Source organism: Streptomyces sp. NPDC059256, assembly GCF_042753785.1.
GTDB lineage: Bacteria > Actinomycetota > Actinomycetes > Streptomycetales > Streptomycetaceae > Streptomyces.
In genome coordinates this window covers 56,515-114,185 of sequence record NZ_JBHYZO010000006.1, presented here as the reverse complement: position 1 = coordinate 114,185, position 57,671 = coordinate 56,515, and the positions used below count along the sequence as shown (strand labels likewise).

Below are 57,671 nucleotides of genomic sequence, written 5' to 3'. Positions count from 1 at the left end.
TCTGGCTCGACCCGGCCGCCGAGCCCGACTTCTCCGAGAAGCTGGAGCTGGACCTCGCCACGGTCGTCCCGTCCATCGCCGGACCCAAGCGCCCGCAGGACCGGATCGTCCTCGCCAACGCCTCCCAGCAGTTCGCGCTGGACGTCCGCAACTACGTCTCCGACGACGAGGAGGCGGGCAAGGAGTCCTTCCCGGCTTCCGACTCACCGGCCTCGGCCAACGGCGTACCGTCGCGACCCACCACCGTGACCGCCCCCGACGGTTCGACGTACGAGATCGACCACGGCGCCGTCACCGTCGCCGCGATCACCTCCTGCACCAACACCTCGAACCCGTACGTCATGGTCGCCGCCGCGCTGGTGGCCAAGAAGGCGGTCGAGAAGGGTCTCACCCGCAAGCCGTGGGTCAAGACGACCCTGGCGCCCGGGTCGAAGGTCGTCACCGACTACTTCGACAAGGCGGGGCTCACCCCCTACCTGGACAAGGTCGGCTTCAACCTTGTCGGCTACGGCTGCACCACTTGTATCGGCAACTCCGGCCCGCTGCCCGAGGAAGTCTCCAAGGCGGTCAACGAGAACGACCTGGCCGTGACCTCGGTGCTCTCCGGCAACCGTAACTTCGAGGGCCGGATCAACCCCGACGTCAAGATGAACTACCTGGCGTCCCCGCCGCTGGTCGTCGCGTACGCCATCGCGGGTTCCATGAAGGTGGACATCACCCGCGAGGCGCTCGGTCTCGACACCGAGGGCAAGCCCGTCTACCTCCAGGACATCTGGCCCACCGAGGCCGAGGTGAACGACGTCGTCGCCAACTCCATCGGCGAGGACATGTTCAACAAGTCCTACCAGGACGTCTTCGCGGGCGACGCCCAGTGGAAGGCGCTGTCGATCCCGACCGGCAACACCTTCGAGTGGGACCCCGAGTCCACCTACGTCCGCAAGCCCCCTTACTTCGAGGGCATGCAGATGGAGACCACCCCGGTCGAGGACATCGCGAACGCCCGGGTGCTGGCGAAGCTCGGTGACTCGGTCACCACCGACCACATCTCCCCGGCCGGTGCGATCAAGGCGGACACCCCCGCCGGCAAGTACCTCACCGAGCACAAGGTCGAGCGTCGTGACTTCAACTCCTACGGCTCCCGCCGTGGCAACCACGAGGTCATGATCCGCGGTACGTTCGCCAACATCCGGCTGCGCAACCAGATCGCACCCGGCACGGAGGGCGGCTTCACCCGCGACTTCACGCAGGACGGCGGACCGGTGGCGTTCATCTACGACGCCTCCCGCAACTACATCGAGCAGGGCATTCCGCTGGTGATCCTCGCGGGCAAGGAGTACGGCTCCGGCTCGTCCCGCGACTGGGCCGCCAAGGGCACCGCGCTGCTCGGTGTGAAGGCCGTCATCGCCGAGTCCTACGAGCGCATCCACCGCTCGAACCTGATCGGCATGGGCGTCCTGCCGCTCCAGTACCCGGAGGGCGCATCCGCCGAGGCGCTGGGTCTGACCGGTGAGGAGTCCTTCTCCTTCTCCGGTGTGACCGAGTTGAACAACGGCGTCACCCCCCGCACGGTCAAGGTGACCACCGACACCGGAGTGGAGTTCGACGCGGTCGTCCGCATCGACACCCCCGGTGAGGCGGACTACTACCGCAACGGCGGCATCATGCAGTACGTGCTGCGGAACCTGATCCGCGGCTGATCCAGGCACACCGGCGAGAGCCGCACCCCGCAGATCGCGGGGTGCGGCTCTCGGTCGTAGCAGGGGCTGACAGGGCGATGACCGGGCCCGCCAGCGCTGCTGGGGCGTACGCCTTCAAGGGGGAACGCCCGGCTCAGGATGCCGGCGGTCCGTCGATGAGCCGACCTTCCCCGTCGTACACCCAGGGGTTGGCGCGGCACCCCTTCAACCCCTTTATCTGTTGCATCATCGCCGGCGCGGGCTCGCCGGGTCCCGGGCAGGTGCGATGCCCATGGCCGAGGACATGGCCGACCTCGTGATTGATGATCAGGGCGTGGTAGTCGTCAGGCCGGTTCGGGTACTGATCGCTCAGTTCGATCCAGCGCCGTGCGTTCACCACCAGATCGGGGCTGTTGGCGCAGTTCACCTGTCCCCGGGTGTCCAGTCCCCAGGCGCCGCAGAGCTTGTCCGTGGTCGCGGGTGACACCACGTGCACCAGCATGTCGTACGGCGGTGAGTCGACCCGCTGGAAGGACGCCTCGCCCTGGCGGGTCCAGCCGCGGGGGTCCCGCAGAATGCCGTCGATCTCGGCGGCGATCGCATCCACGTTCAGGCTGGTGCCGCCCTCCAGACTCACCCCGTACCGGATGAGGCGCCCCTCAGTGCCGGCGCGCGGGCTGGTGCCTTCGGCCCAGGTGTAGGTGCCGGAGCCGCGCTCCTTGTACGTCGGGGATCGCGAGGGTTCGGGGGAGGGGCGCACGGTCGGGGAGGCCACACCGGGGGACCCGGGCCGGGTCGTGGGTCGTGGCGGCCGATCGGTCCCGGTGGGCGTGGCCTGCACACCACTGGTGACGGACGGACCCGACGGCTCGAAGAGCACCGTGAAGGCTCCCCACACCAGGGCGCCGACGCCCATCAGTGTGGCCAGGCCGACCAGGAGCGGTTTGGCGAGCAGGCGGATGTTGCGTTCGGGCGGGTGACGGCCCCGTCGAAGGGCGCTGACCTGGTCCGTCCCACCCGTGCGCCCGCCGGCAGCGGGACGCCGTCGGTTCTGGGCGGAGCTGAGCCGGGTTGGTGGCATTTGGCATATCCAGCCTTAGGGACGGGGGTGAGGCACTCATCAGGCTTGAGTGTCTGGAGCCCGCTCACGTCACCTCTCGGCAGCATGTTGTGACCTAAGCCACATCAGAGTTCGGGGCGAAGTGGGGCGAAAGGTGGTCGGACTGGTGAGCTGCGCTCTTCCGTCCCCTCGGTTCGTCAACATCGTTCTGGGCTGGTGGAGTTGGCGGGCTGACGCACTCGCCCGCTGAGGTTCGGGCCTGGCTGCCATCGCTCCTGGAGTCGTCGACACCTGGGTGGTCCGGGAGTTCTGGTGCTCTGGATCGGTACCGCACTTCGGGCTCGCGGGCGCGCTTCGGTGCTGCTGGCGGCCCTCATCGGGGGTCGCAACCGGTGCCTGTTCGCCGTTGAGTCGGCGGCCGGATCGGTCGGCGACTCGATGGCCGATCGAACTAGTTAATTTCGGCCATATGGCTCAATTGCTGGCCTTCATCGCATGTCGCCTTGATTCTTCATTGGTCTGATCCATTGACTCCATAACATGTATGCGCCATCGAATCACCGGGCCTTCCGTAGCTGTGTCGATATCGCCTGGAATTCCCCATGAGAAGCGGGTCATCTGCCCCCGAATGGTGCTTCCGTTCGCCCGATGGGGGATTAGGGGTCATTGCTCGCCGAGTAGCGGATAGTGATCGACCGGGAACGGGGTGAAATGCTGCCGTGTTGGATGATCCCGGCGCGCTGCGATACCTGGAGAATGTGCGATCGGAGCCTGTCGCCGTATACCCCAATCCGCCATTACCTGCGGGTATGGCGTCGGCGAGTGGGCCTCCCGGCCGCCCGTTCGTGCCGTCGGGGGTGGGGTTCGGCCATCAAATGAATCTTGGCCCGCCCAGGTGGGCGCTCAATCAGACAACGTTGTCTAACGAGGAACAAGGCAACGCCAGGGGGTTGAGGGGCGTGCGGTGTCAAGCCTGTCCCTGCGGTGTCGCAGTCGGATTATGGGGGTCCGCGAAGAATGCTGTGCTCGAATGGCCGCTCACGCGTGTCAGATATCCCCGAGGTCTCAACTCGGGAAAGACTGCCGACCAACCTTGCTTTCGATCTTGCTCCGTTGACGTGAAGTGGACTATACCTATCGGCACCCGCTCAGCTGTCGCACACACTGACGGGTCAGGGGGGAACGGGAGACGGCCAGCCGTGTGTCTATTCACGGCTGCCGCGATCCGATCTCACCTGTGATCGTGCACGACCCGAGCTTCACTGATTTTCCTTCGGGAAAACACAGCAACTGACTGCGGTAACGGGGCCCTTCGCCTGAGGCGACACGGACGGGCGACCGGTTCACCGCCTGAGTCCTGATGAAGGCGAGGACTTGAGCATGGGATCCACTTCCGCCCACAACAATGGGGGCCTCGGCCGTCGTGATGTGATCAAGCGTTCAGCAGCGCTGGGCTTGATCGCTGTTCCCACGATGGGCTTCCTCTCCGCCTGTGCCACCGGTGGTGGCGGCGACAACGACAAGAAGACCGATGCGCCCAAGGGCGAGACCTCCGCTGAGAACCCACTCGGCGTGAAGAACGGCGCCCCTCTGGAGGCGTTCATCTTCAAGGGCGGCCTGGGCGACCAGTACGCCAAGGATGCCGAGGCCGACTACAAGACGAAGTACAAGGCGGAGGTCAAGCACACCGGTACCCAGCAGGTCGGTCCGAAGCTCACCCCGCGCTTCGCCGGCGGCAACCCGCCGGACGTCATCGACAACTCCGGCGCCGACCACCTGGACATGAACAAGCTGTCCGGCCAGGGCCAGCTCCAGGACCTGAAGGCGCTGCTGGACGCGCCTTCGATGGACGACCCGACCAAGAAGATCCGCGACGTCATCCACCCGAGCACCCTCGACAAGGGCATGCACGGCGACAAGTTCGACGTGCTCTACTACGCCTTCACCATCTACGGCACCTGGTACTCCCAGAAGCTGCTCGATGACAAGGGCTGGACCTACCCCAAGACCCTCGACGAGATGGTCACCCTCTGCGGCGAGATCAAGAAGGCCGGCCTCGCCCCCTGGACGTACGCGGGCAAGTTCCCCTACTACGTTCACTTCAACCTGTTCGGCCAGATCGCCAAGATCGGCGGTATGGAGTCCTGGATCGCGATCGACAACCTGGAGCCCAACGCCTGGACCAGCAACGACGCTGTCAAGCAGGTCGCTGAGCACTACGAGGAGCTGGCAGCCAAGAAGTACTTCCTCGCCGGCAGCCAGGGCCTGACCCACATCCAGTCGCAGACCGCCTGGACCAAGAACAAGGCCGTCTTCATCCCCAACGGCTCCTGGGTCGAGAACGAGGCCGCCCCCACCACCCCGAAGGACTTCGGGATGTCGGTCGGCGCACTCTTCGACGGCACGGGCGACAAGATGCCCACCGGAACCCTGCGCGGTGAGCCCAGCGAGCCGTACATCGTTTCGGCCAAGGGCAAGAACCCCACTGGCGGCATGGAACTCCTGCGCATCATGCTCTCCAAGAAGCACGCACAGAACTTCGCCACCAAGGTGAAGTCCCTGACGTGTGTGCAGGACGCCACCGAGGGCATGACGCTCTCTCCCGGTCTTGCTTCTGCCAGCAAGGCCGTGAAGGCGGCCGGACCCAACCTGATCAGCCTTCAGCTCCAGGAGTGGTACCCGGCTCTCACCGACGAGAAGATCGGCGGCTTGACCGGCCAGCTGCTCACCGGAGACCTGAAGGCCGCGGACTGGATCAAGAAGACCCAGGCGGAGGCGGACAAGGTCGCCAAGGACTCCTCCGTCACGAAGTTCAAGCGCACCAGCTGACCTGACACGGACGTAGTCCATCGAAAGAGGGGAAGGGCCGGGAAGCACATGCAACACGGCAAATACCGATTCATCGTGGGCTTCCTGGCCCTACCTTTGATCATCTACGGGATCTTCGTGATCTCACCGTTCATCCAGGCGTTCCAGATCTCGCTGACGGACTGGTCGGGCCTGGTGGGCTCCTCCAAGTTCGTGGGTCTGGACAACTTCGAGCGGCTCTGGGAGAGCGACGACTTCTGGAACGCCCTGCGCCACAACGTCTATATGTTGGCGCTGGTCCCGGTGATCACCCTGGGCATGGGCCTCTTCTTCGCCTTCATGCTCAACGTCGGCGGCAAGCGGAAGAAGAACGAAGTCGTCACCGGTGTGACCGGCTCGAAGATCTACAAGTTCGTCTTCTTCTTCCCCCAGGTCATCTCGATCACCATCGTCGCCGTGATCTGGTTCAACATCTACAACCCCGACCCGAACGACGGAATGCTCAACTCGCTGCTGGGCGCGGTCGGGTTGGACAACCTCCAGAACGCCTGGCTCGGTGAGAAGAGCATCGCGCTCTGGTGCATCAGCGCCGTCATGGTCTGGGGTCACGTCGGCTTCTACGTGGTGCTGTTCTCCGCTGCCATGGCCTCTGTCCCGCGGGACATCTACGAGGCGGCCCTGCTGGACGGCGCCAACCGGTTCCACACCTTCTTCAAGATCACCCTCCCGCTGCTGTGGGACACGGTGCAGACCGGCTGGGTGTACATGGGCATCATCGCCCTGGACGCCTTCGCCCTGGTCCAGATCATGTCGGTCAACATGGGCGGCCCCGACGGGGCCACGGACGTCATGCCGCTGAGGCTCTACCAGACGGCCTTCCGCGACAGCCAGTTCGGATATGCGTCCGCGATGGGAATCGCGATGCTCATTGTCACGATGACGTTCGCACTGCTCACCATGCGCCTCGCGCGGCGTGAGCGGATCGAGTACTAGGGGTACAGCGGATGACGACCGAAGAAATCGACGTGGTGGCGAAGCGGGAGATCACGCCCGATCCGCCCGCCAAGGCCCCTGGCCCGAAGGACAGCCGCACCACCGAGGGCGGGGTGCTGAACGTCTTCTCCCACGGCATCCTCATCGTCTGGGGGCTGATGGTCGGTGTGCCACTGCTCTGGGTGCTGTGGAGCGCGTTCAAGGACAGCAACGGCATCCTGTCCGATCCCTGGGGCCTGCCCACCTCCCTGCGCTGGGAGAACTGGTCCAATGCGTGGGACGACGCGAACATGGGCCAGTACTTCATCAACACCAGCATCGTGGTCGGCGGCTCGGTCGTCGGCACGATGGTGCTCGGCTCCATGGCCGCCTATGTGCTGGCGCGCTTCACCTTCCCGGGCAACAGGTTCATCTACTACCTGTTCGTCGCCGGAATGTCCTTCCCCGTCTTCATGCTGGTGATCCCGCTCTTCTTCGTGATGCGGGACTTCCCCGGTACCTCGCTCCTGGCGTCGTACCACGGACTGATCCTGGTCTACATCGCCTACTCGCTGCCGTTCACCGTCTTCTTCATGACCTCCTTCTTCCGCACTCTTCCCGCCTCGGTGGCAGAAGCGGCGATGATCGACGGTGCTTCGCACACGAGGACGTTCTTCCAGGTCATGCTGCCGATGGCCAAGCCCGGACTGATCAGCATCGGCATCTTCAACTTCCTGGGGCAGTGGAACCAGTACCTGCTGCCGATGGTCCTCAACCAGGAGGAGGACAAGTACGTCCTCACCCAGGGGTTGGCCATGATCGCCCTCCAGCAGGGCTACGAGAACGACTGGGGCGCCCTGATGGCGGGCATGATGATCGCCATGCTCCCCGTGCTCGTCGTCTACACGATCTTCCAGCGTCAGGTGCAGTCGGGTCTGACGGCGGGCGCGATCAAGTAGTCGCCGGCTCCCCGCGCGGGCCTGACCCTCCGCGCGCCATATGAGTCGCCCGAACGTGCATATCGCTTATGTCGCGTAGAGCGTGCATGGCGGGTATGGGATGCATGTCGCGTATGGCGGGTATGGCGATGGAAGCACATATAACCGAGCGAAGGCCCCCGCCACGGCGGGGGCCTTCGCCGTTCCCCGCGGTCCCCCTGCCCGTGCGGGCTTGACGGAACGATCCCCCAGCAGTGAGGTTGGCCTTCAGAAGGTGGAGACAAGAGGGACGCTCCGCAGGGCCTTCCCGATGCGCGTCACGATCGGGGCGCCCGGCGGGCAGAGTGGACGGGCCGATGCAGACTCCGGGATCGCAGACCTCTTTGCACCGGGCCAACCGCGAGCGCGTGGTACGGGCGGTTCGGATGGCGGGGTCGCTCACCCAGGCCGAGATCGCGCGGAGCACCGGTCTGTCGGCGGCCACCGTCTCCAACATCGTCCGAGAGCTGAAGGACGGCGGAACGATCGAGGTCACGCCCACATCGGCGGGCGGCCGACGGGCGCGCAGCATCTCGCTGAGGGCCGATGCCGGCATCGTCGTCGGTCTGGACTTCGGCCATGACCGGCTGCGGGCCTCGGTCGCCAACCTCGCCCACCAGATCCTCGCGGAGGAGTCACAGCCCCTGCCGTCGGACGTCTCCGTCACCGAGGGGGTCGCCCGCGCCGGGGACCTGGTCGATCGGCTCGTCGCCACCACCGGAGTGGAGCGGCAGAAGCTGTTGGGTGTGGGACTGGCGGTCCCGGCTCCCGTCGACGCCCGGACCGGGATCCTCGGCCCGACCTCGATGCTCCCGGGCTGGAGCGGCACCGATCCAGGCACGGCCCTCGCCCAGCGGCTCGGCGTACCCGTCCACACGGACAACGACGCCAACCTCGGGGCGCTGGGCGAACTGGTCTGGGGCGGTCGCGGCGTGCGGGACCTGGCGTACATCAAGGTGGGCGGCGGCATCGGCGCCGGGCTGGTGATGGAGGGCAGGATCTATCGCGGGCCCGGCGGGACGGCGGGGGAGATCGGGCACGTCACCCTGGACGAGTCGGGGCCCGTGTGTCGTTGTGGCAACCGCGGCTGCCTGGAGACCTTCGCAGCCGAGGGCCCGGTGTTGTCCCTGCTCGCTCCGAACCACGGGCCGGGCCTCACCATGGAGCGGGCCGTCCGGCTTGCCCAGGACGGCGACCTCGGCGCTCGCCGCGTCCTCGCCGACGCGGGGCGCCACATCGGCAGTGGGGTGGCGGGCCTGTGCAATCTCCTCAACCCCGGCCTGGTCGTCCTCGGCGGGCCCATCGCAGCGGCGGGGGAACTCATCCTGGTGCCGATCCGTGAATCGGTCGCCCGCTACGCACTCCCCAGTGCCGCACAGCAACTGACCGTGGTGTCGGCAGCGCTCGGCGAGCGGGCGGAGGTGCTCGGCGCGCTGACCTTGGTCCTGGGCGAACTCGGTGATTCCGACCTGCTGGACGAGGGGCGGGCACCGGCCTTCCGTTGAGCCCCACCGCGGCGATTTCCGGTGCCGCAGGGGTGGGACCCGCCCGAATGCACGCGTTCACAGGAAGAACTCATGGCAGCGTTGTCATTGCGTTGCGTGTTGAAGCCTTGACGCCGGACGTTGAAGTTCCGTATCTCTTGATCATTCCGTGAGCCGGCGTTGGGAGCGTCAGCGACCACCCACGGAACCCAGCGGTGGGACTCCTCACAGAGCCCGGAAGCCGGGAACCACAGGGCCCGTCCGAGCGTGGACGGATACGGGGGGCGTGATCCGGGTGGGACCGCGCCGTGTCCGTGCATCCCGCTCTTCCGCACCGCTCGCCCCGGAGCGAGGCGGCCCGCATTGTCACGGGCCGGAGTGGGTATCCGCCATTGGCGTGAGGCGGAACCCACCGCCCGATGACCAACGCCGGGCGCGGAACATTAGACTCGGTCAAATCGGCACTCTCGGCCGGTTCGATACGCAACGCTCGACCAGCTCAATACGCAAGGAGGCACGGGTGGCACTGCTTACCCGTATCAAGGGACCGCGCGATCTGGACCGACTCAACACGGAGCAGCTCGATCAGCTGGCCGAAGAGATCCGGACCTTCCTCGTGGACGCCGTTTCCAAGACCGGAGGCCACCTAGGTCCCAACCTCGGCGTGGTCGAGCTGACCATCGCCCTCCACCGGGTCTTCGACTCCCCGAAGGACAAGGTCCTCTGGGACACCGGGCACCAGAGCTATGTGCACAAGCTGCTCACCGGCCGCCATGACTTCTCGCGACTCAAGATGAAGGGCGGCCTCTCGGGCTACCCGGCCCGCGCCGAGTCTGACCACGACATCATCGAGAACTCGCACGCCTCCACGGTCCTCGGTTGGGCCGACGGCCTCGCCAAGGCCAACGAGGTGCTCCGGCGCGACGACCACGTGGTCGCCGTCATCGGTGACGGCGCGCTCACCGGCGGCATGGCCTGGGAGGCGCTGAACAACATCGCCGCCGCCAAGGACCGCCCGCTGGTCATCGTCGTCAACGACAACGAGCGCTCGTACGCACCCACCATCGGCGGCCTCGCCAACCATCTGGCCACCCTGCGCACCACCGACGGGTACGAGCGGTTCCTCGCCCGCGGCAAGGACATCCTGGGTCGCACCCCAGTCGTCGGCAAGCCGCTCTACGAGACGTTGCACGGCGCGAAGAAGGGCCTCAAGGACTTCATCGCCCCGCAGGGCATGTTCGAGGACCTCGGTCTGAAGTACGTCGGCCCGATCGACGGCCATGACATCGAGGCCCTGGAGTCGGCGCTCGCCCGCGCGAAGCGCTTCGGCGGCCCCGTGATCGTCCACTGCCTCACCGAGAAGGGCCGCGGCTACCAGCCCGCCCTCCAGGACGAGGCGGACCGCTTCCACGCCGTCGGCAAGATCCACCCCGACACCGGTCTGCCCATCGCCAGCTCGGGTCTGGACTGGACCTCGGTCTTCGGTGAGGAGATGGTCAAGCTCGGCCAGGAGCGCGAGGACATCGTGGCGATCACCGCCGCCATGCTCCAGCCCGTCGGCCTGGACAGGTTCGCCAAAGCGTTCCCCGACCGTGTCTACGACGTCGGCATCGCCGAACAGCACGGCGCGGTCTCCGCGGCGGGGCTGGCCACCGGTGGGGTCCACCCCGTGTTCGCCGTGTACGCCACTTTCCTCAACCGCGCCTTCGACCAGGTCCTGATGGATGTGGCCCTGCACAAGTGCGGGGTGACCTTCGTGTTGGACCGGGCGGGTGTGACCGGCACCGACGGCGCCTCCCACAACGGCATGTGGGACATGTCCATCCTCCAGATCGTGCCGGGCCTGCGGCTGGCCGCTCCTCGTGACGCCGACCAGGTCCGGGCCCAACTCCGCGAGGCCGTCGCCGTCGATGACGCGCCGACCGTGGTCCGCTTCTCCAAGGGAGCGGTCGGACCCGCGGTGAAGGCCGTGGGCCGCATCGGCGGAATGGACGTGCTGCGCCACGCGGGCACCGACCCCACCGATCCCTCGGAGCGCCCCGACGTCCTGTTGGTCTCCGTGGGTGCGCTCGCGCCGATGTGTCTGGAGATCGCCGATCTCCTCGACAAGCAGGGCATCTCCACCACCGTGGTCGACCCGCGTTGGGTCAAGCCGGTGGACGAGGCGTTGGCGCCGCTCGCCGAGCGCCACCGGGTGGTCGTCACCGTCGAGGACAACATCCGCGTCGGTGGTGTGGGTTCCGCGGTGGCGCAGGCCCTGCGGGATGCGGGCGTCGACGTTCCGCTGCGCGACTTCGGCATTCCGCCGAGGTTCCTCGACCACGCCACCCGCAATGAGGTGATGACGGAGATCGGCCTGACCGCTCCCGACATCGCACGTCAGGTCACCGGTCTCGTCGCCAAGCTGGACGGTCGGTTCGCCGATGAGTCCACCACGGCCGGCGAGGCAGTGGAGCCGGTGCGCGACTGACACCACCCTCGCTCGTGTGACGACATGAGCGCGTGGGACATGAATCGGGCCGGAAGGGTCACCCTGGATGGGTGGTCCTTCCGGCCCATTCGCGTGAACCCCACCCGAAGGCCGCACCAGGGCCACCGCCCGTCCCGATCATGACGGGACGACGAGCGTGGAGGTGCGCGGTGAGCACACACACAGACCCCACAGGCCGAACGGGTGTCTTCAGAACCAAGAGCATCGAGCAGTCCATCCGTGACACGGAGGAGCCGGAGCACGCGCTCACCAGATCGCTGTCCGCGCTGGACCTGACCGTCTTCGGAGTCGGTGTCATCATCGGCACCGGCATCTTCGTCCTCACCGGTGCGGTGGCCAAGGAGAACGCCGGACCGGCGACCGCGATCGCCTTTGCCGTGGCCGGTGTCGTCTGCGGCCTCGCCGCCCTGTGCTACGCGGAGTTCGCGTCCACGGTCCCCGTAGCGGGGTCGGCGTACACCTTCGCCTTCGCCTCGCTGGGCGAGCTGCCGGCGTGGATCATCGGCTGGGACCTGGTGTTGGAGTTCGCGCTCGGTACGGCGGTGGTGGCCGTCGGCTGGTCCGGCTATGTCCGCTCGCTGATGGACAACGTGGGTTGGCATCTGCCCGACGCCCTCGCCGGGACCAATCACACCTACGGCTTCGCCTTCGACCTGCTGGCGTTTCTGCTCGTCCTGGTCCTGACCGGCGTACTGGTCCTCGGTATGAAGCTCTCCGCCCGGGTGACGTCCGTGGTCGTCGCCATCAAGGTGGCGGTCGTACTGATCGTCATCATCGCCGGCGCGTTCTTCGTGAAGGCGTCGAACTACAGCCCCTTCATCCCGCCGGCGGTGAAGACCGAAGGGCAGTCAGGGCTTCAGGAGCCGCTGATCCAGGTGCTGTTCGGGTACGCACCGACCAATTTCGGTGTCCTTGGCATCTTCACCGCTGCCTCGGTGGTCTTCTTCGCCTTCATCGGCTTCGACGTGGTGGCGACGGCGGCTGAGGAGACCAAGCTTCCGCAGCGGGACATGCCCCGCGGCATCCTCGGATCGCTCTTCATCTGCACGACGCTGTACGTCGCCGTTTCGATCGTCGTCACCGGGATGCAGCACTACACCGAACTGTCCATCGACGCGCCCCTCGCCGATGCCTTCAAGGCCACCGGCCACCCCTGGTACGCGGGCGTCATCAGCTTCGGCGCCGCCGTCGGACTGACGACCGTCTGCATGATCCTGCTGCTCGGCCAGACCCGGGTGTTCTTCGCCATGAGTCGTGACGGGCTGCTGCCGCGCTTCTTCTCCCGGGTGCACCCGCGTTTCAAGACGCCCTATCGGGCGACCGTTCTCCTCGGTGTGCTGATCGCGATCATCGCCGGCTTCACCAGCATCGAGGAGCTGGCGACGCTGGTGAACATCGGCACCCTCTTCGCCTTCGTGGTGGTGGCCATCGGAGTGGTGATCCTGCGCCGTACTCGCCCCGATCTGCCGCGCGCCTTCCGCACACCACTGGTGCCCTGGCTGCCGATCGCATCGGTCGCCGCCTCGGTCTGGCTGATGCTGAACCTGCCCACCGAGACCTGGCTGCGCTTCGGCATCTGGATGCTGCTGGGCGTGCTGGTCTACTTCTGGTACGGCCGACGCCACAGCCGTCTCGCCCCCCACCGGAACACCTCCGCCACCAAGGAGAGTTCCTGACCGATACGGACGGGCGCTAGTCCGCCGCGGGACCGTACACCGTGCGCGGGCCCACGGTCTGAGCGCCCATCTGCGTCACTCGAAGGCGTAGCCCGCGGTCCGCCGTCACCACCACACAGGGGCGGTCGCGGGCCTCGGCGGCGAGATGGACGATGTGATCATCCCCACTTCCCCCGGCCTCGCTGACCGTCACCCCTGGTACGGATCGCACCCCGCGTGCCGCGCCCTCCACCACGAGCACGATCTCCAGATCACCGGGGAGTCCGGGGAAGCCGCTCGCCGCGGTGGCGGCCAGTCGGTCCCGCAGCCGTTCGGCCGCTCCGCGCCGATCACGCCACCAGCCGTCGGGGACCGACCCCATGACATTCGCCCCGTCCACGATCAGCAGGGTCGCGGGGCCTTGAGTCATCAGCGCGCCCAGCTGGCGGTCACGGTGTTCACGGCCGCGACCGCGCGGGCCGTGCGCTGCTCGCTGGTGCGCAGTCGATTGCTGAACTCGATGTGCAGGAAGGAGATGCCGTCGGCGGCGGCTTTGCGTCCCTGCACATTGGTGCGGCCCTCCAGCGGGCAGTCGCGGACCCAACCCCGGCACACGGCGAACCCCCGTGCCTTGAGCGCGTCGGCGAGGACGCGGCCCTCGGCCAGCGCCACCTTGCCCTTGCCCGTGGAGGCGACAACATCATGATCAGGTACGGAGTCGTCGGCGAAACCGTGCACTTGGACTCCGGGTAGTCCGCGCTCGGTGAGTTCATCGCAGACGGTGTCGAAGACCGTGTCCGTACGATGGGCGACATCGGCCTCGTCCCCCTCGCCGGCTTTGCGATGCGCACCAGCAATCACCAGCGCTCCCCCCGGTGAACCACGGAGCACCTGCGCCCCGAGCCGTTCGGTGTTCTTGTCGGCGACGGGGTGGGGGACCTGGATCGACCAGCGGATCGGTGCGTCGAGCGCCAGATAGACCCGGCCCCAGCCGCGCGCGTCCGACGACTTCTCCTTGCGATCGGCGATCTCGGCGAAGGATCGACCGCTGACCTCGTCGGAGACCGTGCGCACCTCGAACCCGATGCTCGCCAGACGGCGCTGTGCCTGGTCGCGTTGGCCGTCGAGGAAGAGTCCCACGCCTTCCGCCGCGGCCTTGCGCTCGGCTCGCGTGGGCGGTTGGTAGCCGCGCTCCTCGGCGAAACCGGCGGTGTACCGCCCGATCCGCTTCACGAGGTCCTCTTCGACGGCGGAGGCTCGGCTACGGCCGTCCTTCTCTCCTTCGGATGTGTCTCGTTGGGAGCGTTCCTTTAGCACAAGAGTCATGGTGATTGCCAGGATGATCGCCAGTGCGATCATCATTGTTGCAATCGTTATCGTCTTGGTCCGGTTGACCATCATCGTTGTATAAAGATAGCCGAGTGATGAAACGCCCCTACCGCCGGTCGATGACGATCTCCGTGGCCCTCGTGGCGACGCTTTCCGGAGCCGTCGCCTGTGGCCCGTTCGGTTCCGATGACAAAGCCGTTTCCGGCGAACCCGCCTTCACGGTTGCTGCGGCCGGGGACATTCTTCCCCACCCCCAGTTGATCGAGCAGGCGCGCAAGGACGCGGCCAAGACCGGCAAGGGGGAGGCGGGGCTCGACTTCGATCCGATGATGGAGGGCATCAAGCCCGTCATCAGCAAGGCGGATCTCGCCATCTGCCACTTCGAGCCGGTCGCCGGCAAACCCGAGGGGCCCTTCGTCGGCTTCCCCGACTTCATCGTGCCGCCGCAGATCGCCACGACGATCAAGAACGTGGGATACGACACGTGCTCCACCGCGTCCAATCACGCGCTCGATCACGGCGTGAAGGGTGTCAAGGACACCCTCGACGCCCTGGACAAGGCCAACCTGAAGCACACGGGGACGGCGCGCACCGAGGAGGAGGGTGACCGCACGCTGATCATGGACGTGAAGGGCGTGAAGGTGGCCCATCTCTCGTACTCCTCCATGTTCAACGGGCGCGAGGTCCCCAAGGACGCCCCCTGGACGGCCAATCTGATCGACTTCAACGCGATCTCCGCGGCGGAGAAGAAAGCCAGGATGGAGGGGGCCCAGGTGGTGATCCTCAGCCTCCACTGGGGGCGGGACAACTGGGCGAACCTGAGCAAGACGCAGCTCACCCTGGGCCCGCAGATCGCCAAGCGGACCACCATCGACCTCATCGTCGGCCACCACACGCACATCGTGCAGCCGATGGAGAAGGTGGACGGCACCTGGATCGCGTACGGACTCGGCAATCAACTCGCCCGACACGATGTGCCCTCCGGTCTCAGCGAGGAAGGCGTCATCGGCTGGTTCGAGTTCATCAAGAAGGGCAAGGGGTGGGACGTGCGCGCCCGGTACGTGCCCACGTACGTTGACATTCCGCCGGACCCGGACGATGCGGGCAATGTCCCCAAGGACGCGGTGAAGGACCATCGACTCGTCGATGTGGCCCGCGTTCTGCGCGAGGACGACAAGCTGACCAAGGAGCAGCGGGCCCGGTATCGACTGGCTTTCGAACGTACTGCGGGCACCATGCTCAACCGTGGGGCGGGCGGCGACGACCTGAAACCGCTCCAGTCTCTTCCTGACTGAGCAGTAGGCGTTTGAGGTCACATTCGCTGGAACTTGTACAACCCTTTTACCGTATTGTCAGTCAGATCCTTCCGGCACTGCGCTTTCGTGCAGCGCTGCGCATTTCCGCGCCCACCTGCCGTTGGGCGCCCCTGATGCGCAAGGATTTCCATGAGAGGAGCCCCCTGTTGGCCGCTTCGCAGTCGAAGCGGCGGCACAAGGTCCGCCGACGGGCCGACATGTCGCTATTGGGCGGTATTCGCCCACCTATAGCAGTTCTGTCGGTTCTGCTCCTCGCCCTTGCGGGCGTCACCGCCCTCACCCTCGGACGGGTCGACCAAGAGCGCGTTCCGAAGGCCGTCCTCAACTCCCAGCAGTACTTCGCCGAGGACGGCGCCATCGCCCTGCGCGCCTCCATCGACGAGAGCGTCACGGACCTCACCCGGACCGCCGACCTCTTCAGCGCCTCCGGGTCGGTGTCGCCCGACGCCGTGCTCGACAAGATCGGCAACGTCTACCAAAAGTGGATGGGCACCGCAGTCGTAGAGATCGAGTCGGGCAAACTCCTCGCCGCACGTGGGGAGAACGTCCCCCTCACGGTGGTCGACCGCTCCAAGCTCTCGGACAAGAACGGCCTCGCACCCCGGATGGTTCGACTGGAGAACGGCGAGACCCGACTGCTCGCCTTCGCCGTCCTCACCTGGAAGGGCGAGCCGCAGAAGCTGCTCGTCGCCTCCAGCAGTCTCCGCTTTCCCGGAATCAGCCTCGGTAAACTCCGCGCCATCGCCGTGATCGACGAACGCGCGCAGGTCCTCAGCAGCGACGGCATCGATCCGGCCGAGCAGGTGATGACCGAGTTCCAGCGGCTGGAGATCAAGGACTCCAAGAAGCAGCTGAAGTCGTTCTCCAAGTACGCGGCCAAGAAGGCCAAGCAGAACCCCCTCCAGTCCAAGGAACCCGGATCCGGCGGCTTTAAGGGCGTCAGCGGCAGCATCACCGGTGAACACTTCGCGGGCGACCGTCTCGTGGCCGGATATGCCACCCTCGCCGCGCCGGAACCCGGCGGGGCCACCGTCGCCACCAGTCTCGGGCTCACCGTCATCGCCATGGTCAAGATCGCTGACCCGCCGATGGCCGCAGGCGGGCCGGGCTTCGGCCTCGCCGCCGCCGGTGCACTGCTGTTGATCGGGGGCATCACCGTCGCCCTGCTCCTCGGCACCGTCCAGCGCCCGCTCATCCGGCTGTACCTGGAGAGTCGCCGCCTCACCCGGGGCGACCTCACCCGCCCGGTCACCGTGCCCAAGTACGGTGAGGCGGCCCGCATCGGCGACGCGCTCGAACGCATCCGCCGTCAGCTCCACGGCGAGGGCGACCCCGACGGCCCGACCCGCAAGCGACGCCTCGGCGCCCGCCCGCTGCTCGCCGTCGCAGCCGTGCTCCTGCTGGTCTGGTCGGCGCCGCTGATGCTGCTCCTCAACCGCGCGGGCGACTCCGTCGTCGTACCGCAGCAGATCATCAACGACCAGCGCGAGCGCACCGACACCCTCACCGACCGGGTCCGGCGCGCCCTCAACGAAGGCCACGCGGACCTGCTCTCCGTGGCCTCGCTCGTCGGCAACAACACCGAGCGCGCCGAGATGACCGAAGTGCTGGAACGCACCCTCGCCCAGCACCTGCGCTACGAGGCGCTGTACGTCGTGGACAAGGAGGGCGAGGTACTCGCCCGAGCCGGCGGCGATCCGCGCAGCGACGGCGTGGCACCCTCCACCCAGCCGGTCCGCATCCTCGACACCAAGTCCAAGGAACCCGTGATCGTCGGCACCGCCGAGATCTCCGGGCGCGGCGGTGCCGTCGTGGGCGAGTTCCGCATCGACTTCCTCAACTCGCTGCTCAAGCGCCCCGGCCTCGGCCAGGTGCGGGTCGTGGACGCCGAACGCCGGGTCATCGGCGGGAACACCGGCTACCTCGCCTTCGAGAAGCTGGCCAACAGCCGCCTCGACGCGCTCGTCGCGGGCTCCAACCAGAAGGTCGGCCTCAGCGCACGCCCCAGCGGCGTCCTGTACCGCACCGGCGACGACATCCAGATCGCCGCTGCCGCGCCCTTCGTGGGCGGTGGCGCCGCCAAGTCGCTCGGCTGGACCGTGGTGAGCTACCAGCCCGCATCCGGCCTCGCGATCCCCGAGTACAGCCTGCAAAACCGCACCGTCCTGGCCGGACTGCTCGGCATCACCGCCGCAGCCGCCTGCCTGGGCTGGCTCCACATCGTGGTGGTGCGCCCCCTGCGCGCCGTCACCGACCAGGCCGAAGCCCTCGCGGGCGGAGACCGCCGTACCGTCCTCTACCCCCGTCACCACGACGAGGTCGGAGCCGTCACCCGCAGCCTGGAACTCCTCCGCCAGCAGTTGGCGGAGCTCCGCAAGCGCGACGGCGCCAAGACGCCGGCCGGAAGGAACTGAACCACCGTGCTCTTCCTCTACACCGTGTTGGTGGTGTGCAGCGCGATCCTGCTTGCGGCGGGCGTCGTCGAGCAGCGGCGGCACTACACCAACCTCGACCAGATACCCACCCGGGTCCTGGTCAACGGCATCCGCGGCAAGTCGTCGATCACCCGACTGTGCGCGGGGGCGCTGCGCGGCGGTGGGCTGATCACCGTGGCCAAGACCACCGGAACCGCGGCGCGGTTCATCCACCCGGACGCGACAGAGGAACCGGTCTACCGGAAGTTCGGCATCGCCAACGTCGTGGAGCAGATCGGGATCGTCCGCCGCGCCGCCGCGTACCGCCCGCACGCCCTCGTCATCGAGTGCATGGCGGTGATGCCGGCGCTCCAGGAGATCAACCAGTCGAAGTTGATCCGCTCCACGATCGGCGTCCTGTGCAACGTCCGTGAGGACCACCTCGCCGAGATGGGCCCCACCCTCGACGACGTGGCCCGCTCGCTGTGCCGCTCGATGCCCGAGGACGGGATCTGCGTCACCGCCGAGAAGGACCGCTTCCACATCCTTCAGGAAGAGGCCGACGCCCGTAACTGCAAGCTGATCTACGCCGACCCGGAGACGGTCAGCGACGAGGAGCTGCGCGGCTTCAGCTGGTTCACCTTCAAGGAGAACGTGGCGATCGCCCTCACCGTCGCCGATCTGCTGGGAGTCGAGCGGGAGACCGCGCTCCAGGGCATGTACGACGCACCACCGGACCCGGGTGTGCTCTCCGTCGAGCGCTACGTCACCGAGGACGACAAGCGGCTGCGCTTCGCCAACGTGTTCGCGGCCAACGACCCCGAGTCGACGCTGATGAACATCAACCAGCTGCTCGATCTCGGTGCCATCCACCGGCCGCTGAACGTGGTCATCAACTGCCGCCCCGACCGGGTGGAGCGCAACGGTCAGATGGGCGAGATCATCCCCGATCTCGACCCGGAGAAGGTGTTCGTGATCGGACACCCCGCCAAGTCCGCCATCGACGCCATCCCGGCCGAGTTCCGCTCCCGCGCGGTTGACCTCGGTGGTGACCGACGGGACCCGGAGGAGTTCATGGCCGCGCTGATCAACCAGCTGAGCCCCAACTCCTCCCTGGTCGCCATCGGCAACATCCACGGCCAGGGCGAGGTGCTGTTGGAGCACCTCGCTGAACTCCCCGCCGACGAGACCCCCGACGACAGCACCACACCGGGCGGCAAGAGGCCGGCCCCGACGAAGAGCGAGGCAGTACCCCAGCGCAGCGTCGACCCGTCGGAGACGATGCAGCTGTACGCGCCCCGGATCGACCCCTACCAGCAGTACTCGGAGGCGTACGAGTCCCGCTACTCCACCCAGCAGATGCCCCGCGTCGTGATTCCGGAGCAGCCCACGGACGGCTACCAGCAGCAGCAGTACGCCGCCCCGGCGCAGGACTACCGTCCCGAGCCCGGCCCACAAGGCGACCCGGCGGCGCCGAGGGAACCCTGGCCGACTACGGTCCACAACGGACCCGCTCCCTACGGCGAGCAGCCGCAGGAGCGCGGCCTCTTCGAACCCCGCCGCCCACCCGCCCCGCCCGCCGACGACCATCAGTGGCACAGCCCAGGAGACCAGCGTTGATCCCGTCCGTCCTCACCCCAGAGATCGCCGCCATCGGTATCGCTCTGGGCCTGCTCTTCTCGCTGGTCTGCTATCTGACGACCAATCTCTCACCCGGCGGAATGATCACCCCGGGCTGGTTGGCGCTCACACTGGTCGAGGATCTCCAGCGCGCGGCCATGGTGCTCGGTGTCACCGTGCTCACCTATGTGTCGACCCTGGTGATGCAGAAGTTCATCATCCTGTACGGAAAGCGCCTGTTCGCAGCGGTCGTGCTCACCGGTGTGATGCTCCAGGCCACCGTGATGATCATCCTCTCGCTCGAATTCCCGCTGATGTACAGCAACCAGACCCTCGGATTCATCGTCCCCGGCCTGATCGCCTACCAGCTGGTCCGCCAGCCCAAGGGGCCGACGCTGTTGGCGACCGGTTCGGTCACCTTGATGGCGTACGTCGTCCTCACCGCCGGAATCCTCCTCGGCGTCATGCCGACCGCCTGATCACCCATTGGAGCCGATCCCATGAGCCCCAAGAAGAAACGCCCCGTCGTCCACGGAGTCACCGTCCTCGCACTGCTCGCCGGCAGTGCGTACCTCACCGTGGAACTCCGCACGGACGAGCAAGCCAAGGCGCCCAAGGTGCAGGCGGTCACCGACACCCCCAAGTTGCAGGGTGCCGCGGCCGGCAAGAGCGGCGCCCAGACCTGGGAGCGGTTGAAGAACCCCGAACGCTCCGTCCTGAGGGACGGCAGCGGGGAGGTGCTCGCCACCTTCACCGACAAGGCGCGCACCGCCACCTTGAAGGGCCCCTCCCGCACCTTCTCCGAGCCCACCAACACCAAGACCCGGGTGGTGACGGAGAACTGGGTCCGGCTGATGCCGGAGCCGTGGCGCAAGGGCGCGGAGAAGGAGAAGTGGTTCAAGGACTGGTTCAAGGAGTTCTTCGGGAGCCAGGAGGACGACATCTTCGCCATGGGCTTCCAGTACGTCCAGGACCAGCCCATCAAGAAGGACGACGAGGGCCTCGCCTACGCGGGTGACGCCAACTTCGGGCCGCTGAACCCCAACGGCAGTTCCGGCAACGACCTCCGCGAGGAGCTGTCCGACTTCTACGACTACCTCGGCATCTCGTACACCTTCCGGGACGGCGTCACCGCACAGTCGGAGACCAGGCGGGCCCGCTCCGCCGACTGTTCCGGCTTTATGCGGCTCCTGCTCGGCTACCGCGCCCGCTACCCGCTGGCCTCCTCGGACAAGTCGGGCGACGGACTGCCGCGCACGGCCAACGGCATGGCGCGGTCCGACCTCGGCGCCAACGTCATACCGCTCACCAGCGTGGGTCCTGAGGGCCGGCCGAAGTCGATCGACCTGCTCCAGCCCGGCGATCTCGTCTTCTTCAAGCTGGACGCGCGTACCAAGCAGCGCCTCGACCACATGGGGATCTACCTGGGCCATGACACGGAGGGCAATATGATCTTCCTGTCCAGCCGGGAAGAGGTCAACGGACCCACGATCGGCGACAAGGGCGGCGCCTCACGGCTCAACGGCAACGGCTACTACGCCAAGACGCTGCGCAGCGCCAAGCGACTGTGAGCACGTCTGCCGGGCGACCCTAGGGCTTTGTGGCCCCAGCGGTGCCGGCCCGTGCCGAAGGGGCCGTACGGAAGACTCCGTACGGCCCCTTCGATCGTTCAACCGGTCGTTCAGGCAGGCACGCTCGCGACGCCCGCGGCCAGGAACGGCTTTCCGTTGACCCGCTGGGACACTCCTTCACGATCCAGGTACGGGGTGATGCCGCCCAGGTGGAAGGGCCAGCCCGCACCCGTGATCAGACAGAGGTCGATGTCCTGGGCCTCGGCCACCACGCCCTCGGCCAACATCAGCCCGATCTCCTCTGCGACCGCGTCCAGCACCCGGGCCCGGGTCTGCTCCTCGGTCAGGACGACATCGCCCTGGACCAGTAGCGCCGCGACCTCCGGGTCCAACTCGGGACGCCCGGAGTCGTACACGTAGAAGCCGCGCTTGCCCGCCTCGACGACCGCCTTCAGGTTCCGGGAGACCGTGAAACGGTCGGGGAAGGACCGGTTGAGGGTCTCGGACACGTGCAGTCCGATCGCCGGACCCACGAGTTCCAGCAGGACCAGCGGGGACATCGGAAGGCCCAGCGGCTCCACGGCCCGCTCCGCCACGACGACCGGAGTGCCCTCGTCGATGACGTTCTGGATCTCGCCCATGAAGCGGGTCAGGATGCGGTTCACCACGAACGCCGGTGCGTCCTTGACCAGGACGGCGGTCTTCCGCAGCTTCTTCGCCACGCCGAAGGCCGTCGCCAGGGCGGCGTCGTCGGTCTGCACACCGCGCACGATCTCCAACAGCGGCAGGATCGCCACCGGGTTGAAGAAGTGGAAGCCGACGACCCGCTCCGGGTGCTTCAGCTTCGACGCCATCTCGGACACCGAGAGCGACGAGGTGTTGGTGGCGAGGATCGCATGGGCGGGGGCGACGGCCTCCACCTCGGCGAACACCTGCTGCTTGACCGCCATCTCCTCGAACACGGCCTCGATGATGAAGTCGGCGTCCGCGAAGCCCTCCGCCTTGTCCAGGACACCGGTCACCAGAGCCTTGAGCCGATTGCTCTGGTCCTGGTTGATCCGCTTCTTGGCCAGCAGTTTGTCGATCTCGCCGTGGACGTATCCGACGCCCTTGTCGATCCGCTCCTGGTCGATGTCGGTGAGCACCACCGGCACCTCAAGACGGCGCAGGAAGAGCAGCGCGAGCTGAGAGGCCATCAGGCCGGCGCCCACCACGCCCACCTTGGTGACGGGCCGGGCCAGGGCCCGGTCCGGGGCGCCGACCGGACGCTTGGCGCGCTTCTGCACCAGATTGAACGCGTAGATACCGCTGCGCAGTTCGCCGCCCATGATCAGGTCGGCCAGGGCCCTGTCCTCGGCGTCGAAACCGGCCTGGAGGTCCCCGTCCTTGGCCGCGGCCACGATGTCGAGGGCGCGGTAGGCGGCGGGGGCCGCGCCGTGCACCTTGGCGTCGGCGATGGCCCGCCCGCGCGCCACTGCCGCGTCCCAGGGCTCACCCCGGTCCACCTCGGCCCGCTGGATGGCGATCTCGCCCTTGAGGACGGCCGCGGTCCAGGTCAGCGACTGCTCCAGGAAGTCCGCGCCCTCGAAGATGGCGTCGGCGATGCCCAGTTCGAAGACCTGGCGCCCCTTGAGCTGGCGGTTCTGGTTGAGCGAGTTCTCGATGATGACCGTGACCGCACGGTCCGCGCCGATCAGGTTCGGCAGCAGGGTGCAGCCGCCCCAGCCGGGCACCAGCCCGAGGAACACCTCGGGCAGCGAGAAGGCGGGCACCGCGCTGGAGACCGTACGGTACGAGCAGTGCAGCCCGACCTCGACGCCGCCGCCCATCGCGGCACCGTTGTAGTACGCGAAGGTGGGCACGGCGAGCCCGGAGAGCCGCTTGAAGACATCGTGACCGCCCTTGCCGATGGCGAGTGCGTCCTCGTGGCGCTTCAGCAGTTCCACGCCCTTGAGATCGGCGCCGACCGCGAAGATGAACGGCTTCCCGGTGAGCCCGACCCCGACGATCGAGCCCTCGGCCGCCTCCCGCTCGACCTGGTCGATCGCCGCGTTCAGATTGGCCAGGGACTTCGGGCCGAAGGTGGTGGGCTTGGTGTGGTCGAACCCGTTGTCGAGGGTGATCAGCGCGAACCGGCCCGCGGCGAGCGGCAGATCGAGATGGCGTACGTGGGCGCTGGTGACGACCTCGTCGGCGAACAGTTCGGCCGCGCCCTTCAGCAGCTCAGCGGTACTCACTTGTCGCCTCCGTTGAAGTGGGGGTTCTCCCAGATGACCGATGCGCCCATGCCGAAGCCGACGCACATGGTGGTCAGGCCGTAGCGGACGTGCGGCTGCTCCTCGAACTGCCGGGCCAGCTGGGTCATCAGCCGGACGCCGGAGGAGGCCAGCGGGTGGCCATAGGCGATGGCGCCCCCGTACTGGTTGACGCGGGCGTCGTCGTCGGCGATGCCGTAGTGCTCCAGGAACGCCAGCACCTGGACGGCGAACGCCTCGTTGATCTCGAAGAGCCCGAGGTCGTCGATCGACAGACCTGCCTTGGCGAGCGCCTTCTCCGTCGCCGGGATGGGTCCGTACCCCATGACCTCCGGCTCGACACCGGTGTACGCGAAGGAGACGAGGCGCATCCGCACCGGCAGGTCGTGCTCGCGGGCGAACTCCTCGGAGGCGATCAGGGAGGCGGTGGCACCGTCGTTGAGACCGGCCGCGTTGCCCGCGGTGACCCGGCCGTGGGGCCGGAAGGGGGTCTTCAGCGAGGCCAGGTTCTCCAGGGTGGTACCCGGGCGCATCGGCTCGTCCTGGGTCGCGAGTCCCCAGCCGGTCTCACCGCCATCGGGGGAGGTGCGACGCACCGAGATCGGCACCAGGTCCTGCTGGATCTTCCCGTTCGCGTACGCCTTGGCGGCCTTCTCCTGGGAGCGCACCGCGTACTCGTCGGCGCGCGCCTTGGTGATGGTCGGATAGCGGTCGTGGAGGTTCTCCGCGGTCATGCCCATGAACAGGGCCGACTCGTCGACGAGCTTCTCGCTGACGAACCGCGGGTTCGGGTCGACGCCCTCGCCCATCGGGTGGCGGCCCATGTGCTCCACCCCGCCCGCGATCACCGCGTCGTAGGCGCCGAAGGCGATGGCGCCCGCGGTGGTGGTGACGGCGGTCATCGCGCCGGCGCACATCCGGTCGATGGAGTAACCGGGCACGGACTGCGGCAACCCGGCGAGAATGCCGGCGGTGCGTCCGATGGTCAGGCCCTGGTCGCCGATCTGGGTGGTGGCGGCGATGGCCACCTCGTCGATCCGGGCGGGGTCGAGGCCGGGGTTGCGGCGCAGCAGCTCCCGGATGGCCTTGACGACGAGGTCGTCGGCCCGGGTCTCGTGATAGATGCCCTTCGGGCCCGCCTTGCCGAACGGGGTGCGGACGCCGTCGACGAAGACGACGTCCCTGACGCTACGAGGCACGATGGCTCTCCTCCAGGGTGCGGGGTGGCACTGCTGCGGGACGCGGCTGAGCGCGCGCTTTCCTCCCCCCATGCTACTTGCGGGTAACCATCGTGCCCAGCCCCCTCCCGGTGAGCGTCGAAGATCACAACCGCCGCTGCCGGTGCGGGGGAGGGCTTCGACGGTCGTGAGCGCGGACCGGGTACGACGGAAGAACCGTGCCACGGCCCGGGTGGGCAGGCGTGGCACGGTTCGTGGGCGTGTCTTGATCAGTTCGCGCTCGAAACCGGGCGGGACCGGTATCGGCGGGCGCGGCCGGATGCGCCCTGGTCGGAGGTGTGGACGCCCGCCCCCGGTGTCTGACCGGCCGCCGCCGGGGCCGGTCGAGCGCAGGTCAGTCGGTGACCGTCACCGCCTGCGCCAGCAGTGGAGCCACCAGTTCCACCTGCCATGGCCGCGCTCCGAGCTCCGTCAGCGCCTGGGCCACGGCCTCGACGGAGAGGTCGCCCGGGGGTTCCCAGCAGACCCTGCGGACCGTGTCCGGCGTGATCAGGTTCTCCTGTGGCAGATTGAGCTCCTCCGCCAGCGCCGAAACCGCGGTCCGTGCCGCCGACAGGCGTGCCGCAGCGGCCGGATCCTTGTCGGCCCAGGACCGCGGCGGTGGCGGACCGTTCAGCGGCTGACCGGGCTGGGGCAGCTCCGCATCGGGCAGTGCCTTCGCCCGGTCGACCGCCGCCTGCCACTGCTCCAGCTGTCGACGTCCCATCCGATGGCCGAAACCGGTGAGCGCCGTGAGCGCCTGTACGTTCGGCGGCACGGACAGTGCGGCCTCGATGATGGCGCTGTCGCTCAGTACCTTGCCCGGTGAGACGTCGCGGCGCTGGGCGACCTTGTCACGGGCCGTCCACAGCTCGCGCACGACCGCCATCTGACGGCGCCTGCGCACCTTGTGCATGCCTGACGTGCGCCGCCAGGGGTCCTTGCGCGGCGGGGCCGGTGGGGCACTGGCGATGGCGTCGAACTCCTGGTGGGCCCAGTCCAGCTTGCCCTGCTGGTCCAGCTCCTTCTCCAGTTCGTTGCGCAGGTCGACGAGCAGTTCCACGTCGAGGGCCGCGTACCTGAGCCAGGGCTCGGGCAGCGGGCGAGTGGACCAGTCGACCGCGGAGTGGCCCTTCTCCAGGGCGTATCCGAGCACCGACTCGACCATCGCGCCGAGTCCGACCCGGGGGAAGCCTGCCAGTCGCCCGGCCAGTTCGGTGTCGAAGATCTGGGTCGGCACCATGCCTATGTCCCGCAGGCAGGGCAGGTCCTGGGTGGCCGCGTGGAGGATCCACTCCGTGTCGGCGAGGACGTCGCCCAATGCGGAGAGGTCGGGGCAGCCGACCGGGTCGATCAGTGCGCTGCCGGCGCCTTCCCGGCGCAGCTGCACCAGGTAGGCGCGCTGGCCGTAGCGGTAGCCCGAGGCCCGCTCGGCGTCGACGGCCACGGGGCCGGTACCGGCGGCGAACGCCGAGATCACCTCGGCGAGCGCGTCAGCGTCCGCGACCACCGGGGGGATGCCTTCTCGGGGCTCCAGCAGGGCGACGGGGGGTTCTTCGGCTGCGACGCCGTCGTCCGGGGGAGCGCCCCCGGTGGTTCGCAGTGCGGTCTTAGCTGCGGGGTCATGGGCGTCGGTCACGTGTCAAGGGTATCTGTCAGCGGAGCGCGCCCGTCGACGTAACGTTCCGTCGACGGGCGCGTACGGGATCGCGTGGGGGCGGATGGGTCAGTGGATGATGCCCGTGCGCAGGGCCACGGCCACCATTCCGGCGCGGTCGCCCGTGCCGAGCTTGCGTGCGATCCGGGCGAGATGGCTCTTGACCGTCAGGGCGGAGAGCCCCATCGAGACACCGATCGCCTTGTTGGACTGGCCTTCGGCGACCAGTCTGAGGACCTCGACCTCGCGGCCTGAGAGCTCACGGTAGCCACCCGGGTGGCTCGGAGCACCCGGGGGACGACGGTGGCCGAGACGGGCCGCTGCGGCGCCGATGGGGGCGGCGCCGGGGCGAGTCGGGTGCCCGATGTTGGTTCGGGTCCCGGTGACGACATATCCCTTGACACCGCCGGCGAGCGCATTGCGCACGGCGCCGATGTCATCGGCCGCGGAGAGGGCGAGGCCGTTGGGCCAGCCCGCCGCGCGGGTTTCGGACAGAAGGGTCAGCCCGGATCCATCGGGCAGGTGGACGTCGGCAACGCAGATGTCGCGCGGGTTGCCGACGCGGGGACGCGCCTCCGCGATGGACGACGCCTCGATCACGTCGCGCACACCGAGCGCCCACAGATGGCGGGTCACGGTGGAGCGGACGCGCGGGTCGGCCACGACGACCATGGCCGTCGGTTTGTTCGGGCGGTAGGCGACCAGGCTTGCGGGCTGCTCAAGTAGAACGGACACCAGGCCTCCTGAGGAAGGTGCGGGACGGGCCGGCTCGGGGATGAAGCCGGGGCGAACCGTGCAGTTAGGGTCACTGACCTCTTCGGCACCGAAGCCGGTCGCCTTTAGAGAATGATCACGATTTGGTGAGTAACAATTGGTGCAATTAGGACGGGTGATCGATCATCCTACGAATGAGCTGACGGGTTGTTACCCATGGGGCCATCGCTGATGAGGGGCGTTGTGAGGCCGCTGAATCCGCCCCGGAAGGGTGTGCCGGGTGAGGCGGTTTCCACGAGGGGAGCGGTCGCTCCGAAGGCGGGTCGGCGCCGAGCCCGAGCCAGGTCGGGAGGCGCGACAGCCCTATCGACCGACGCACTGTTGCGTCAGCCGAGGTAGCCGCATCGGTTGAGCTGACCGTATCGCCTTTTGCCGCAGACCACGGCGTACGTCGGCGGGGGCGGCGGGCGGACGGCGCGGGTCCGCGACCGGAGCCGTCCGGGCGCTGCGCACTTCGGCGCACTGCCCCTGTCGTCCTCCGCCTCAGTCCTCCGCCTCAGTCCCGCGCCGCAGTCCGAAAGAGGGGGCGGTGGCGCGGTGCGAGCCGCCTCTCGGTTCTCAGGTCACCGGTGCTGCGGCCCCCGGCGCTGCGGCAACGACACCACACCGGCACCCGGCTCCACCCCGACCGCGGCCGGCGGGAGCCCGGCGATCTGGCAGAGCAGATCACACCAGGCGGCCAGGTGAGCGGCCGTGTCGGGCACGCCGTCCCGGCCCTCCCGGGGCGTCCACGACGCCCGGATCTCGATCTGGGTCGCGGGCCGGCGCTCGGCGAGCCCGCCGAAGTAGTGCGACCCGGCGCGGGTCACGGTCCCGCTGGGTTCGCCGTATGCCAGCCCCCGGGCCTCCAGCGCCCCCGTCAGCCACGACCAGGACACCTCGGGCAGCAGGGGGTCCGCCGCCATCTCCGGCTCCAGCTCGGCGCGGATCAGGGTCACCAACCGGAACGTGCCCTGCCAGGCGTCGTGCCCGGCCGGATCGTGCAGCAGGACCAGCCGCCCGTCCGCGAGGTCCTCGTCGTCCTCGACGACCGCGGCCTCCAGCGCGTACGCATGCGGGGCGAGCCGCTGCGGCGGGCGGGTGGGGTCCACTTCGATCCCGGGCCGCAGCCGCGCCGACCGCAGCCCTTCGACCGCGAGCCGGAACGCGCGGGGCACAGTGTCCTGCGTGCCGTCGTCAGCACCGTCCTTGTCGTCCCCGCCCGTGCCGGGCGAACCGGATTGTGCGTGATGTGACTGATCAGACTGGTCAGAATGATCTGAATAACGTCCCTGAGCCGCGGCCATGCGGGGAAGAGTAGGCGGAACGGGCCCTGAGCGCAGGGAAGGACACCCGGGCCGGGGCAGCCACTTCCACCCGGCGTGCGAAGATTTGGGGCGTGAGCGTCAACGACCGCCCCACGGGCCAGCAGCCGAAGCCGTACGAATCCGCCTTCCTCAAGGCGTGCCGGCGGGAGCCCGTCCCGCACACACCGGTCTGGTTCATGCGCCAGGCCGGCCGTTCCCTGCCCGAGTACCTGAAGGTGCGCGAGGGCACGGCGATGCTGGAATCGTGCATGCGGCCCGAGTTGGTCACCGAGATCACGCTCCAACCGGTCCGCCGCCACAAGGTCGACGCCGCGATCTACTTCAGCGACATCGTGGTCCCGCTCAAGGCGATCGGCGTGGACCTCGACATCAAGCCCGGCGTCGGCCCGGTCGTCGCCGACCCCATCCGCACCCGCGCCGACCTGACCCGGCTCAGGGACCTCACGCCCGAGGACGTCTGGTACGTGACCGAGGCGATCGGCCTGCTCACGGCCGAGCTCGGCACCACCCCGCTCATCGGGTTCGCCGGCGCGCCCTTCACGCTCGCCAGCTACCTCGTGGAGGGCGGGCCCTCCCGCAACCACGAGCACACCAAGGCGATGATGTACGGCGACCCGCAGCTGTGGGCCGATCTGCTGGACCGTCTCGCCGAGATCACCTCGGCGTTCTTGAAGGTGCAGATTGAAGCCGGAGCCAGCGCCGTCCAGCTCTTCGACTCCTGGGTCGGCGCACTCGCGCCGGCCGACTACCGCCGCTCCGTGATGCCCGCCTCGACCAAGGTGTTCGATGCGGTGGCCTCCTACGGGGTGCCCCGCATCCACTTCGGCGTGGGCACCGGTGAGCTCCTCGGCCTCATGGGCGAGGCCGGCGCCGACGTGGTGGGCGTGGACTGGCGCGTCCCGCTGGACGAGGCCGCCCGACGGGTCGGCCCCGGCAAGGCGCTCCAGGGCAACCTCGACCCCGCGGTGCTGTTCTCCTCCCGCGAGGCGGTGGAGAGCAAGACCCGAGAGGTGCTCGACGCGGCGGAGGGCCTGGAAGGCCATATCTTCAACCTGGGCCACGGTGTGCTCCCCACGACCGACCCGGACGCGCTGACGCGCCTGGTGGCATCGGTCCACGAGCAGACGGCCCGCTGAACCGGCGCGCCCGCGCACCGCGCCCGAGGCACAATCACGCCTTCCGGCAAGGCCGTTGACATCACGCAAGGAACTGCTGAGGACGTCGTGGGCAGGGGAGCCACCCGCAACCCCTGCCCGGGGCCGTCAGCCCGCCCGTACCGCCGTGGCCGCCTTGCGGGCCGCCACCAGCACCGGGTCCCAGACCGGGGAGAACGGGGGCGCGTACCCGAGGTCCAGGGCGGTCATCTGCTCGACCGTCATTCCGGCCGTCAGCGCCACCGCCGCGATGTCCACCCGCTTCGCCGCGCCCTCACGGCCCACGATCTGCACGCCCAGGAGCCGACCCGTACGGTGCTCGGCGATCATCTTCACCGTCATCAGCGCTGCCCCGGGGTAGTAGCCCGCCCGGCTGGTGGACTCGACCTTCGCCGTCACGAACTGCAGGCCCACCGCTGACGCCTCCCGCTCCCGCAGACCGGTTCGGGCGATCTCCAGCTCACAGACCTTGCTGACCGCCGTGCCCACCACGCCGGGGAACGTGCCGTAGCCCCCGGCCACATTGGAGCCGATGATCTGGCCGTGCTTGTTGGCGTGGGTGCCGAGCGGCACATGGCGATCCCGGCCCGAGACCAGGTCGAGCACCTCGACGCAGTCCCCACCGGCCCAGATGCGGTCCTCGCCGCGCACCCGCATCGACAGGTCCGTGAGCAGCCCCCCGTAAGCGCCCAGCGGCAGTCCCGCGGCCTTCGCCAGCGAGGTCTCCGGCTCCACGCCCATGCCGAGGACCACGACATCCGCCGGATGGACGGCGTCACGCGTGGCGACCGCACAGGCCCGGCCCGCGTCGTCGGTGTGGATCTCGGTCACCTCGGCGCGATTGACCGTGGTGATGCCCAGACCGTCCATCGCCTGGTGCACCAGGGAACCCATGTCCGGGTCGAGCGTCGCCATCGGCTGCTCGCCACGGTTGAGGACCGTCACCTCGAAGCCCCGGTTCAGCAGGGCCTCCGCCATCTCCACCCCGATGTAGCCGGCGCCGATCACGACCGCGCGGCGTCCCTCGGTGGCCGCGAGCGTGTCCAGCAGCGCCTGGCCGTCGTCGAGGTTCTGCACCCCGTGCACACCCGGGGCGTCGATGCCGGGCAGCGGCGGACGCACGGGGCGCGCCCCGGTGGCCAGTACGAGCCTGTCGTAGCCGGTCCACGCGTGCGTGCCGCTCTCCAGATCGTGCGAGCGCACCCGCCCGCGCGCCGTGTCGATCTCCACGACCTCCGTACGCATCCGGAGGTCGATCGCGCGCTCGCGGTGCTCGGCCGGTGTACGGGCGATCAGATCGGCGCGCTCATCGACCTGGCCGCCGACCCAGTACGGGATCCCGCACGCCGAGAACGAGCTGAAGTGGCCGCGTTCGAACGCGACGATCTCCAACTCGTCCGGCCCCTTGAGCCTGCGTGCCTGCGATGCGGCGGACATGCCCGCCGCATCGCCTCCGATGACCACCAGTCGCTCGACCGTTCTGGGACTCGTCATGCCCCCACGCTACGGGGGAGTGCCTGGTCAGCTGCCGTCAGGTTCCTCCTGTTCGGTCTTCGGGGGCGTCGCCGCATAGGCGGGCAGGGGAGCGGGCGATGGCTCCGGGACCGGCCGGCGCCCGTTCAGTCGGGGGCGCACCGCCCACCGCCACAGCGCGTACAACAGGCCCAGCAGGGCGGCGAACGGCGCCACCGCGCCGAGCACCACCACGGTCCAGCGCAGTGAGGTCACCAGGGCGTCCCAGCCGCCCTCCAGCGCGTCCAGGAAGCCGGGGTCGCCCTCTTCCTCGTCCTTGGGCTCCTCGGTCTCGGAGAGCGTGAGCTCGATCGTCGACAGACTCGTACGGTCCTTCAGTGACGCCTGTCGGGCGAGCAGCGACTCCAGTTCCGCCTGACGGCTGCTGAGCTGCCCCTCCAGGGTCACCACGTCGGCGAGCTTGTCGGCCCGGTCCATGAGTGCCCGCACCCGGGTCACGCTCGCCCGCTGGGTGGCGATGCGGCTCTCCACGTCGACGACCTCATCGGTCACATCGGTGGCGTTCGAGGTGCGCAGCAGGAGCTTTCCCGCGCCCGCCAACTCGGCCAGCACCTCGTCGTACCGTTCCTGCGGAACGCGCAGGACCACCCGCGTGTCCATCTCGTCGTCGCCGATGCGCTCGGTGGACTCCTCTGCGACATGGCCGCCCACCCGCTCCGCGGTCCTGCGGGCGGCGGTCAGTGCCTTCGCCGAGTCCTTGACCCGGACCCGCAGTTCGGCGGTGCGGATGATGTGCGAGGGCGCCAGCTTGAGAGCCGGTGCCGCCTTCGGGGAGCCCTGTTGGTCCCCCTTCGGATCCGCCGCCGCCTCCTTGGCGCCGCCCACCGTCCCCCGCTCGGCCGCGGCGTCGACCGCCCTGGCCGATTTGTTGTCCCCGTCACTCGCGGCGCAACCCGCCACCGCGAGTGAGGCGGTCAGCAGAACTACGGCGCACGTACGTCGTGCACGCATATGGCCCCCCATATCGATTCCGTCGCTGGATATCGCCCTTTTGACGGTGGGTTCCTGCGTCCGGTTTCCTCCCGGCGGTAGCGAACCGATCACGGTCGGGACTCGAATCGGATCGGACGGGACACGGGACCCGACGTGATGCGACGGGATGCGACGTGATGTGAAGAGAACTGAGGAGAACTGAAGCAAACCGAACGGTGCGCAACCGGTCGCTCAAGGCTGCCCCAAGCAGGTCTGAGACAGTGGAGGCATGCAGTCTTCCCAGGACACCGGTACCGGACCCCGGACGGACCCCGGGCACGTCGTCGTCATCGGGGGCGGGATCACCGGGCTCGCCGCCGCTCACCGTCTCGTCGGCGCGGGGGTCAGGGTCACCCTCCTTGAGTCCACCGACAGGCTCGGCGGCAAACTGCTCGCCGGAGAGATCGAAGGCACCCCGATCGACCTCGGCGCCGAGTCCCTGCTCGCCCGACGCCCCGAAGCGATCGACCTCGCCCGTGCGGTCGGCCTCGGCGACAGACTCCAGGCGCCTGCCACGGCCACCGCTGCGCTGTGGACGCGCGACGCCCTGCGCCCCATGCCCAAGGGACATGTGATGGGAGTCCCAGGGACCCCCGAGGCGCTCGCCGGAATCCTGTCGCCGCGCGGCGTCGCACGCATCGCCGAGGAGCGCGACCTGCCCGCCGTCGAACTCGACGAGGACGTGGCCATCGGAGCGTTCGCCGCCGAGCGCCTCGGCCGTGAAGTCGTCGACCGCCTGGTGGAACCGCTGCTCGGCGGTGTGTACGCGGGTGACGCCTATCGGATCTCCATGCAGGCCGCCGTCCCCCACCTCTTCGCCGCGGCCAAGAAGCGGGGCTCATTGCTCGCGGGCGTCCAGGAAGTGCAGCGCAGGGCCCGGGAACAGCAGCAGGACGGGCCCGTCTTCCTCGGCATCGAAGGCGGTGTCGGCACCCTGCCGGAAGCGGTCGCCGACGCGGTGCGCGCGGGCGGTGGCGAGATCCTCCACCGCACGCCCGTCATCGCGCTGAACCGCCGCTCGGACGGCTGGGAAGTCCGCCTCACCGACCGGACCCTGACCGCCGACGCCGTGGTCCTCGCCGTGCCCGCCGGCCCCGCGGCGACCCTGCTCGCCGCCGAGTCCCCCGCCGCAGCCGCCGAGGTCGACCGGATCGAATACGCCTCGATGGCCCTGGTCACCCTCGCCTTCCCGCGCTCCGCGATGACCGGCCTCCCCGCCGGTAGCGGCTTCCTCGTCCCTCCGGTCGACGGCCGCACCATCAAGGCGTCCACCTTCTCCACCCAGAAGTGGCAGTGGGTCCGCGACCGCTCGCCCGAACTCTTCGTGCTGCGCGCATCCATCGGCCGCCACGGCGAGGAGGAGCAGTTGCAGCGCGAGGACGCCGAGTTGATCGACGCGGCGTCGGGCGACCTCCGCCAGGCCACCGGGGTCACGGCCACCGCCGTCGCCGTCACCGTCACCCGGTGGACGCGAGGACTTCCCCAGTACCCGGTGGGCCATCCCGCCCGGGTCGCACGCATCCACCGGGAGGTCGCCAAGCTGCCCGGTCTGGCGCTCTGCGGTGCGGCCTACGACGGCGTCGGCATCCCGGCCTGCATCGCCGGCGGACAGCGCGCCGCCGACGAGATCCTCGCCACGCACACCCTGGCGCCGGGCACCGATCGGGGCGCGGGACAATAGCCCCATGAGCGCACCAGAAAAGATTCCGAACGCCGGCAAGAAGGCCAAGGACCTCAACGAGGTCATCCGCTACACGCTGTGGTCCGTCTTCAAGCTGCGCGATGTGCTGCCCGATGACCGCTCCGGCTACGCCGACGAGGTCCAGGAGCTGTTCGACCAGCTCGCCGCCAAGGACATCACGGTGCGCGGCACGTACGACCTCTCCGGGCTGCGCGCCGACGCCGACGTGTTGATCTGGTGGCACGCCGAGACCTCGGACGAGCTCCAGGATGCGTACAACCTCTTCCGTCGCACCCGCCTCGGCCGGGCGCTTGACCCGGTCTGGTCGAACATGGCCCTGCACCGGCCCGCCGAGTTCAACAAGTCGCACATCCCGGCGTTCCTCGCCGACGAGAACCCGCGCGACTACGTCAGCGTCTACCCCTTCGTCCGCTCGTACGACTGGTACCTGCTGCCCGACGAGGACCGTCGACGCATGCTCGCCGACCACGGCAAGATGGCCCGCGGCTACCCGGACGTCCGCGCCAACACGGTCGCCTCGTTCTCCCTCGGCGACTACGAGTGGATCCTTGCCTTCGAGGCGGACGAACTGCACCGGATCGTGGATCTGATGCGTCATCTGCGGGCGTCCGAGGCCCGGATGCACGTGCGCGAGGAGGTCCCGTTCTACACGGGCCGTCGCAAGGAGGTCTCCGAACTGGTGGCCTCGCTCGCCTGACGGGTCTCCACCCGCTCCCGGCGCCGCGCATCAGCGGCCCCGGACATGACGAAGGCCGGGACCGCACACCAGCGGCCCCGGCCTGTCCGACCCGGAAGGTCAGACGGCGTTCGGCAGCCTGCGCTGCTCGCTCCGCCGCTCCAGCGACACCGGGTCCGGCTCCGGGTGCGGCGCGCACGACGCGCGCCGCACCGGCGTCCTCCCCTGGAGCAGGTACTCCTCCAGATGGGCGTTCACACAGGCGTTGGCGCCGCCGCCGATGCCATGGGTACCGGCGTCCTCCTCGGTGATCAGGACCGCCCCCTTCAACCGGCGCGTCAGCTCCTTCGCCCCTTCGTACGGGGTCGCCCCGTCCCGCTCCGCCGCGAGGATCAGCACCGGCGGCAGCGCACCCCGGCGGGTGCCCACGTCCAGGGGCTGCTGTCGGGGCCCCTGCCAGAAGGCACAGGGCAGGTTCATCCAGGCGTTGTCCCAGGTCTCGAAGGGCGCGGTACGGGCGAGTTCCGTGTTGTCCCGGTCCCACACCGCCCAGTCGGTGGGCCAGGGGGCGTCGTTGCACTCGATGGCGGAGTAGACGGCCCGCGCGTTCTCCGACTCCTTCGCGGCCCCGGTCCGCGGCGCGGCCTGAGCGATCAACGGCTTGTCGTTGCCGCGCAGATACTCCGAGAGTGCCGTGGCCCTCGGCACCCAGTAGTCGTCGTAGTACCCCGCGCCCAGGAACGCCCCGTGCAACTCGCCCGGTCCCACCGTGCCCCCCGCGGGCTCCACGGCCAGCCGGGCACTCGCCCGTTCATAGCTGCGCGCCACCGCGTCGGGCGTCGCTCCCAGCCCGTAGACGTCGTCGTGCTTGGCGATCCAGGTGCGGAAGTCCGCCCAGCGGCGCTCGAAGGCGGTGTTCTGGTCGAGGTTGCTGCGGTACCAGATCTTCTCCGGGGCCGGGTTGACCGCCGAGTCGAAGACCATGCGACGCACGTGGGAGGGGAAGAGGGTGGCGTACACCGCACCGAAGTAGGTGCCGTAGGAGGCACCCATGAACGTCAGCCGCTGCTGTCCGAGCGCCGCTCGCAGCACATCGAGGTCACGCGCGTTGTTCAGCGAGGTGTAGTGCCGCAATGCGCCGCCGTTCCGTTGGGCACAGCCCTCGGCGTACGCCTTCGCCTCGGCGATCCGTCGCTGCTTCTCGGCGGGGGAGGGGTGGGTCGGATCCGGGGTCGGGCCCTGGGCCCGCTCGGACGGCTCCTCACAGGACAGCGGCGCGGAACGTGCGACACCGCGGGGCGCGTAGCCCACCAGGTCGTAGGCGCGGGCGATGCGCTTCCACTCCGGGAGTTGTCCGGCCAGGGGGAAGTACATGCTGGATGCGCCGGGACCGCCCGGGTTGTAGACGAACGCGCCCTGGTAGTCGGCCGGATCACCGCTCGCCGGAATCCGACTGACCGTGAGGGAGATCTGCCGGCCCGACGGCTGTGCGTAGTCCAGCGGCACTTCGACGGTGCCGCACTTCACCGAGGAGGGGAGCCGCTCCACCTCGGGGCAGGCCCCGAACGAGATGCCCGCGCCAGCGGCACGTGCGGCTGCGATGGCGGTGCCGTGGGACTCGGTCACGGTGGTCGTGGCGCCGCCCGCCGGCGGGACGATCAGCGTGCTGATCGACAGGGAGCCGAGGCCGATGAGGACCCCGTGTCGTGCGCGTGCTCTCATCCAGATCCCTTCGTCGCCCGCCGTCCTCCGATCGTGTGCGGACGGCGGTCAAGGGATCGATCCTTCGTGGCGCGTCGGGGCGAGTAAAGCACCGCCGAACGGTGTCGCGGTCAATGACTCCGATGCGCCCTTCGGCCTTCAGTGCGCCCCCGGGATGCGGTGTCGAACTCCGCGCAGCGCCAGGCCCGGGGAGCCACCGGCGCCGTCGGATCGATGGCCGTCCGGGGTCATCCGCAGCCGCAGCCGCCGCACCCTCCGCAGCCGTCGCCACCACCGCCGTCTCCCCCGCCGTCTCCCCCGCCTGTCGTGGCGGCCATCAGGGGCACCGCCACGGAAGCGGCGAGGAGCGTCCGCAGCAGCGGATGACCCGCAGCGCTCGCCCCCTGCACCGCCACCCGCTGTCCGGGAGCCGTCGAGCCTGCGGAGCGTCGGCCGTAGTCGCGCAGGGCCCGCAGCCCCGCCTTCGTCACCCGCCGACTGACCCGGCGCGCCATCAGATGCCCGGTCACGATGCCCCAGACCAGCGCCGGCAGGACCAACAGGACGAAGGGCAGGGCGGGACGGTCCCAGTCATGGACATGGCTGACGACGGTGAGCGTGGTCGCGGTCGTCAGCCCCATCCAGCACAGGGTCGCCTGGCCGTGCCCCCAGAGGACGGGTCCCGCGCCGATGCGCCGGAGCGACATCATCAGTCCGCGATCGGTCAGTCCACTGGCGATGCCGGTCACCGCCGGCTTGCGCATCACCTTGTACCGCAGCGTGTTCAGTTGGTGGTCGTCGGAGTTGGCCAGATGTGTGAGCACGGCCCGCTCCACGGGGTCGTGGGAGACGTCGTTGTGTACGCCCACGATGCCGGGTCCGCCTATCTGTAGGCGTCCGTCCGCGTGCATGGCCGTCACTGCCGTGTCCACGACCCGTACGGGACCGCCGCTGAGGAACGCGGCCTCGTAGACACTGCGGATCTCCTCCGCCACCCCGCGGGCCCGACTGTCCCGTTGGGCCCGTACGACGGTGACGATCAGCGGGATCGACGAGGCCGCGATCGCGATCCAGACCAACACGGCCGCTGTGTCCATGGACTACCTCCGTAGAAGTCTCATCCGTGCCGCCCGGGCGATCCGTGCGGCACGCCCGGGCGGACGGGGTGCGATGCGATCCTCCCACCACCGGGTGAGCCGGCGCCGGGCCCGAACGTCGGCGGGCCGGCCGGAAATCAGCAGGTGTTCGGCGAAGGAGAGCGCGTCCTTGCGGTATCCCGAGCCCATCGGGCGGCCCTTGGCGTACGCGAGGAACGCGGGCCGGTAGCCGGGGCCGAGGATCTCGGGCAGTTCCGGGGCGATGCGGGCGACGACGGACGCCCGCTTGGCCGCGAGCGCCCGCCGCTGCACCCGCAACCGCTGGTGGTCGAAGCCCTCAGGGGCCGGATGGCCCGCCACCAGGGAGGCGAGGAGCGCCGTCTGGGAGATGCCGAGCCGGTCCCGGGCCGATGGATCGGTCGACCCGGCCGACCCGGTTGATGTTTCGGCCTCCCGGTCGGCCGCGGTCGGCGGAGCCGAGTGGGGTGCCGGCGGAGCCTGCACCCCGCATCCCACCGCCTCCCTGATCGCCGCCAACTCGCCCGCGAGCGCGCCGTGCACCTGGTCGGACGGCGGAAAGTCGTCGTCCCGCTCCAGCAGCACCCCCGGCGGGCTGACCCGGGACGCGAGTTCCCGCAGCACCTCTAGGACGGGTTCGGTGACCGGATGGGCGTGGGTGTCGTGCCAGACGCCGTCCCGTTCCTCGCCGCCCGCCACATGGACGTACGCGATCGCTTCCACCGGGAGTTCGGCGAGGGCCTTCGCCGGGTCCTCGCCACGGTTGACGTGGTTCGTGTGGAGGTTCGCCACGTCGATCAGCAGGCCCACCCCGGTGCGCTCGACGAGTTCGGCGAGGAACTGCCCCTCCGTCAGCTCCTCGTCGGGCCAGGAGATCAGCGCGGCGATGTTCTCCAGCGCCAGCGGTACGGGCAGCGAGTCCTGCGCGATCCGGACATTCTCGACCAGGACCTTCAGGGCGTCCCAGGTCCTCGGCACCGGCAGCAGATGACCGGCCTCCAACTGCGGGGACGCGGTCAGTTTCCCCCCGGCCCGCACGAACGCGATGTGCTCCGTCACCAGGGGCGCGCCCAGTGCGGTCGCCCGCTCGGCAAGGTCCTTGAGCCGCTGCTCGGACGGCCGGTCGGCGCCGCCCAGCCCCAGGGACACCCCGTGTGGCACCGCGGTCAGACCGCGCGCCAGCAGCCGGGACAGCGAGTCGGGCAGATGGCAGGGACAGATGTTCTCCGCCACCACCTCGACCCAGTCGAGCCCCGGCAACTCCTCCACGGTCCGCGCTATCTCCGGACGCCAACCGATGCCCATGCCGAGTGCCATGCCGCCCCCTGCGGTGTGTCCCCAACTCCCGGTCGCGCCTCGGCCACCGCCGAGGACGCGTGGTGGTGTCATCGCCCTGTAAGGACAGGGTAAATCCCGGGAGTGAGACGTTCAGAGGTGGATTTGAGGTTCCCGACGAGTAGGGATCGCGAGGTCAGGGGCTGAGCGAGGGCTCCGGCCTGGCGGTGTTGACGGCACCGGGCGGCCCGGGGGGTACGGACGGCTGGGAGGTCAGCTGCTGGCTGCCGTTGGGCTCCACCGGCTGCGGAGCGGCGGGCACGTTCCCGCCCGGCGGCGGCGGCCCGGTGGGGCTCGCCTTCGCACCTCCGGCCGCCTCATTGGCGATGGCGTCGAAGTCGACCATGCCGGTCCCCTCCAACATGGTGATGTGGTCCAGCACCGTCTGGTTGGCATCGCTCGCCAACTGCCGTATCAGCGTGTTGCGCGTGGTGTGCCGGACCTGGGCGATCAGCGAGAAGACCTTGCCGTGGGCGTTGCGCAGGATGTTGGCGAACTTGAACTCGTACTCCCGTCCGCTCGCCGCCGACAGCTCCCGCAGCCACGCCTGCTGCTGCTCGTTCGGCTGGTTGGGCAACTCCACCCCGAGCTTGCCCGCCACCTCGCGGGCCCGTCGGTCGAGATCGGCGTGGCCGACGACGAGGTGGTCGCCCGTGTCCTTGATCGCCTTGGTCGGGGCGCGCTCGATCGCCTGCTGTCCCGCCGGCAGCTCCCAGAGCCCGGCCAGCCGGACCTTGACCAGGAAGTCCCGGTCGGTGGCCGACAGCGGGCCCCACTGCGTCGCCACGGTCGAGGCGTTCAGATTGTCCTGACCGGTTCCCGAACGGTCTGCGTACGACCACACCGGGAAGGCCAGGGCCCCCACGGTGGCGACCAGGGCCGCAATGATCAGAGCCGTCCCGTTGATGCGCCGCAACAAAGTACCTCCCGAGCCGATGTGCCAGAGGCCAACCAACCGTCAACGGAGCCTGGGCGCCATCGTTTTGGCGGTACTGAGAGGTACGCAACCCACCCGTCGGGCGTTCAGCGGTGCAACGCGGGATGATCAGCGATCACTGTCCGTGACCCGGCTTCGATCTCGGTGAAGCCGGCGTCCCGGACGACCGGCAGCCCACTGGACGCCAGGTTCGCCCAACGCTCCGCGTCCGCCGAGCGCACGGCCAACGGGAAGCCGGCCTTCGCCCACTCGGTGCGGTCGGCGTCCGACAGCTCCCACCAGGCGAGCTGGGCGCCGTGCCCGGCCTGTGCCATCGCCTTGCCCGCCGACATCTCCACCTCCGGGCTGAGCCACAGCACCGGCACCCCCGCTGCCGGCTGAGCGGGCGGCTCCGGGTCCTCCAGATCCGTCCCCGACACCTGGAGCTTGGCCAGTTCCTTGGGCCAGCCGTCCAACGGGACCGGCGGGAAGACCCGTACCTCGCACTCCCGCCCGGTGACCGTGATGCCCGGCAGGGCGGACGCCTTGCGCCACTCCGCACCGCGCGCCCGGCGCACCACCTTGCGGATCCGGGCGTCCTGCCAGTCGCTGACCGCCCGCGCCCATTCCCCTTCGCCCACCGACCGCTCGTCGCCGAGCAGGGTGAGCACCGCGCGGGCAGCGGTCTCCAGCGCATCCGTGCGGGCCGGGGGAGCTGTCTTCTCGATCCGCACCACCAGCGGCAGGACGAACTGGGGCGCCGTGTCGCGATCGACGTTCTCGTGCTGGAACGGACTGTCCTGGCTTGGCGGGACAGATGAACCGGAGGGGTTCCCGGGATTGTCGGGTTCTGCGTTTTCGCTGCTCACAGCAGCCAGTGTGCCAGCAGTGCACGGTGCAACCATGGGAACGGCTTGGCGGAACCCCGGCCTCCGGGTGAGGATGCACTCCATGAAAAGCGACCTCTTCGCCTCCGAGAACATGGCGCAGCAAGCCACCGTTCCCGGAATGACCCAGCAGAACGCCAAGTCGATCAAGTACGCCGTGAACGGCGAGATGCATGCGCGCCAGGGGTCGATGATCGCCTTCCGGGGCAATCTCCAGTTCGAGCGCAAGGGTCAGGGCATCGGCGGCATGCTCAAGCGTGCGGTCACCGGTGAGGGGTTGCCGCTGATGGCCGTGCGCGGACAGGGCGAGGCATGGTTCGCCCACGAGGCCGCCAACTGCTTCATCGTCGACATCGAGCCCGGCGACGCCCTCACGATCAACGGGCGCAACGTCCTGTGCTTCGACTCATCCCTCTCGTACGAGATCAAGACGGTGAAGGGCGTCGGCGCGGCCGGTGGCGGACTCTTCAACAGCGTCTTCACCGGTCAGGGCAAGCTCGCCGTCATCTGCGAGGGCACCCCGATCGTCATACCCGTCTCCGCCCAGCAGCCCGTCTACGTCGACACCGACGCGGTCGTCGGCTGGAGCGCCAGCCTCACCACCTCGCTCAACCGCTCGCAGTCCTTCGGCTCCATGATCCGCGGCGGCTCGGGCGAAGCGGTCCAGCTGATGCTCCAGGGCGAGGGCTTCGTCATCGTCCGGCCCAGCGAGCTGGTCCCGCAGAAGGCGGCGTCCAACTGATACTCCAGTCGGTCGGCCGCCGCTACGGACTGCGCGGCCCCTGGGTACTACGCGGAGTGGATCTCGAACTCCCGACACGCACCCTGGTCCGGATCTCCGGGACCAACGGCACCGGAAAGTCCACCCTGCTCCGGCTGATCGCCGGGATCGACGCGCCCAGCGAGGGCCGGATCGACGGCCGCCCCCGCACGGCGTACGTCCCCGAACGGTTCCCGGGCGTACTGCCGTTCACCGCCGTGGGCTATCTGCGCCACATCGGGCGCATCCACGGTCTCGACCGCCGTACGGCGGCCACGCGCGCCGATGAGTGGCTGGAGCGCTTCGGCGCTGCCGAGCACGCGGGCACGCCCCTCGCCGAGCTCTCCAAGGGCACCAGCCAGAAGGTCGCCGTCGCCCAAGCGCTCCTGGCCGAGCCCGAGTTGCTCGTCCTGGACGAGGCGTGGACCGGACTCGACGCGGCGGCCCGGGCCGAACTCGACCGTGCGGTGGCCGAACGGGTCGCGGCGGGGGCCACCGCGGTCTACGTCGACCACGATCCGCTGCGGCTGGCCGATGCGGCCGACGCGGTCCACTCGGTGAGCGCGGGTACCCTCATCCCGGCGCCGGCGTCGATACCGGGCGCTCCACCCCCCTCGGCGACGGCGGCGGGACCGCAGGTGCAGATCATCGCCTCAGGGCCTCCCGGTGCACCCCCGCCCGACGGGCTGCCCGGAACACCCGAGCACGAGGTGCGGCCCGACGGCGACATCGTGTTCACGGTCACCGCCCCCTACTCCGACTCGCTGCTCAGAGCCCTGCTCTCGGCCCGTCCGCCCTGGCACGTCCGCCAGGTCGAACACCGCGAGGCCACGAAGGTGAGCCAAGGATGAGTGCGCTCTTCGCGCTGCTCGGCTACCAGTCCGCCCTGCTGCTGCGCTCCCAGCGCTGGCTGCCGCCGTTCCTGCTGTACGGGATCATCCTCGCCGTGGGCATCCAACCGGGCCGTCCCGTCCTCGACGCGCTCGGCTACTCGGCCGCCGCGCTGCTGCCGGTCACCGCCTGGCTGGTCCGGGTCTGCGTCACCCAGGAGCCCACGTCCGCCCGGGACATCACCTCGGCGGCTACCAGCCCCCAGCGCGTCCAGTTGGCACCGCTGCTCACCGCGCTCATGGGCGCCGGTCTGCTGGGATGTATGGGCACCACGGTGGTCGTCCTGGTGAGCAAGGCGATGGGCGCCGACAACCGGACCGTGGTCCCCCTGCCGGAGGCCACCTTCGCCGGGCTGCTGGCGGCGGCCGTCTGTGCGCTGACGGGCGCGGCGGTCGCGGCGCTGTGCACCCGACCGCTGCTCTACTCGCGCGGCTGGTCGCTCGCCCTCACCGCGCTCGGTTCGCTCCTCGCGCTGGTGACCACCGGTTCGCCCGCCAAGTACGCGGTGACCGTCCTGGTCTCCGGCTCCCGCACCGGTGACCCCCGGTTGCCGCTGCTCGCCTTCGCCGGGGCGCTGCTGTTCGCGGTCCTCGCCGGGGCGGCGGCCTGTGCGATGGGTCCGCTGCGCGGCACCGATGTGGCGACGGAGACCAGCGGCTGACAGCGGGAGGAACTCCTGCCCGGGGACGGTTCCTTCAGCGATCGTTGAGCACCACCCGTAGGCTCGGTGTCATGGACCAGCCGGACGAGGCGTACTGCGTAACACCGGAACGACCCGAAGCGGCCCCCGACGAAGGGCCGCCCTTCGCGGAGTGCGTGCTCTGTCGGGAGCCGACGGAGCATCCGGAGTCAGTGCGGGGCATCACGCTCTGCCCGGTCTGTGAATGGCAGGAGGCACAGCGGACGGCGTGCTCCGGCTGAGCCGCCCATGGTCATCCGGTGGTCGCCCCGCGCATCACATCGGAGACCCTGACCATGCGGTAGCCGCGTTCTCTGAGCTTCGGCACGATGGTGCGGATCGCCTGCTCGGTCACGGGCGCGGCGCTGCGCGTGCAGTGCATGACCACCACGGAGCCGGGCTTCACCCCCGCGAGCACCTGCTCGGCCACGGCGTCGGCATCGCTGGCGAACGCGTCTCCGCTGACCACGTCCCATTGCACGGCCGTCACCCCGGTGGGTGCGATCGCACGCAGTGCGGTCGGGTCGTAGCAGCCCCCCGGGAATCGGAAGTACGGCACCACCCGTTCCGCTCCGACCTTGCGGAATGCGCTGAACGCCCGTTCCACATCGGCCCGCATGGCGTCCTTCGCGACGGTCGGCAGGCCGTAGCAGGGGGCGGTGAAGGCGTGATGGCTGTACGAGTGGTTGGCGATCTCGAAGAGGGGATCGGTGCCGATCGACTTGGCCTGTGCCGGGTACTCCTCGGCCCAGCGGCCGGTCATGAAGATCGTCGCGGGGACCTTGAGGCGGCGCAGCGTGCTGATGAGCTCCGGGTTGTCGAACCGCTCGCCGCGGGCTGCCCGTGGACCCTGGTCGGCGGTCATGTCGGCGTCGAAGGTCAGTGCCACGGTCTTCGGCGCCGTGGCCGAGGCGGGGGCGCGCTCGAAGACCGGTGTGAGGCCGGAGCGTGGCCGCGCGAGTTGGGGCGCGGGCGCCGCCTCGGCGGCACGGGGACCAGCCCCGGTGCGGGGGGCAGTCCGTTCGGTCTGCTCGGTCTGGTTGGTGGGCTCCCGTGCACCGCCGCAGGCGACGAGTGCCGCACCGAGGACCGCCACGGCGAAGAGTCTTCGTACGGAAATGATCACCAGTCAAAAATATATGATCAGTAGTGCAATCTACTGATATGTCGCTTCTGTGTCGGGACTACGATCCCTACGCCGGATCCCATCCCCAGGAGGAGTGACATGGCCCAGGTCCCCGCAGCCGGAGTGCTCGCCCGATGGACCGAGGTGGCCGATGTGCCGGCCGGCCGCGGCGGGGCGCTGTGGCGGCTCGAAGCCGGGGGCCGGCAGTTGGACGCCAATGTCGTCCGTCTCCCCGCGGGCGAGCGGGTCGAGACGCACGAAGAAGGGGACCTCGACGTACTGCTGTGCGTGCTCAGCGGCGACGGCGAGGCGGAGATCGACGGGCAGTGCCAGGCCCTCGCCGTCGGCGCTCTGGTCTGGCTGCCGCGCGGTGCCCGTCGATCGCTGCGGGCGGGGGGCGACGGGCTCGTCTACCTCACCGCGCACCGTCGGCGCCCCGGCCTCGCCATCACCGGCGCGCAGGGTCCTGAGGGCGGGGAATCGGCCTGCATGCTCAACCGCCTCTGTCCCTCCTGCGACCGCCCGGCGGACGACCCCGGCGCCCGTTTCTGCGCACGATGCGGAATGCAATTTTCCCTCTGAGGAAGCTCGTTTCGGCGCACGCTCATCGCTGTCCTCCGCGCAGGTCCGTGCGGTCTGAGGGTCCGACGGTCGATGGAGTGCCGTACGCCTCCTGGCGGACCATCAGCCAACTCACCCGCTTCCACATTGAGCACACCACCCGACTCATCCGTACCAAGGGGCGGACGCGTCCTCCGGTGCTCAGCCGGATCGGACCCCATCACCCCCCACAGGAGGCGGCGAGTTGACTCACAGGCGCATACCCAAGCGGAAGGCGGCTCTGGCGGGAGCCGCGGCCATCTCCATCACGGCCGCGGCCGTACTGCTGCCCCAGGCGTACGCTTCCCAGGACGGCTCCGATGCAGCTGGATCCAACGCTCCCAAGACCATGAGCGCGACCTCGGCCGCCGACCTCCTCAAAGAACTCGACGGCACCCTCGGCGACTCCTACGGGGGCGCGTACTACGACGCCAAGAAGAAGCGACTCGTCGTCAACATCGCAGGCGACGACAGCAAGGCCGTGGAACGGGTGACGAAGGCCGGGGCGGTGGCGCGCGAAGTGCGCAACAGCGCCAGCACCCTGCTGAGCGCACGACGCACGCTGGCACGTGAGGCCACGATCCCGGGCACTTCCTGGGCCCTGGATCCCCGGACCAATCAGGTCCTGGTGATGGCCGACCGTACGGTGACGGGCGAGCGCTGGGACAGGCTGGAGACCGCAGTACAGGGCCTCGGCCCCGGAGTCGCGCGCATCAAGAAGTCCGCGGGGGAGTTCAAGACCTTCCTCGAAGGCGGTGACGCCATCTTCGGCGGCGGCGCGCGCTGCTCGCTGGGCTTCAACGTGACCCTCCAGGACGGCGGCTCCGGTTTCCTGACCGCAGGTCACTGCGCCGTGGCCGCCGAGCGCTGGTCCGAGACCCAGGGCGGCGCTCCCGTCGGTACCGTACGGTCGGCGACCTTCCCCGGAGCCGGTGACTTCGCCCTCGTGACGTACGACGACCCCGCGACCCAGGCACCGAGCAGCGTCGATGTCGGCGGTGGCGAACTCCTGGCGATCAACAGAGTCGTGGATGCCACCGTCGGGCAGGAAGTCGCCCGGATGGGAAGCACCACGGGTCTGCGGAACGGGCAGGTCACCGGGCTCGACGCCACCGTGAACTACCCCGAGGGCACCGTCACCGGTCTCATCCAGACCAATGTGTGCGCGGAACCCGGCGACAGCGGTGGTGCGCTGTTCGGCAGTGACGGCAGCGCGATCGGGCTGACCTCGGGCGGCAGCGGCAACTGCACCAGCGGCGGGGAGACCTTCTTCCAGCCGGTGACCACGGCACTGACCGCGGTGGGCGCCCAGATCGGCGACGGCACGGGCTCCGACACCGGTGGTGGTGAAGGCGGCGAGGAAGGCGCGGATCAGGGCGCTGATGGTGGTGGTGAAGGCGGCGAAGAGGGCGCGGATCAGGGCGCTGATGGTGGTGGCGAGGGCGGCGAAGAGGGCGCGGATCAGGGCGCTGATGGTGGTGGCGAGGGCGGCGAGGAAGGCGCGGATCAGGGCGCTGATGGTGGTGGCGAGGGCGGCGAGGAAGGCGCGGATCAGGGCGCTGACGGTGGTGGTGAAGGTGGCGAGGAAGCCACCGGTGGAGCCGCGGGGACGGATTCCGTGTACCGCTTCTGACCCCGGAAGGCGCCGATCGGGGCGTCCGTACCCCGGTCCGTCCGCAAGGGGTGTTCTCCTACCACGGGCAGGATGCCGACCCCGCCCGCTGGTCCTCGCCCTTCGAACGGACCGGCCCCGGTGAATCAGATGCCATGTGCTCCTGACTCCGCTCCGATGTCAGGCCAGTCCAACCGGGGCGCATTTCGACCGGCGCACTCACGATGCCCCGGGCGGACACCGGGTGCCGGGGGGACGGCACTGCCCGCCTCGAACCACCGGGGCGGGCAGTGCCGTTTCGCCGCATGATGCCCGTGCTGTGTACCGCACCAGTGCGCTGGGAACGAGCTAGCGCCAGGGCCCGGTGACGGCGAAGGTCGTCCCCGGTCGATAGACGTTGACGTACATCGTCTCCCCGTCCGGTGCGAAGGTCACCCCGGCGAACTCACCCCATCGGGGCGCCTGCGGGGTGCCGATGGACTGTCGGTTGCGCGCCACCTCGTACACCGTGCCGTGCCGGGTCAGCCCGTACACGTGCTGCCCGCCGCCGCCGTCCTCGCACACCATCAACCCACCGCTCGGCGCGAGGCAGATGTTGTCGGGTGATTCGCCGGGCAGTTGGACGTCGGTGCCCGGGCCGAAGACGATGACCAGGGTGAGTCTTCGGCGCGCCGGCTCGTAGCGCCACACCTGACCGTGGTGGTCACCCGCGGATCCCTCCGCGCTGCGGGCGTAGCTGGAGACGAAGTAGACCGAGCGTCCGCCCCAGTAGCAGCCCTCCAGCTTCTGGGCGTGGGTGATGCCGCGCGTCCCGAAGTCCTGGAGTCGGATGGGTGTCTGCTGCGCCTGGCTGTCGGGCACCGGGACCCACTCGACGCCTTCGAAGACGGCCCCCGGCTCGTCGATCGCCGAGAGGTCGGGCACGTCGGGAACCCGCATCGCCTCCAGCGCCCCACCCGCGCGCAGCGAGCCGGTACCGCCGAGCGGTCTGCGCGGCAGGAAGCGGTAGAAGAGCCCGAAGGGACGGTCGAAGGCGTCCTCGGTCTCGTACACGATCCCGGTGCGGGGATCGAGGGCGATGGCCTCGTGCTGGAAGCGGCCCATGGAGGTGAGGGGGACGGCGCCCGTGCGATGGGGAGCGATCGCGTCGACCTCGAAGATGAAGCCGTGGTCCTTGGTGTATCCGTTGGTGCCGGCCCTGTCCTCGTTCTCCTCGCAGGTCAGCCAGGTTCCCCAGGGGGTCGGGCCGCCGGCGCAGTTGACGGCGGTGCCGGCGATCGCGACGCGTTCGGCGAGCACCTCGCCCTCGTCGTCGAGTTCCAGGGCCGTACAGCCGCCCTTGGCCGTCGGGTCGTAGGTGAGCCCGGTGACCGGTGGGACGCCCAGTCGGGCCGAGTGGCGGTTCTCGTGGTTGCGGACGAGATGGGTCCGGCCGCGTCGGCCGTGGAACGCTCCCATGCCGTCGTGGTTGCCGGGGACGGTTCCCTCACCGGAGCGCAGTGGGTCGCCCTCCCGGGAGAGGACCCGGTAGCGAAAGCCCCGGGGGAGGTCGAGCAGTCCTGCGGGGTCGGGAACCAGTGGGCCGTAGCCGTGTTCACCGCTGTGGCCGCTGCCGACCGCGGTGCCGGCGAAGAGTTCGGACAGGGCACCGGTGAACGCGATCTGTGTGCTCAATAACCCCGCGCGGGCGAGGACATGGCGTCGTGTCACTGACATGAGGCGCTCCCTGTTGGGGGACAGGAGATGTGACCCGCACCGGTCTACCACGCCCCGTGGGACAGGTGAACAGTGCGGGCCACAACGCCTCATGTGTCGCGTGGTGCGACAGGCATCACTGCCGTTACGCCAGTTCGGCGGTCAGGGTGATCGTCGTGCCCGTGAGCGCCTGGCTCACCGGGCAGTTCTTCTTGGCGTCCTCGGCCGCGGAGGCGAAGGCGTCCGCGTCCAGGCCGGGCACCTCGCCGCGAACGGTGAGGTGGATGCCCGTGATGCCCTCGCCGGGCTGGAAGGTCACGTCGGCCTTGGTCTCCAGCCGGGTGGGCGGGTTGCCGGCGCCGGTGAGCCCGTGTGAGAGGGCCATCGAGAAGCAGCTGGAGTGGGCGGCGGCGATCAGCTCTTCGGGGCTGGTCTTGCCATTGGCCTGCTCGGCGCGGGACGGCCAGGAAACCGGCTGTGATCCGATGCCGGAAGAGTCGAAGGTGACGGTGCCCGAGCCCTTGAGGAGCTCGCCTTCCCAGACCGTGTGCGCCGTGCGCGTGGTGGCCATGCTGATGGTTCCCTTCTGACGGAAAAGCTGGGTGGAGCAGGGTTACACCCCCGAACCTAGCGCCCTGTCAGCCCCTTTGCGTCACGGGCCAGCGCTGTCAGCCGGGAGATGGCGCGGAAGTACTTCTTGCGGTAGCCGCCGTTGAGCATCTCTTCGCTGAACAACCGGTCGAAGGGCTGCCCGGAGGCGAGCACCGGGACCTCACGGTCGTACAGACGGTCGGCGAGTACCACCAGGCGCAGTGCGGTCGACTGGTCGGGCACCGGACCCACGTCGGTGAGGCACACGGTCTCCACCCCGTCGATCAGTGCGCCGTACCGACTCGGATGCACCTTGGCCAGATGGTCGAGGAGATGGGGGAAGTCGTCGAGGGAGGAGCCGTCGGTGGCGTAGGCGCTCTTGGCGACCACCTCGTCCGAGTACGGCATGGGCGCCTCGGGCAAGCCGCGGTGGCGGTAGTCCTGGCCGTCGATGCGCAGGGGCTGGAAGTGGGCGGAGAGCCCCTGGATCTCACGCAGGAAGTCGGCGGCGGCGAACCTGCCCTCGCCCAGCTTGCCCGGCAGGGTGTTGGAGGTGGCGGCGAGAGCCACTCCCGCCTCGACCAGCTTGCGCAGCAGGGACGAGACCAGGACCGTGTCACCGGGGTCGTCCAACTCGAACTCGTCGATGCACAGCAGTCGGTGCCCGCTCAGGGTCTGCACCGTCTGCTGGAAGCCGAGGGCGCCGACCAGATTGGTCAGTTCCACGAAGGTGCCGAATGCTTTCAGCGCGGGCTCGGCCGAGGTGGCGTGCCACAGCGATGCCAGCAGATGGGTCTTGCCGACGCCGTAGCCGCCGTCGAGGTAGACGCCCCGGACGGGCGCGGGAGCCGCGGGCTTGCGGCTGAACCACCGGCGGCGACCCGAACCGCTGGCGTGCGCTCCACCGCCCAGACTCGCCGCGAAGGTGCTCAGCGCGGTGACTGCCGCGCTCTGGCTCGGCTGCTGGGGATCGGGTACGTAGGTGTCGAAGCGGACTGCGTCGAAGCGTGGCGGAGGGACCATCTCCGCGACGAGTCGGTCGGCAGGGACGTACGGCTCGCGGGCGCACAGCGAGATGGGTACTGCTTCGGCTATTGCGCTGGTGGCACGGGTCGACACAAGGTCCAACTGTAAGCGCCATGCCAGACTGCTTCCTATGCGACGCCTGCTCCCTGTGACCGATCAGACACTCGGCACGGACCGCGAATGGAATCTCGACGAGTTGGCGGACGCCTATGCGTACCCCGAGGAAACCGGGGATTCGGCGACCCCCTGGCTGCGGGCGAACATGGTCTCCTCGCTGGACGGGGCGGCCCAGCACGACGGCCGTTCGCAGCCCCTTTCCTGCTCCGCCGACATGCGGATCTTCGGCACTCTCCGAGGGCTGGCCGATGCGGTCGTGGTTGGTGCAGAAACGGTACGCCAAGAGGGTTACCGGCCAGCCAGGGCCCGGGATGCCTTCGCTGCCCGCCGCCTCGCCGCGGGCCAGGGTCCGGCGCCGGCGATCGCCGTGGTCAGCGCCTCGCTGGGGCTCGACTTCTCGCTGCCCCTGTTCACGGAACCGCTGGTGCCCACCGTGGTGCTCACGGGGGCCCAGGCGCCTGCCGAACGGGTCCGGGCGGCCCGGGCGGCCGGTGTCGATGTGGTGGTGGCGGGGGACGGGCCGGGCGTGGATCCGTCGAGGGCGCTCGCGGCGCTCGCGGACCGCGGTCTGGTCCGTCTGCTCACCGAGGGCGGGCCGCGGTTGCTGGGGCAGTTCGTCGCCTCCGGGACCCTCAACGAGTTCTGTCTGACCCTGTCGCCGACGATGACGGCGGGTGATGCCCAGCGGATCGCGGGCGGGCCCGCGGTGGCCGTGCCGGAGCAGTTCGCCCTCGTGGGGCTGCTGGAGGAGGCGGGGTTCCTTTTCACCCGCTACCGTCGCATCTGACAATCAGCGGAATTTACCGTTCCGGTTAGCTTCGGCTGGGCAGACTTACTCTCGCAGACCCCGTGCGGGCACGGGGAAGGATGGTTTCCGCAGAAGGGGTTCCGACGTGTTCACGAGCGTACTGATGATCGAGAAGCCCCTGACCTCGGAAGACGTGGACTTCGTCACCACCCTCCACGGGGCGGAAGGCGTGTCCTTCTTCGTGCTGATGCAGCCCCGTGGAGATCAGGCGGACGTCCTGCTCCGCGCGATCGACGACATGGCGCTCGGCGAGGTCGACCAGGCGGTGCACGAGGGGGACGAGCCCGAAGGGCACGAGGCGAAGGCACCGGCCGAGCGGGCCTTGGAGCACTCCGTGGCCGCCCTGCGTCAAGCGGGTTGCCAAGCCGATGGGGAGGTGGTGGAAGACCACCCCCTGGACCGGCTGAAGGCCGTCGTGGAGGACAAGGGCGCGGACGAAGTGATCGTGCTGACCGCTCCGCACTACGTGGAGGAGTTCTTCCACCGGGACTGGGCCTCCAGGGCCCGCCACAAGGTGGGCGTACCCGTTCTGAAGCTCTTCGCGCACAGCGAGTAGGGCCGCGCGGCCGTCGGGGCGCCCGGTCGCGGCGGCTCGCCGCCCCCGCCCGGCCCTGTCCCGCCCGCCCGGCCCCGTCCCGCCCGGGCGGCCCAGTGAGGTTCCGCGGTCGGGCGCTCGCACCGGCGCCGTTCCCGCCCACGCCGTGGCTCCTGCCGGTGGTGGGCCGCGGCGGAACGCCGGTGCGCCGCCCACGTCACCGCCAGCGCATAGGCTGGACCCGCCCGCACGTGCCCTCAGCAGCGCGTCCGCGGCGCGGTCAGCACCATCCGTACACCGTGGGGAGACACACGCATGGCACCCGCCGTCCCTGGCACTCTGGAGCGCCCGCACTTCATCGGCATCGGCGGCGCCGGGATGTCGGGCATCGCCAAGATCCTCGCCCAGCGGGGGGCCAAGGTCGCCGGCAGCGACGCCAAGGACTCGCCCACGGCAGAAGCCCTGCGCGCCCTCGGCGCGACCGTCCACATCGGCCACGCCCCTGCCCACCTCGCCGAGGACGCCAGCTGTGTCGTGGTCTCCAGCGCCATTCGCGCCGACAACCCCGAACTGGTGCGCGCCGGTGAGCTCGCCATTCCGGTGGTGCACCGCTCCGACGCGCTGGCCTCGGTCATGACCGGTCTGCGCTCCATCGCGGTGGCGGGCACCCACGGCAAGACCACCACCACGTCCATGCTGGCCGTCGCACTCTCCGGGCTCGACCTGGACCCCTCGTACGCCATCGGCGGCGATCTGGAGGGCCCTGGGACGAACGCGGGCCACGGCGGCGGCGACATCTTCGTCGCCGAGGCGGACGAGAGCGACCGCAGCTTCCAGAAGTACGACCCCGCGGTCGCGATCGTCCTCAACGTGGAGCTGGACCACCACGCGAACTACGCCTCGATGGACGAGATCTACGAGTCGTTCGAGACCTTCATCGGCAAGATCGTCCCGGGTGGCACCCTGGTGATCTCCGCCGATCAGCCGGGCGCGGTCGAACTGACCTCTCGGGTGCGCGACCGCTCCGAGCTCAACGTTGTCACCTACGGCGAGTCCGACAACGCCGACGTGCGCATCCACAAGATCACCCCACGCGGGCTCACCAGCGAGGTCACGATCCTGCTGGCCGGCCGCTTCCTGACCTTCACCGTCTCCGTCCCCGGCCGGCACTACGCCAACAACGCGGTGGCCGCACTGGCGGCGGGCGTCGCCCTCGGCATCCCCGCGCACAACCTCGCATCGGCGATCGGCGGCTACACCGGGGTCAAGCGCCGGCTCCAGTTGAAGGGCGAGGCCGCGGGCGTCCAGGTCATCGACTCCTACGCCCACCACCCGACCGAGATGACGGCCGACCTGGAGGCCATGCGCTCGGCCGTCGCCGCGGGCACCCGGCTCCTCGTCGTCTTCCAGCCGCACCTGTTCTCGCGCACCCAGGAACTCGGCACCGAGATGGGACAGGCACTGGCCCTGGCCGACGCCTCCATCGTCCTGGACATCTATCCGGCGCGCGAAGACCCGATCCCTGGCGTCACCAGCGAGCTGATCGTCAATGCCGCACTGGCGGCGAGCGCCGCGGTCACCGCCGTCCACGACAAGGCGGCCGTCCCGGCAGCCGTCGCGGGAATGGTCAAGCCGGGTGATCTCGTTCTCACCATGGGCGCCGGAGACGTCACGGACCTCGGTCCGGCGATCCTGGCGCATCTGACGCACTCGGGCCCGGCGAACTGAGGGAGCCGCTTCATGGCGTACGACATCGAGAAGCCCGACGAGCAGTGGCAGGCCGAGCTGAGCCCTGCCGAATTCCAGGTGCTCCGCAGGGCCGGCACGGAACCGGCCTTCACCGGTGAGTACACGGACACGAAGACCGCAGGTGTGTACTCCTGTCGCGCGTGCGGTGCGGAGCTGTTCCGCTCGGACACCAAGTTCGAGTCCCACTGCGGATGGCCGTCGTTCTTCGACCCCAAGGACACGGACGCGGTCGAACTGATCGAGGACAGGTCCCACGGGATGGCCCGTACCGAGGTGCGCTGCGCCCGCTGCGGATCGCACCTCGGCCATGTGTTCGCGGGGGAGGGGTATCCCACCCCGACCGACCAGCGGTACTGCATCAACAGCATTTCGCTGAAGCTGACGCCGGACGAGTGATCGGGTGGCCCCCGGGCCCTCCCGGCACGTCCGGAACCGCACCCGTCCGCAGCGATCGGGTGCGGTTCAGGCCCCCTGCGGAGGACCCCCAGGGGTGGTCTGCGCACGCGTATCGAGCAGGGTCATACGTAACACCTCTGGGGGTTGGGGAGGGGGCGGATGCATGACAATGTCCCCATGCGCACCCTCCCGATTCCCTTGCTGACCCGGGCCCGAGCCCTGGCGGTGCCCGGAAGGCGGCGGCTGTTGGGGATCGCCGGAGCCCCGGGATCGGGAAAGTCCACGCTCGCCGCCCGTCTCGTCGAGGCCCTCGACGGCCGGGCCGCCCTCGTACCGATGGACGGATTCCACCTCGCCCAGGCGGAACTGCTCCGGTTGGGCCGCGCCGAACGCAAGGGCGCGCCCGACACCTTCGACGCCGATGGATATCTCGCCCTCCTGACCCGACTGCGCACCCCCACGCCTGCCTCCACCGTCTACGCCCCGACCTTCGACCGAAGGCTGGAGGAGCCCGTCGCCGGCAGCATCCCCGTCGGCGCGGACGTGCCACTGGTCATCACCGAGGGGAACTACCTCCTGTACGACGAAGGCCCCTGGGCGGCGGTCCGTCCCCTGCTCGACGACGTCTGGTTCCTGGAACTGGACGACGGGGTGCGCCACCGGCGGTTGATCGGCCGACATGTGCGCCACGGGAAGGAACGCCCCGCCGCCGAGCGTTGGGTGCGCGGGTCCGACGAGTCCAACGCCCGACTGGTCGCCCTGGGCCGGGACCGCGCCGATCTGATCGTGTCGATGGACTGACGATCGGGGGAGCGGGACCGACAGGGCAATCGGCATCCGATTCATCGGCGGACGCGCCCGGCCCCGCGATCGGTGTTCGGCGCCCGACGCCCAGTACCCGACGCCCAGTACCCGACACCGCGGTGAACGCCCGGTACCTCGGCGCCGATCCCCCCGCCCCAGCCCGTGGAGCCGCCACTCGTGCCGACGCAGGCCCGATTCCCCGCGCACGGCACCCGTGGTGCGTAGTCGTGGTGACACCCTCCGCGATGAGGGGTGTCAGTCGCGGTGGGTAGGCTCGAAAGCGGGCAGGGATCGGCGCAGGAGCCAGGTGGGTGGAGCGTCGGATGAAAGGCGGTTGATGTGGGGTTGTTCCGGCGAGGGCCGAAGCGGGATCGACAGGATGCGCCCCGGGACGCCGAGTTTCCCTACTTCTCCGTCGACGAGGGTGCTCGATTCCGCGGGCAGGTGCGCGAGGCGTTCGCCGAGCAGGGGTTGGAAGTGACGGTCTTCGCGGATGCCGTGACCGACAGCGCGGGCCGCCAGTTCGGTCTGGCCAATCTCGCTGCCGTACTGCACAACGACGATCGGGGCCCGCGCTCCTGGCCGGAGTTGGTCCGCAGACACGTCGGCATGGTGTTGCGGACGATGGACGCGCCCTCGGCGCTCGACACGCTCCCCACCGAACAGATCCGGGCCCAGCTCTACCCCAGGGTGCTGGGCGCCGACGGCTTCGACCCGCGGAACTTCGCGTATGCGCGTGCGCTCGCCCCCGGACTCCACGAGATCATCGCGCTCGACCTTCCCGAGAGCGTCATGATGCTCACCGACGAGGCGCTCGAACCCCTCGGTGACCTTCCCTATCTGCGGGAACAGGCCCTCTACAACCTCCGCGGACTGCCCATCGAAGCCCATGAGACCGTCAAGGGCGACGACGGCATGCGCTTCGAGGTCATCCTCGGTGACTCCTTCTACACGGCGAGCCGAGTGCTCGCCCTGGAGAGCGTGGTCCGGGAGGTGACCGGAGACACCCTCACGGGCGACGGCGCCCTGGTGGCGATGCCCTTCCGCCATCAGTTGGCCTTCCACGTCATCCGGGACACCCGGGTGATCCCCGCACTCAATGCCATGGCTTCCTTCGCCGCCTCCGGGTTCACGGACACGCCCGGTGCGATCAGTCCCTATGTCTACTGGTGGCACGACGGTGTGCTCACCCAGCTCAGCGACCGCGAGGAGGACGGCGACGGACTACGGATCGTCGTCGGCGAGGAGTTCCGGGCGCTGCTGGAGCGACTGGTGGCCGACGACGACTGAGGGCCGTATCGCGGTGGGTCCCGGGGCCGATGCCCGGCGGTGCGCGGTCGCGTCACCTGCCGGGCGGGGGGAGTATGGGCTCATGTCCACCACGCCCGCGCCCTTCACCGCAGCCGACTACCGGGCCCGGATGGCGCGCGCCGCCCGAGCCGCCGCGGACGCGGGACTCGCCGGTGTGCTGGTCGCGCCCGGCCCCGATCTGGTCCACCTCACCGGCTACCGGCCCACGGCGGCCACCGAGCGGCTCACCGTCCTGGTCCTGCGGGACGGCCGGGATCCGGTGCTGGTCGTCCCCACGCTGGAAGCGCCCGATGCCGAGCAGGCCGCAGGTGCCGCGGCGCTGACCCTGCGGGACTGGACCGACGGCCACGACCCGTACGCCGTGACCGCCCCGCTCCTGGTGTCCGACGGCAGGTTCGCCGTCAGCGACAACACCTGGGCGATGCATCTCCTCGGTCTCCAACAACTCCTGCCGGCCAGTTCCTACATCGCCCTGACCGAGGCACTGCCCATGTTGCGGGCCGTGAAGGACGCCCATGAGCTGGAACGGCTGGCCGCGGCTGGCGCGGCGGCCGACGCCACCTATGAAGAGATCATCAAGGTCCCGTTCGCCGGCCGCAGGGAGACCGAGGTCGCCGGCGACCTCGCCGACCTGCTGCGGCAGTTCGGCCACTCCCAGGTCGACTTCACCGTCGTCGGTTCCGGCCCCAACGGAGCCAACCCCCACCACGAGGCATCGGACCGGACCATCGACGTCGGTGACATGGTCGTCCTCGACTTCGGCGGCCTCAAACACGGGTACGGCTCCGACACCACCCGCACGGTGCATGTCGGCGAGCCGTCCCCCGCCGAACAGCACATCCACGACGTCGTACGGGAGGCACAGGAGGCGGGCTTCGCGGCGGTGCGCCCCGGGGTCGCCTGCCAGGAGGTGGACCGCGCCGCCCGCGAGATCATCGAAGAGGCGGGATACGGGGACCTGTTCATCCACCGCACGGGCCACGGCATCGGGGTCACCACCCATGAGCCGCCCTACATGATCGAGGGTGAGGAACAGCCCCTCGTGCCCGGGATGTGCTTCTCCGTGGAGCCGGGCATCTACCTTCCGGGCCGGTTCGGGGTCCGTATCGAGGACATCGTCACGGTGACGGACGACGGCGGGCGTCGACTGAACAACACCGACCACGCGATGGCGATCGTCGGCTGACCCCAGCGGCTGACCCCACGGCCACCGGATGCTGTCGGGCCGCCCCGACACCGCCCCGAAACCGGCGCGCGGAACATCACGCCCTGCTCGGCTGGACCATCTTCCGTCCGGCCGAGACCCCACCGTCCACGGACACCGAAGCGCCCGTCATATAGGCGAAGTCGTCCGACGCCAGCCCGAGGACGGCTCGGGCGATCTCGTCCGCCTCCGCCATGCGCTCAAGACCGTCGATGTTGAGCGGCCCGAACGCCGCCTTGTACTGCGCCCACCCCGTGTCGGGGATGCCCGCGGGGCGGACGAAGGGCGTGTCCGTCGTCCCCGGCAGCAAGGCGTTGACCCGGATCCCGCTGGGCCCGTAGGCGAGGGCGGCGGCCTTCACGATGCCCTGGACGGCGCGTTTGCTCGCGGTGTACGCGGACCCGGTGGGCCGCGCCTGTTCGGCGGCCGAGGACGAGGTGCAGATGATGACGCCGCGACCCGCTTCGAGCATGTGGGGGATCACGTACTTGATGGCGAGGAAGACCCCCCGGACATTGGTGGACTGCACGTCGTCCCACTCCTCGACGCTGAGTTCGTGAGGGAGCCGACTGCTGCCGATGCCCGCGTTGTTGAACGCCACGTCGATGCGGCCGTATCGGTTCGCCACCTCGTCGACGAAGCTCCGCACCTGCTCGGGCACCCGGACGTCGGCCCGTACGTACAGGGCTTCGCCGCCCGCGGCCCGGATCTCCCGTTCCACCTGGTGTCCCAACTCCTCCCGTCTGCCGCAGAATCCGACCCGGGCGCCGGCCGCGGCGAACGCCTTCGCACTCGCCCTGCCGATGCCCGAGGTGGCGCCCGTGATGAGGACCGTCCTGTCCCGGAATCGGCCTCCACCGCGAGGCCCCCGTGGACTCGCCGCCGCCCGGGTCGCCCCCGCACCCGTGACCCCGGCGACTCCCAGCGCCGCCGCGCCACCGATGAGGGACCTGCGACCCACCGGACCCACCGGGCCCGACGGTCCCGGGCGCCCTGCGAGGGTTGGGTTCTCCTGTGTACTCGTACGTGGTGTGGTGTTCATGGCACCGACCCTCGCAGGGCATCGGGGTGGGCGGCTCCACCGTCCGGGCCGAGGTCGCGGCCGGTGGGAGGAGTCGCCTCCTGCCACGGCAGGACCCGGTGTCGCCCGTGCCCGCCCTATCGTGGAGCGGGTGAACCGCCCGAGGGTCGAG

The 57,671-nt window shown here is 69.3% G+C and carries 49 protein-coding genes (2 of these 49 only partly in view); 29 read left to right on the top strand and 20 right to left on the bottom strand.

Annotated elements, in window-relative coordinates; translation table 11 throughout:
* A protein-coding gene (acnA, locus tag ACFXJL_RS16360) for an aconitate hydratase AcnA (protein WP_358878339.1) crosses the window boundary here: on the top strand, positions 1-1,697 show its 3' portion. The gene continues 1,018 nt to the left of window position 1, outside the view; the window shows 1,697 of its 2,715 coding nt (coding positions 1,019-2,715); its start codon lies beyond the left edge, outside the window; it ends in the stop codon at positions 1,695-1,697.
* Between the two features lie 133 nt (positions 1,698-1,830).
* Here acnA and ACFXJL_RS16355 read toward each other — a convergent pair whose 3' ends face one another.
* Positions 1,831-2,757 carry a DUF3152 domain-containing protein gene (locus tag ACFXJL_RS16355; protein ID WP_384632886.1) on the bottom strand — a complete coding sequence of 309 codons (927 nt, stop codon included), beginning with the start codon at positions 2,755-2,757 and terminating at the stop codon, positions 1,831-1,833.
* 1,359 nt (positions 2,758-4,116) lie between these two features.
* Here ACFXJL_RS16355 and ngcE point away from each other — a divergent pair.
* The 6 genes from ngcE (at position 4,117) to ACFXJL_RS16325 (ending at position 13,144) form a co-directional block, all read left to right on the top strand.
* Positions 4,117-5,565 (top strand): N-acetylglucosamine/diacetylchitobiose ABC transporter substrate-binding protein, encoded by a 1,449-nt coding sequence (gene ngcE, locus ACFXJL_RS16350; RefSeq protein ID WP_358878341.1) that lies wholly within the window; start codon positions 4,117-4,119, stop codon positions 5,563-5,565.
* A gap of 48 nt (positions 5,566-5,613) precedes the next feature.
* On the top strand, positions 5,614-6,537 hold the full coding sequence (locus ACFXJL_RS16345; RefSeq protein WP_358878342.1) for a sugar ABC transporter permease: 924 nt from the start codon (positions 5,614-5,616) through the stop codon (positions 6,535-6,537).
* Positions 6,538-6,548: 11 nt separating this feature from the next.
* Positions 6,549-7,475, top strand: coding sequence for a carbohydrate ABC transporter permease (locus ACFXJL_RS16340; protein ID WP_358878343.1), 927 nt, complete (start codon positions 6,549-6,551; stop codon positions 7,473-7,475).
* A gap of 335 nt (positions 7,476-7,810) precedes the next feature.
* A complete protein-coding gene (locus tag ACFXJL_RS16335) occupies positions 7,811-8,998 on the top strand; it encodes an ROK family transcriptional regulator (protein WP_358878344.1) in 1,188 nt (395 codons plus the stop codon).
* 499 nt (positions 8,999-9,497) lie between these two features.
* Positions 9,498-11,447, top strand: a complete 1,950-nt coding sequence (gene dxs / locus ACFXJL_RS16330; protein ID WP_384692854.1) for a 1-deoxy-D-xylulose-5-phosphate synthase — start codon at positions 9,498-9,500, stop codon at positions 11,445-11,447.
* 170 nt (positions 11,448-11,617) lie between these two features.
* The gene (locus ACFXJL_RS16325) at positions 11,618-13,144 is read left to right on the top strand and encodes an amino acid permease (RefSeq protein ID WP_358878346.1); all 1,527 of its coding nucleotides are present in this window, start codon (positions 11,618-11,620) and stop codon (positions 13,142-13,144) included.
* A gap of 16 nt (positions 13,145-13,160) precedes the next feature.
* On the opposite strand, the gene ACFXJL_RS16320 is transcribed toward ACFXJL_RS16325, so the two are convergent.
* Both ACFXJL_RS16320 and ACFXJL_RS16315 read right to left on the bottom strand, forming a co-directional pair.
* Positions 13,161-13,553 (bottom strand): NTP pyrophosphohydrolase, encoded by a 393-nt coding sequence (locus ACFXJL_RS16320; protein ID WP_384632879.1) that lies wholly within the window; start codon positions 13,551-13,553, stop codon positions 13,161-13,163.
* A complete protein-coding gene (locus ACFXJL_RS16315) occupies positions 13,553-14,485 on the bottom strand; it encodes a hypothetical protein (RefSeq protein ID WP_384632876.1) in 933 nt (310 codons plus the stop codon). The genes ACFXJL_RS16320 and ACFXJL_RS16315 overlap by 1 nt, the downstream gene beginning before the upstream one ends.
* Positions 14,486-14,571: 86 nt before the next feature.
* Here ACFXJL_RS16315 and ACFXJL_RS16310 point away from each other — a divergent pair, with 86 nt between their 5' ends.
* From ACFXJL_RS16310 to ACFXJL_RS16290, 5 genes are all read left to right on the top strand, one after another.
* On the top strand, positions 14,572-15,747 hold the full coding sequence (locus ACFXJL_RS16310) for a CapA family protein (protein ID WP_358878349.1): 1,176 nt from the start codon (positions 14,572-14,574) through the stop codon (positions 15,745-15,747).
* A gap of 218 nt (positions 15,748-15,965) precedes the next feature.
* Positions 15,966-18,182 carry a HAMP domain-containing protein gene (locus ACFXJL_RS16305; protein WP_384693268.1) on the top strand — a complete coding sequence of 739 codons (2,217 nt, stop codon included), beginning with the start codon at positions 15,966-15,968 and terminating at the stop codon, positions 18,180-18,182.
* 6 nt (positions 18,183-18,188) lie between these two features.
* Positions 18,189-19,802: a poly-gamma-glutamate synthase PgsB gene (gene pgsB, locus ACFXJL_RS16300; RefSeq protein WP_358878350.1), complete on the top strand. Its 1,614-nt coding sequence runs from the start codon at positions 18,189-18,191 to the stop codon at positions 19,800-19,802.
* Positions 19,799-20,281: a poly-gamma-glutamate biosynthesis protein PgsC/CapC gene (locus tag ACFXJL_RS16295; RefSeq protein WP_329024393.1), complete on the top strand. Its 483-nt coding sequence runs from the start codon at positions 19,799-19,801 to the stop codon at positions 20,279-20,281. The genes pgsB and ACFXJL_RS16295 overlap by 4 nt, the downstream gene beginning before the upstream one ends.
* Before the next feature lie 21 nt (positions 20,282-20,302).
* On the top strand, positions 20,303-21,373 hold the full coding sequence (locus ACFXJL_RS16290) for an NlpC/P60 family protein (RefSeq protein WP_358878351.1): 1,071 nt from the start codon (positions 20,303-20,305) through the stop codon (positions 21,371-21,373).
* Between the two features lie 110 nt (positions 21,374-21,483).
* Here the strand turns inward: ACFXJL_RS16290 and ACFXJL_RS16285 are convergent, their stop codons facing one another.
* The 5 genes from ACFXJL_RS16285 to ACFXJL_RS16265 all read right to left on the bottom strand — a co-directional run bounded on the left by ACFXJL_RS16285 (position 21,484) and on the right by ACFXJL_RS16265 (position 28,562).
* Positions 21,484-23,610, bottom strand: a complete 2,127-nt coding sequence (locus ACFXJL_RS16285; RefSeq protein ID WP_384692847.1) for a 3-hydroxyacyl-CoA dehydrogenase NAD-binding domain-containing protein — start codon at positions 23,608-23,610, stop codon at positions 21,484-21,486.
* Entirely contained in the window at positions 23,607-24,827 is a 1,221-nt protein-coding gene (locus tag ACFXJL_RS16280; RefSeq protein WP_358878353.1) for an acetyl-CoA C-acyltransferase, read from the bottom strand. The genes ACFXJL_RS16285 and ACFXJL_RS16280 overlap by 4 nt, the downstream gene beginning before the upstream one ends.
* Before the next feature lie 373 nt (positions 24,828-25,200).
* Entirely contained in the window at positions 25,201-26,484 is a 1,284-nt protein-coding gene (locus ACFXJL_RS16275) for a ribonuclease D (protein WP_358878354.1), read from the bottom strand.
* Between the two features lie 87 nt (positions 26,485-26,571).
* Positions 26,572-27,237: a response regulator transcription factor gene (locus ACFXJL_RS16270; protein ID WP_015037008.1), complete on the bottom strand. Its 666-nt coding sequence runs from the start codon at positions 27,235-27,237 to the stop codon at positions 26,572-26,574.
* A 602-nt stretch (positions 27,238-27,839) separates the two neighbouring features.
* On the bottom strand, positions 27,840-28,562 hold the full coding sequence (locus ACFXJL_RS16265) for a DUF3000 domain-containing protein (RefSeq protein WP_384692842.1): 723 nt from the start codon (positions 28,560-28,562) through the stop codon (positions 27,840-27,842).
* Between the two features lie 92 nt (positions 28,563-28,654).
* Between ACFXJL_RS16265 and hemE the strand changes: the two genes are divergently transcribed.
* The gene (gene hemE, locus ACFXJL_RS16260) at positions 28,655-29,719 is read left to right on the top strand and encodes a uroporphyrinogen decarboxylase (RefSeq protein WP_329024404.1); all 1,065 of its coding nucleotides are present in this window, start codon (positions 28,655-28,657) and stop codon (positions 29,717-29,719) included.
* Between the two features lie 126 nt (positions 29,720-29,845).
* Here the strand turns inward: hemE and ACFXJL_RS16255 are convergent, their stop codons facing one another.
* Entirely contained in the window at positions 29,846-31,231 is a 1,386-nt protein-coding gene (locus ACFXJL_RS16255; protein ID WP_384692839.1) for an FAD-dependent oxidoreductase, read from the bottom strand.
* Positions 31,232-31,258: 27 nt separating this feature from the next.
* Entirely contained in the window at positions 31,259-32,221 is a 963-nt protein-coding gene (locus ACFXJL_RS16250; RefSeq protein ID WP_384692837.1) for a DUF4349 domain-containing protein, read from the bottom strand.
* 250 nt (positions 32,222-32,471) lie between these two features.
* Between ACFXJL_RS16250 and hemG the strand changes: the two genes are divergently transcribed.
* Both hemG and hemQ read left to right on the top strand, forming a co-directional pair.
* Positions 32,472-33,923 (top strand): protoporphyrinogen oxidase, encoded by a 1,452-nt coding sequence (gene hemG / locus ACFXJL_RS16245; protein WP_384692834.1) that lies wholly within the window; start codon positions 32,472-32,474, stop codon positions 33,921-33,923.
* Between the two features lie 4 nt (positions 33,924-33,927).
* Positions 33,928-34,641, top strand: a complete 714-nt coding sequence (hemQ, locus tag ACFXJL_RS16240) for a hydrogen peroxide-dependent heme synthase (RefSeq protein ID WP_358878358.1) — start codon at positions 33,928-33,930, stop codon at positions 34,639-34,641.
* Positions 34,642-34,740: 99 nt separating this feature from the next.
* Here the strand turns inward: hemQ and ACFXJL_RS16235 are convergent, their stop codons facing one another.
* From ACFXJL_RS16235 to ACFXJL_RS16215, 5 genes are all read right to left on the bottom strand, one after another.
* Positions 34,741-36,342 carry an alpha/beta hydrolase gene (locus ACFXJL_RS16235; protein ID WP_384692831.1) on the bottom strand — a complete coding sequence of 534 codons (1,602 nt, stop codon included), beginning with the start codon at positions 36,340-36,342 and terminating at the stop codon, positions 34,741-34,743.
* 227 nt (positions 36,343-36,569) lie between these two features.
* Positions 36,570-37,418 carry a TIGR04222 domain-containing membrane protein gene (locus tag ACFXJL_RS16230; RefSeq protein WP_384632855.1) on the bottom strand — a complete coding sequence of 283 codons (849 nt, stop codon included), beginning with the start codon at positions 37,416-37,418 and terminating at the stop codon, positions 36,570-36,572.
* A 3-nt stretch (positions 37,419-37,421) separates the two neighbouring features.
* On the bottom strand, positions 37,422-38,753 hold the full coding sequence (locus ACFXJL_RS16225) for a DUF692 domain-containing protein (protein WP_384693265.1): 1,332 nt from the start codon (positions 38,751-38,753) through the stop codon (positions 37,422-37,424).
* Between the two features lie 154 nt (positions 38,754-38,907).
* Entirely contained in the window at positions 38,908-39,687 is a 780-nt protein-coding gene (locus ACFXJL_RS16220; protein WP_358878361.1) for a DUF4142 domain-containing protein, read from the bottom strand.
* Between the two features lie 107 nt (positions 39,688-39,794).
* Positions 39,795-40,592, bottom strand: coding sequence for an aminoacyl-tRNA hydrolase (locus tag ACFXJL_RS16215; protein WP_384692827.1), 798 nt, complete (start codon positions 40,590-40,592; stop codon positions 39,795-39,797).
* Between the two features lie 46 nt (positions 40,593-40,638).
* On the opposite strand from ACFXJL_RS16215, the gene ACFXJL_RS16210 reads away from it, so the two are divergent.
* The 4 genes from ACFXJL_RS16210 (at position 40,639) to ACFXJL_RS16195 (ending at position 43,146) form a co-directional block, all read left to right on the top strand.
* Positions 40,639-41,316, top strand: coding sequence for an AIM24 family protein (locus tag ACFXJL_RS16210; protein ID WP_358878363.1), 678 nt, complete (start codon positions 40,639-40,641; stop codon positions 41,314-41,316).
* Positions 41,317-41,372: 56 nt separating this feature from the next.
* Complete coding sequence (locus ACFXJL_RS16205; protein WP_384632846.1) at positions 41,373-42,185, top strand: ATP-binding cassette domain-containing protein; 813 nt, start codon at positions 41,373-41,375, stop codon at positions 42,183-42,185.
* On the top strand, positions 42,182-42,886 hold the full coding sequence (locus ACFXJL_RS16200; RefSeq protein WP_384692823.1) for an ABC transporter: 705 nt from the start codon (positions 42,182-42,184) through the stop codon (positions 42,884-42,886). Before ACFXJL_RS16205 ends, ACFXJL_RS16200 begins: the two co-directional genes overlap by 4 nt.
* A gap of 71 nt (positions 42,887-42,957) precedes the next feature.
* Positions 42,958-43,146 carry a hypothetical protein gene (locus ACFXJL_RS16195; RefSeq protein ID WP_384632843.1) on the top strand — a complete coding sequence of 63 codons (189 nt, stop codon included), beginning with the start codon at positions 42,958-42,960 and terminating at the stop codon, positions 43,144-43,146.
* Between the two features lie 11 nt (positions 43,147-43,157).
* Here the strand turns inward: ACFXJL_RS16195 and ACFXJL_RS16190 are convergent, their stop codons facing one another.
* Positions 43,158-44,030, bottom strand: a complete 873-nt coding sequence (locus ACFXJL_RS16190; protein WP_384692820.1) for a polysaccharide deacetylase family protein — start codon at positions 44,028-44,030, stop codon at positions 43,158-43,160.
* A 99-nt stretch (positions 44,031-44,129) separates the two neighbouring features.
* Between ACFXJL_RS16190 and ACFXJL_RS16185 the strand changes: the two genes are divergently transcribed.
* Both ACFXJL_RS16185 and ACFXJL_RS16180 read left to right on the top strand, forming a co-directional pair.
* A complete protein-coding gene (locus tag ACFXJL_RS16185; protein WP_384692817.1) occupies positions 44,130-44,612 on the top strand; it encodes a cupin domain-containing protein in 483 nt (160 codons plus the stop codon).
* Positions 44,613-44,835: 223 nt separating this feature from the next.
* Entirely contained in the window at positions 44,836-46,263 is a 1,428-nt protein-coding gene (locus tag ACFXJL_RS16180) for a S1 family peptidase (protein ID WP_384692815.1), read from the top strand.
* Between the two features lie 327 nt (positions 46,264-46,590).
* On the opposite strand, the gene ACFXJL_RS16175 is transcribed toward ACFXJL_RS16180, so the two are convergent.
* From ACFXJL_RS16175 to zapE, 3 genes are all read right to left on the bottom strand, one after another.
* Complete coding sequence (locus tag ACFXJL_RS16175) at positions 46,591-47,958, bottom strand: alkaline phosphatase PhoX (protein ID WP_384692812.1); 1,368 nt, start codon at positions 47,956-47,958, stop codon at positions 46,591-46,593.
* Positions 47,959-48,082: 124 nt separating this feature from the next.
* The gene (locus ACFXJL_RS16170) at positions 48,083-48,508 is read right to left on the bottom strand and encodes an OsmC family protein (RefSeq protein WP_250917414.1); all 426 of its coding nucleotides are present in this window, start codon (positions 48,506-48,508) and stop codon (positions 48,083-48,085) included.
* Positions 48,509-48,564: 56 nt separating this feature from the next.
* Positions 48,565-49,647, bottom strand: a complete 1,083-nt coding sequence (gene zapE / locus ACFXJL_RS16165; protein WP_384632825.1) for a cell division protein ZapE — start codon at positions 49,645-49,647, stop codon at positions 48,565-48,567.
* A gap of 37 nt (positions 49,648-49,684) precedes the next feature.
* Between zapE and ACFXJL_RS16160 the strand changes: the two genes are divergently transcribed.
* The 7 genes from ACFXJL_RS16160 to ACFXJL_RS16130 all read left to right on the top strand — a co-directional run bounded on the left by ACFXJL_RS16160 (position 49,685) and on the right by ACFXJL_RS16130 (position 56,460).
* Complete coding sequence (locus ACFXJL_RS16160; protein WP_384692809.1) at positions 49,685-50,458, top strand: pyrimidine reductase family protein; 774 nt, start codon at positions 49,685-49,687, stop codon at positions 50,456-50,458.
* Between the two features lie 106 nt (positions 50,459-50,564).
* Complete coding sequence (locus ACFXJL_RS16155; RefSeq protein WP_329024431.1) at positions 50,565-51,035, top strand: indole-3-glycerol phosphate synthase; 471 nt, start codon at positions 50,565-50,567, stop codon at positions 51,033-51,035.
* Between the two features lie 294 nt (positions 51,036-51,329).
* Positions 51,330-52,742, top strand: a complete 1,413-nt coding sequence (murC, locus tag ACFXJL_RS16150) for a UDP-N-acetylmuramate--L-alanine ligase (protein WP_358878372.1) — start codon at positions 51,330-51,332, stop codon at positions 52,740-52,742.
* 12 nt (positions 52,743-52,754) lie between these two features.
* Positions 52,755-53,159, top strand: a complete 405-nt coding sequence (msrB, locus tag ACFXJL_RS16145) for a peptide-methionine (R)-S-oxide reductase MsrB (RefSeq protein WP_358878373.1) — start codon at positions 52,755-52,757, stop codon at positions 53,157-53,159.
* 177 nt (positions 53,160-53,336) lie between these two features.
* A complete protein-coding gene (locus tag ACFXJL_RS16140; protein ID WP_384692805.1) occupies positions 53,337-53,960 on the top strand; it encodes a nucleoside/nucleotide kinase family protein in 624 nt (207 codons plus the stop codon).
* Between the two features lie 342 nt (positions 53,961-54,302).
* Entirely contained in the window at positions 54,303-55,253 is a 951-nt protein-coding gene (locus ACFXJL_RS16135) for a hypothetical protein (RefSeq protein ID WP_329024439.1), read from the top strand.
* Positions 55,254-55,335: 82 nt separating this feature from the next.
* The gene (locus tag ACFXJL_RS16130; RefSeq protein WP_384692802.1) at positions 55,336-56,460 is read left to right on the top strand and encodes a M24 family metallopeptidase; all 1,125 of its coding nucleotides are present in this window, start codon (positions 55,336-55,338) and stop codon (positions 56,458-56,460) included.
* A 76-nt stretch (positions 56,461-56,536) separates the two neighbouring features.
* Here ACFXJL_RS16130 and ACFXJL_RS16125 read toward each other — a convergent pair whose 3' ends face one another.
* The gene (locus ACFXJL_RS16125; RefSeq protein WP_384692799.1) at positions 56,537-57,520 is read right to left on the bottom strand and encodes an SDR family NAD(P)-dependent oxidoreductase; all 984 of its coding nucleotides are present in this window, start codon (positions 57,518-57,520) and stop codon (positions 56,537-56,539) included.
* 130 nt (positions 57,521-57,650) lie between these two features.
* On the opposite strand from ACFXJL_RS16125, the gene ACFXJL_RS16120 reads away from it, so the two are divergent.
* On the top strand, positions 57,651-57,671 hold the beginning of the coding sequence (locus tag ACFXJL_RS16120; RefSeq protein WP_384692797.1) for a sensor histidine kinase. Its footprint extends 1,320 nt past the window's final position; the window shows 21 of its 1,341 coding nt (coding positions 1-21); it begins with the start codon at positions 57,651-57,653; its stop codon lies beyond the right edge, outside the window.

Coding starts and splice junctions, on each gene's coding strand:
- ACFXJL_RS16355 (WP_384632886.1), bottom strand. CDS start 2,757: ATGCCACCAACCCGGCTCAGCTCCGCCCAGAACCGACGGCGTCCCGCT.
- ngcE (WP_358878341.1), top strand. CDS start 4,117: ATGGGATCCACTTCCGCCCACAACAATGGGGGCCTCGGCCGTCGTGAT.
- ACFXJL_RS16345 (WP_358878342.1), top strand. CDS start 5,614: ATGCAACACGGCAAATACCGATTCATCGTGGGCTTCCTGGCCCTACCT.
- ACFXJL_RS16340 (WP_358878343.1), top strand. CDS start 6,549: ATGACGACCGAAGAAATCGACGTGGTGGCGAAGCGGGAGATCACGCCC.
- ACFXJL_RS16335 (WP_358878344.1), top strand. CDS start 7,811: ATGCAGACTCCGGGATCGCAGACCTCTTTGCACCGGGCCAACCGCGAG.
- ACFXJL_RS16320 (WP_384632879.1), bottom strand. CDS start 13,553: ATGACTCAAGGCCCCGCGACCCTGCTGATCGTGGACGGGGCGAATGTC.
- ACFXJL_RS16315 (WP_384632876.1), bottom strand. CDS start 14,485: ATGATGATCGCACTGGCGATCATCCTGGCAATCACCATGACTCTTGTG.
- ACFXJL_RS16310 (WP_358878349.1), top strand. CDS start 14,572: ATGACGATCTCCGTGGCCCTCGTGGCGACGCTTTCCGGAGCCGTCGCC.
- ACFXJL_RS16305 (WP_384693268.1), top strand. CDS start 15,966: ATGTCGCTATTGGGCGGTATTCGCCCACCTATAGCAGTTCTGTCGGTT.
- ACFXJL_RS16290 (WP_358878351.1), top strand. CDS start 20,303: ATGAGCCCCAAGAAGAAACGCCCCGTCGTCCACGGAGTCACCGTCCTC.
- ACFXJL_RS16265 (WP_384692842.1), bottom strand. CDS start 28,562: ATGGCCGCGGCTCAGGGACGTTATTCAGATCATTCTGACCAGTCTGAT.
- ACFXJL_RS16255 (WP_384692839.1), bottom strand. CDS start 31,231: ATGACGAGTCCCAGAACGGTCGAGCGACTGGTGGTCATCGGAGGCGAT.
- ACFXJL_RS16250 (WP_384692837.1), bottom strand. CDS start 32,221: ATGCGTGCACGACGTACGTGCGCCGTAGTTCTGCTGACCGCCTCACTC.
- hemG (WP_384692834.1), top strand. CDS start 32,472: ATGCAGTCTTCCCAGGACACCGGTACCGGACCCCGGACGGACCCCGGG.
- hemQ (WP_358878358.1), top strand. CDS start 33,928: ATGAGCGCACCAGAAAAGATTCCGAACGCCGGCAAGAAGGCCAAGGAC.
- ACFXJL_RS16235 (WP_384692831.1), bottom strand. CDS start 36,342: ATGAGAGCACGCGCACGACACGGGGTCCTCATCGGCCTCGGCTCCCTG.
- ACFXJL_RS16230 (WP_384632855.1), bottom strand. CDS start 37,418: ATGGACACAGCGGCCGTGTTGGTCTGGATCGCGATCGCGGCCTCGTCG.
- ACFXJL_RS16225 (WP_384693265.1), bottom strand. CDS start 38,753: ATGGCACTCGGCATGGGCATCGGTTGGCGTCCGGAGATAGCGCGGACC.
- ACFXJL_RS16215 (WP_384692827.1), bottom strand. CDS start 40,592: ATGGTTGCACCGTGCACTGCTGGCACACTGGCTGCTGTGAGCAGCGAA.
- ACFXJL_RS16210 (WP_358878363.1), top strand. CDS start 40,639: ATGAAAAGCGACCTCTTCGCCTCCGAGAACATGGCGCAGCAAGCCACC.
- ACFXJL_RS16200 (WP_384692823.1), top strand. CDS start 42,182: ATGAGTGCGCTCTTCGCGCTGCTCGGCTACCAGTCCGCCCTGCTGCTG.
- ACFXJL_RS16195 (WP_384632843.1), top strand. CDS start 42,958: ATGGACCAGCCGGACGAGGCGTACTGCGTAACACCGGAACGACCCGAA.
- ACFXJL_RS16185 (WP_384692817.1), top strand. CDS start 44,130: ATGGCCCAGGTCCCCGCAGCCGGAGTGCTCGCCCGATGGACCGAGGTG.
- ACFXJL_RS16175 (WP_384692812.1), bottom strand. CDS start 47,958: ATGTCAGTGACACGACGCCATGTCCTCGCCCGCGCGGGGTTATTGAGC.
- ACFXJL_RS16170 (WP_250917414.1), bottom strand. CDS start 48,508: ATGGCCACCACGCGCACGGCGCACACGGTCTGGGAAGGCGAGCTCCTC.
- ACFXJL_RS16160 (WP_384692809.1), top strand. CDS start 49,685: ATGCGACGCCTGCTCCCTGTGACCGATCAGACACTCGGCACGGACCGC.
- murC (WP_358878372.1), top strand. CDS start 51,330: ATGGCACCCGCCGTCCCTGGCACTCTGGAGCGCCCGCACTTCATCGGC.
- msrB (WP_358878373.1), top strand. CDS start 52,755: ATGGCGTACGACATCGAGAAGCCCGACGAGCAGTGGCAGGCCGAGCTG.
- ACFXJL_RS16140 (WP_384692805.1), top strand. CDS start 53,337: ATGCGCACCCTCCCGATTCCCTTGCTGACCCGGGCCCGAGCCCTGGCG.
- ACFXJL_RS16130 (WP_384692802.1), top strand. CDS start 55,336: ATGTCCACCACGCCCGCGCCCTTCACCGCAGCCGACTACCGGGCCCGG.
- ACFXJL_RS16125 (WP_384692799.1), bottom strand. CDS start 57,520: ATGAACACCACACCACGTACGAGTACACAGGAGAACCCAACCCTCGCA.